We start from the raw sequence: 56,975 nt of genomic DNA, 5'->3' as shown, positions 1-56,975 counted from the left end.
ACGCTGATTGCGCGTGCGGTCATCAGCGCGGCAAACGAATATGCAATGTCACCTGTGCTATTGCTCGCGGTCATTGCAACCGAGTCAGGGTTCGACCGGCAGGCGGTCAGCGTTGCCGGCGCGCAAGGGCTGATGCAGATTCTTCCGGCTGCTCATCCGCAGGTATTTGCATCGGGCAACGACTTGACCGAGCCCGGCGAGAACGTGCGGATAGGATCTTCAATCCTGCGCGAGTATCTCGATGCATCGGGCGGCGACTTGGGCGTCGCCCTCAAACGATACAGCGGCGGCGGTAAGGGATACGCCCAACGCGTGGCTTTTCGCATGAGGCAGTTCTCGGCCAGCCTGCACGCGCCACCGGACGATGCAGCCAAGGATGCGCTTGTAAGGTCGCCTTGACACAATTTTTACGCCGCAGGCTCGAAACTCTGCTCGCGTTTAACACCGGACCTGCTGTAATCAAGTTGTAGTCATAGCTGAAACGGGGACGCTTATGTTACGGGTACTGATACCGGTGATAAACAAGGACGGCGCGCTTCAGGCCGCACGGCATGCTGCATTCCTTTTCGCCGAGCACTGCGTGTCCGAGGTCGAGTTGATGGAGGTGCTTGAACTTCCGGACCAGGGGCGCGCCAGTGCGTTTCATTCCCGTGGTGCGCTGCGCTTGCAGGAAAAGCGCGCGATGCTGAGCGCGCTCAGCCAGACACGCGCCATTCTGGACGACGCGGGGGTTCCGTATCACTGGTCACGTGTATTTGGGTCCGTGGCTGGAACCATTGCAGCGTGCGCGGCTGAAAAACGCTCGGACATTGTCCTGGTCGATGCCAGTCACCTGGGCTTTCTTACCCGCTGGTGGGTGATGAACAAGTTGTGGCGCAGCATGCAAACACCGGTGACGATGGTTCACTAAGTGAGCACGACGATAAGCACGGCGATCAACGAACTAACATTCACCAGCGTTCAGTCAAGAGTACACAATCGTGTTAAAGCTTCATACGGCCATGAGGATCAGGGGCATGGCGAAGGTGGTGTGTGTCGCTATCGTGGCGAACCAGGTTCTGACCACGGCATTCGCGTATGCGGTTCAGCAGCTTGATCCGGGCGCGCCGGGTCTTATCACAACCATGTTCAGTTTCCTGACGTGCGGTCTCGTGAGCATATGGCTGCAGTCAGACGCACGGCGCGCGTATTTGCTGGCGCGCGAGAAGGGCTGTATCACGCCCGTGGACAAGACCAACCCGGCGCTCAAGATAGCGCCCGATTGTCCGAAGATGTGGCTGGTCGTTTTGCACATCGAAATGAATCCGGCCGCGGTGGGACTTTAAGCGATTTGCTTGACTGCACCCGCCCAGAGCGTGAACGCTTCACCGCTTATCGGCTTGCACGCGACGACCACTCCTGGATGCCGACCGCCGCATATGGGTCGTCCTCGCAAACCGGTCCTCGATCCTCTTTCGGCGCCACGGCGAAAGCACCGGTCATGCGCCGATGCGCTTGCCGGATCGTTCGCCCGGACAACCCGGCAGCCGCGTTTTCCCTTAGAACTTGAAGGTTGACTAAGAGCGGCAAGGGCACCAAACTTCTTGCTACTATGTGATCACAGGTCACATATATCGTAAGGAGCTGTTTAATTGACAACACGAGAAGCAAGCGCGGACGCGCTGCCGCTTGAACTGGTGGCGCGCGAGACCATGGCGGGCCGCGTCTACGCGCAGTTGCGCGAGGCGATCATGACGGGACGTTTTGCACCCGGTCAGGCGCTGAGCTTGCGCGGGGTAGCCGAAGCCGTCGGTTCATCGACCATGCCGGTGCGCGCCGCGCTCACGCGGCTGCAAGCCGAAGGCGCGTTGATCGATGGACCGGGTCGCGCGTTGATGGTGCCGCCCATGACGCTCGACCTGCTCGAAGAGCTGCGCGACGTGCGGATAGCCCTTGAAGGCTGCGTGGCGAAGCGGGCGGCATCGCGGATGACCAGGGACCATTTGAACGCGCTGCAAGCGGTGTTCGACACCATGAATGCCCACGTGGAAGCCGGTGATGTATCCGCGTACCTGCGCAGCAATTTCGAATTCCATATAGCAATCTATACGCATGGCGCGAGCGACCTGACGCTCGCGACCATCCAGAATCTCTGGATGCGTATTGGCCCGTTCCTGAATCTCGTGGCACCGGACATCCCGCATATGCGGTTGTCAATGACGGCGCACCGCAAGATCGTCGATGCCCTCTGGAAGGGCGACGGAGAAGGCGCGCGGGCGGGCATAGAGGAGGACATCGGCGGCGCCGCTGCGGACTTGCAGGAGCGCCTGCAGAGCAGGGAAGCGGCCAGGGCCTCAGGTTGACTTGGGCCTGTGAGTTGAGCGGTGACCCGAGCTGTGCCGAGCCTGTGAGCTGCCCCCCAAAAAACGAGGTAGACAAGCACGACGGTTCTACAGATGTTGAACCGCCCGCGGGGTTGCGCGTGCTGGTTGTACCGCCTGCCGTGATTACGTTGCGCGATAAAAAAGCTTGATCGTCGATGGAACTACACCATGAGCAGACGCGTTGCAGTGATTGGATCGGGACGGATAGGCCGTGCGTGGGCGATCGTGTTCGCGCGTGCGGGTTTCGAGGTGAGGCTTCACGACGCCGACCGCGCGATGCTCGACGGTGCGATTCCGTCTATCCGCAGCAGTGTCTCGGACCTCGGCAAGTACGGACTCGTCGACGAGCCGGAAGAGCGGATCGTGTCGCGTGTTACAGCATATGAGCAGCTCGCGGACGCGGTGAGCGATGTCGATCTGGTGCAGGAGAACATTGCGGAGATCGTGGAGGTCAAGCGCACATTGTTTGCCGAACTGGACAGGCTGACGCGCCCCGACACGCTGCTGGCCAGTTCGACCTCCGGCCTGCCTGCCTCGACGTTCACCGAAGCACTGGAGGGCCGCGCGCGATGCCTTGTGGCGCACCCCGTGAATTCGCCTTCGCTCGTGCCGCTGGTCGAGCTATGCGGAGCGCCGTGGACGTCGCCGGACACATTGGCCCGTGCGCGTGCGCTCTACGAGGAGGCGGGCCAGGAGCCCGTGACCGTTGCGCGCGAGATCCCGGGTTTTCTACTGAACCGCTTGCAAGGCGTGCTTCTGGACGAAGCATTGAGCCTCTACGCACGAGGCTACGCAAGCGCCGCCGATCTCGACACGGTGATGCGCGACGGCCTCGGGCTGCGGTGGTCGTTCATGGGGCCATTTGAAACCATCGACCTGAACGCGCCCGGCGGCGTGGCGGATTATGCCGCGCGTTATGGCGCGATGTACCGCGCCTTTGCAAAGGACAGCGTGCCGTTCGACTGGTCGCCTGACAGCATCGCGAGACTCGATGCCGAACGCCGCGACGTGTTGCCACGCGACGAAATAGAAAGCCGTAGCCGCTGGCGTGACCGGCGGCTGATGGCCTTGCTGGCGCATCGCCGCGCAACATTGAAGTCCGATGACGACAAGAGCTGATAACGGTAGACAGCCACGATCGAAGCCTGACTGATCGTCGATGCCAGCAATCATCTTGGCGAGGGACCGCTGCGGGATGTGAAGGAGCAGCGCCCCTACTGGATCGATAGCACCGCCGCCGAGATCGGCCGTTGCCGCGCCGACGGCAGCGACATGCGGACGCCTTGGCGGAAGAGCCGACGGCGCGATGATGATCCGTTCCCTGGAGTAGAAAAGACGCTCGATGCAGGTGCTGTCGAGTGCTTGAACGCGCGCTCCAGGAACATCCGTCGCACGCTTTTGAATGTCTTCTCGCCGGCTGAAACAGGGCGAGATGCCGCGATGCGGTCGCCAGCATGAAGGTGGCTAGGCGCGCGGCTTCCCCTTATCCCTTTTGAATCCGTTCCGATTCGGCGCTCCCTCAAGCCACGGAATTCGGAAATTTTCCGACAAAACTGAAAACTTCCCTAAAGTATTTAGTCGGCTTACCGTAATCTATAGATAATTAATCGTAGCATTGGCTTGCATGCGCTGCCGCTCATGCCGCGCGGCGACACAACACGCGAATGAGCAAATCAGAGCCGCAATTCAAAGCCGGTTACCAGCGACTTGAACGGCTTTTTCCCGGCTCGTGTCACAAAAGTGCCATCGCGTGTGAAGGCTGGCTGTTGATCAGTCCAACCCGGGGTTTAACAAGGGAGTTCCACTATTTATGTCTGACGCAATCAAGTCCGCGGGACAATCTCTAATCAACGGCTCGACGGGCAAGAATACCGACGTTCCGGCGCTTGTCGAAGCTATCGTCAACGCACGGGTTGCCGGATTGAATGCGACCAACTCGGCCAAACAGAAGACCAGCACTTCCCTCCTGACGGCTGTCGGTTCGTTGAAATCGGTCCTGTCGCTGCTGCAGAGCTCACTGGGGTCGCTGTCCGACGGCACCGCGTTGTCCGCTGTCACGGCCAAGGCCGACGGCAAGGGCCTGACCGCTACTGCCGGCAAGGGCGCCACGACGGGCAGCTATGCGATCCAGGTCACCAACATCGCGACATCGCAAAGTATCACTTCGGGCGCGTTCGGCGCCAAGGACACGCTCGGTACCGGCACGCTGAAACTCTCGGTGGGCGGCAAGGACGTTTCGATCAAGATCGATTCGTCGAATAACACGCTGAGCGGCATTGCAGCCGCGATCAATTCAGCCTCCGGCAATCCCGGCGTGAGCGCGACGGTGATCACCGGTACGGACGGCGCGCATCTCGTGCTGCACTCGTCCACCACGGGCGTGGCGAACGGTATCTCGGTGGAGGTCACGCCGGCTGGCTCGGGCGACAACACCGGGTTATCGAAGCTCAACGTCAGCTCGTCCACCTCGACTGTCGACCCCTCGGACCCGACCAAGACCGTGGCGCCGTACACGACTATCGGGACATCGGAGAACTGGAAGCAAACCGCGGCTGGCAAGGACGCGTTGCTGACGGTGGCCGGCACGGAGGTCAGCAGCCCGAGCAACAGCGTGACATCGGCGATTGCGGGGCTGTCGATCAACCTGACCTCCGAGTCCGTGGGCACGACCCAGACGCTGAGCGTCACCTCCGACCCGACCGCCCAGCAGACCTCGATCAAGGCCTTCGTCACGGCGTATAACAACTTCGTCAACATGGCTGCGTCGCTGACTTCTTTCGACAAGTCGCAACCCAAGGGCTCGCAAGGCGGACCATTGCTCGGCGACTCGATGATGAACACGGTCAAGAATGCGCTTGCAACCGTGATCAGCAAGGGCGTTCCGACGGCAGGGGGCGAGACCAAGGGAATGGCGAACCTGGGGTCTATCGGTATCGTGCTGCAACAGGACGGCACGTTGAAGATCGACGAAACCGCGCTGAACGCCGCGCTGACCAACAAACCCGGCACGGTCAACGCGTTGTTCAATTCGACCTCCGGTCTCGGTGCGGAGATGAACAAGACCCTCACGACCTTTCTCAAGAAAGATGGCCTGCTCGATACCAGGACAACGTCGCTCAACAAGGACCTCGAGAATATCAAGGTCCAGGGCACGAAGCTGGACGCATTCGCCGCGCAACTGACGAACAGCTACAACGCGCAGTTCACTGCACTCAACACGCTGATGGCGCAGATGAGCAGCAATGCGAACTATCTGACCGCATTGTTCGGCGGGGCCAACAGCGCGGGCGCACTGGCCGGAAACAAGGGTTGACGAGGAACGCGCCGCGCGATGAGTGGCGGTTCGTTGTGCGGCGAAGAGCTGGTTGCAAGGGCCTTGTTGAACCTGATTCGCAACAGCACCCGCTACGCGCAGCGCACCATTTCGCTGAGCGCATGTTTGGGGCCGGCGGGCGCGCTCGTGCTGATCGTGGACGACGAGGGCTCCGGTATTCCGGTTGCGGAGCGGACACGTATCTTCGAGTCGTTTCATCGGCTGGACGGTAGCCGCGGCCGCCACGCCGGCAGGTTTGGGCTTGGTCGGGCCAAGTTAGTCGGATATCGGCAAATGGAGGCTCTCTACGGGTATTTGCGCGAGCGGTGGGGCGCTTGCATGGGCTTAGGGGTGGGTCTCGGGGTGTTGGGTTCCGGGTTAGTGGTCGGGGTGGTCGGTTCTGGGTTAGCGGTCGGGGTCAATGCCGGGTTGGTGCTTTCAGTGTTAGCGGTCTGCGAGAGTTGGATTTTCTCTTTATCACTATTAGCCACTGTGCGTGGCGGCACGTCATTTCTTTGTCCAAAGCGACAAAGAAACGAAGCAAAGAAAACGCTTTTAAACCACGCTACCCTAAGTGTCCACAGCGTGCAGTTTTGATTCATAGGTGCCCCAAAAGCACGGTGCTCGCCAGAACCACGGATGTTTGAACCCCTCCTTCTCGCGAATCCTGACACGAACACGCTTCGCCCCGTACGCTCTCGGGCAAGCACAATTGCTAAGGAACCCGCACGGCCTTACAGATATTTACGGCTGCGTTTTTTGACAGATTAGCTATCTGGTCTGTGCGACTGTATCCATTCGCCACGGCTTGATGCGTGTTTGTGGTCACTGCTTCAGTTTTTGTGAATTGGCTGCGCGTTCTGTACAGCTATTTTCGTCGGTTACGGCCGCCCGCATCTTCGCGGCCTCGTTTCCAGCAGGGTTGGCTACGTGGTTCGAGGCGCGTGCACATTTGGTGGTTGGTCGTCCGCGGATAGCGCGGGGTGCCCCTTGGGCAGGTTCAATCACTGGTGGCGAAGCGTGTGGGTATCGGTGTTCGGAGAAGGAGGGTTTCAAACATCCTTCGCTCTGGCGAGCACCGTGCTTTTGGGGCACCTATGAATAGAAACTGCACGCTGTGGACACTTAGGGTAGCGTGGTTGAAAGCGTTTTCTTTGCTTCGTTTCTTTGTCGCTTTGGACAAAGAAATGACGTGCCGCCACGCACAGTGGCTAACAGTGATAAAGAGAAAATCCAACTCTCGCAGACCGCTAAGGCCGCAAGCAGCAACCCGGCATTGACCCCGACCGCTAACCCCAGAACCGACCAACCCAGCACCATCCCCGACCGCTAACCCAGAACCGACCACCCCAGCATAGACCCCGACCCCCATCCCCTAGCGACCAAACTCCACCCCCAGATCGTTAAATGTTGTCAGATCAACCCCGACATTATTTCCTTTCGGCGCGAATGCAGACACACTAGCATCACCCTTCCGAGGGTGTGTCCCGCGACGAAGGTGATCCTCGTCGTGCTTAAGTCCCATCCCGCCCGGGTGGGACTTTTTTTTAACGTGCCGGTCATGCCAGACGCACTAGTCACTAGCGAACATCGCTTCGATCAGCAACGCGAAAAAGTCTATCACGACGGAACAAATCACGCGCAATGGAACAGAAGAGGGCCGTGGTTTGCCCTTCGTCCTGAAGCCGGCGGCTCATGATGATCGGTGACGTGGGACCTGGTTCGGGCAGGTGCCGGTAGACGACGCCATGCACCCTCAAACCATCAACGCTCTCCGGCACAAGCGACACACCCACTCGCGCCGCAACGAGCCCAAGCGCTGTCTGCAACTCCCGCACTTCGTGTACGGCGGCAGGTTCAAGCGCATGATCGCGCAGTGCCGATAACTGCTGGTCCGCATAACTCGGACGCGGCGAACTCGGATACACAATCAGCGTCTCGCGCGCCATATCCTCCAGCGTCAACTCCACAGAAGCATCCGCTAACGGATGATCTTCCGGCAGCGCGGCAATCATCCGTTCCTCGACGAGTACTTCGCGCGTCAGTTGCACATCGTCGAAACGCAGTCGTCCAAAGCCGACATCAATTCGTCCGCCCTTTAATGCGCCGAGTTGTTCGAGCGTGAACATCTCGATCAGCGACAATTCGATCTGCGGAGCGGCCTCGCGAAATGCGCGGATAACCTGCGGCAGCGCACCGTAAAGAGTAGACGGCACGAAGCCGATCACAATGCGTTCCGCCAGTTGCGCAAGCCTGCGTGTGAGCGGGACGAGCTCGTCGCTTTCATCGATCAGGCGCTTTGCCTGCGCGTAGAAAACGCGCCCCGCTTCGGTCAGGCGCAAAGGCCGCGAACCGCGTTCGAACAGCGGCAACCCGACACTTTCTTCTATCTGCTGGATCTGCCGGCTAAGCGGCGGCTGTGTCATGTGCAGACGATCGGCCGCGCGCGTGATGTTCATTTCTTCGGCTACCGCAATGAAATAGCGGAGTTGTCGCAGCTCCATGCAGACCTCAAACGGTTAAAGATCGAGCGATATCGCCGATACGTCCGAATTTCTCCGAAGGACGGGCACGGAAGGTTGCGTTGGAATAGGTCAGGCACACGCGTTTCACAAGCGCGCTGGCCATGATTGTGGCACGGGGCATGAGCTAACCGGCAAACAAGGCGTTTGCCGGCATGGAACCGCTTCTGGGCGCGCAGTGGATTCGAGATCTGAAGCGCAGGACACTCGTTGACCGAGGCTGCCAGGCTAATCAGCGCTGTGATCAGCGGTCCTTGGCGGCTTGCTCGACCGCACCGCTTAGCGATGAGTCAGGGGCTTTGTCGACAACGGTTGCCCTGAGAATCCAGTTATAAACCGCGCCCGCGATCATCAACGCCGAGGTGCCGAAAAACACTTCCCGCATGCCGAAATGTCCTCCGACGAAACCGCCGGCAAGCGGTCCGACAACCTGCCCGGTATATTGGGCAGACGTCGAGTAACCGAGCATATTGCCTGCAACCGACGCCGGTACGTTGTGCCGGATCACGCTGGCAACGCAAGGCAGCAGTCCGCCAAGCGCCAGACCCATCAGGAATCGCAGAATCACCAATTGCCAGCCCCGCGTGACAAACGCTTGCGGGATCAGCAGGATGCCCGCCACCGCGAGGCAGCCGATAATGACGTTCCAATGCCCTATGCGATCGGCGAGCTTGCCCAGGTACGAGGCCGAGAGAATGCTGCCCAATGCCGCCGCCGACATCACCAGTCCCGCGACAAACGTGACCTGATGGACATCGACTATTTGCGCCACGTAGACCGTGATAATCGGCTCGATCGACATGTTTGCCAGCATCAGGAGCATGCCGGTCACCAGCATGGCGACAGTCGGCCGCTTGTCTCCAATTTCACCCCAGCTCCCGCGCCGTTTCCCCTTCTTGTTCAAGCCCGGGTGACGCTCGTTCTTGACGAAGAATACGGTCGCCAGAAACGTAATGAAAATAAGGGCGCCCGAGGCAAGAAAGGTCGACCGTATTCCGATCAGCGGCGGCAGTGATCCACCAATAATCGGGCCGACCAGATTGCCGGCCATGATGCCGGAAGACAGGACACCGAGTGCCCAGCCGCATCGGTCTTTCGGTGTCTGGGTGGCGACCAGCACGGTGGAACCTGATGCAAAGCCGCCGAGCAAGCCTGCGAGAAGCCTGAGGCCAACGAGTTGCCAGACGTTATGGGCCATCCCCATCAAGGACATGATGATGGCCATGCCGAGGCTGGCGCGGATCAGCATCGGCTTGCGGCCGTAGAGATCGGCAAGCCGTCCCCAAAGCGGCGCGGTTAGTGCGGCGGTGAAAAACGTTGCACCGTAAGCGACGCCGGACCACTGGACTATCGCGGCGTGATCCTTGACGCCTAGTTGCTCCACGTAAAGTGGCAAGAACGGCAACATGAGCGTCATGGCCACGATGGTCGTGAATGATCCAAATACGCAGACGATGAGATTGCGCCGCCAGTGGGTGAACTCCTCCTCCGCTTCCGGATGATTGTTGTAACGTGCGCTTGCCGTTTGTTTGTCCATCATTCTGTCCGGGTCAGCGCGGCGGTTGAGTGTTTTCGGGGAGCAACCGTCTGGCGCGAAGTGAGGAAGCGAGCGAGCTTCAACCCGGATCGTACGGCGTGAGCGATGGCGCAGCCAGTCCGCTGTCTATACCGGTATCGCGACTACCCGGCAGGTTTTCGGCGAACCACAGTTGGAGTAGCGCGGCCCTGGTACTTGAGCGTCTGGCTGCGTGCCCTGTGATATTTACCGGGCACGCGGGAACCCCCACCTTCATGAGGTAATCATTGCGCGTAGGGCTTAATCTTTTTCCGATCAGCGTCTGCAACCGGGTTGATGCCGGGCCCTGCTGAATTTGGTGTCGAGGCTGCTCGTTGCAAAGCTTTGGAATCTTGCGATACGTCGGCCGCGGGCATCGGCAGCGGCCTATCGGGATTCGCCAGGTTATACAACGCAGTGCCCAACTGTCCTGCCGCGATTCCCTCTTCGTAGTCGTCAGGGCTCTGGGCGTGCGCGAAAGCTGTCAAAGAAAATGCAGCGCAGGTCACAGTCATTAAACGTTTCATTTCCATCTCCCTTGTCGCCGGATTCCAAAGACGGTCACGAAGCGATCCCTGCTTCACAAACCAATGTGAACAAGAGAGCCCGCGAGAGAACTTCAGACGTGCGCCACCGGCGTTTTCGTTGGAGATCGGCATACTGGCAATGCCGCCGTGCCGACCGTTAAATCTTGCCTGCGAGGCTTGTCACGCGAGTTCTGAGAATGGACAGTTGATTTATAGTCTCTCCGCTTTACAAATACCTCGCACCCCTCAAAACCTTGCGATCATTCGCCTTCGCCGCTTGCTGCGCCGCTATTGGTAAAGCGACACGAACTGCGATCCGCTCGCCCATGCAGCGATTCCTGGGACGAGACACATTGCAAGGCACGTCACCGATGCCCGGATCGCCCGTAGCGTTTCCTGGATGTCCAACCTCGAGTGTTCTGGGCAACTCGTCCAGACTCCGAAGAAAAATGATCGATAGACGGGATCGGGTGTTCCGTTCCATTGCTCGCTGAACCGTCCAGGCTGAAGGTTGAGAACTACGGAAACCCCGGAAACCATGGAATAGCGGGGACCGTCACATCAACCATGTCGAAACCGCGCTGAAATCTCAGCAGACAGTTTCAACTTTGTTCCTTGATCCGATTCCGGTGCGCCGCTTGCTTTGCCCTGTTACCGCAAGCCGCCATGCTGCACCAGCGCCGCGCGTGTCCGCGGGTGTGATCGGCGAACATCAATGTGCAGGTCGGACCCTCGCACGCCTTCACGTGCGTGAAGTCCTCCTCGCAAACAAGCTTCGCCAGGATTTCCCCTATCGGCAGAAGCAGGGACTCCGGCGAACTCCAACGCCGTGAACGTTCAAACGTGAGCGAACCCACCGTCTCCTCTTCGTGAGCTTCGTGAGCGACGATTTCCCCAAAGGCTTCATCACGCGCGAGCAGCAGGTTCAAAGGCTCCAGCTCACGCAGATCCGCAGACCCAAGCGGACGGCCTTTGTGCTCACGGACGAATAGCCTGAACCACTCACGCAGACTGCGCGCCTGGTCCGCCAGGCGATCGAGCTCGCCCGGCATGGCGCGCTCGCGCATCGTGCGTAGCACTTCCACGGGTACCAGTTGCGACTGCTCGAGCCAGGCCAGCAGGCCCTCGCCGTCGTCGATCCAGTCGATCGGGACGTCGACGGGCGTGGCCACCGAATTCAAAAAGTCCAGGCCAGCCGAATCGGCTATGAACATCGCGGGAAATTGTTGGGGCATTGGCTACCTCAAGGTGGATGAAAATAACCTTCTAAAAGTTGGTTGACAGGTTACCACATCATAGAATAACCTTCTCAGGTGCATTAAGAAGGTTACTCGAATTGAGGGTGAACTCGCTGCGACGGAGTCCGCCTTCGCGTAGATTTACCTCTGAACATGGGAGACGAAAATGCCTGAAAGCGATGTGAAAGTAGTGCTCGTACCCGGAGCCTGGGCCGACGGCTCTAGCTGGAGCAAAGTGATAAATGGACTCCAGGAAAACGGGGTTAGTGCGGTTACTGTCCCTGTGCCGTTAACGACGTTGGACGATGACGTTGCGGCGCTTGATCGAACCCTGGAACGGATTGAAGGGCCTGTTGTGCTGGCGGGTCACGCCTACGCCGGCGCGGTCATTGGTGCCGCACGCAACCCCAGGATCAAGGCGCTGGTCTACATCGCCGCGCTTGGCCCCGCCGAGGGAGAAACGGTAGCCGATGTGTTCTATCGAAACGAGCCGCACCCCGCAGCGCCAAAGCTCGGTCCTGATAGCCATGGCTTGATCTGGTTGCCCCAGGAGGCGTTTGCCGCGGCCTTTGCCCAAAACGCATCGGCGCAAGAATTGGCGGTATTGGCCGCCGTTCAGCGCCCGATCGCGCCGGCATGTATCAGCGTTCCCGTAGGACGTCCGCTTTGGAAGGATGTGCCGAGCTGGTATCTGCTGGCCGAGGAGGATCACATGATCGTCGCCGAGACTCAGCGCTTCATGGCCGAGCGTATGAACGCGCGGGTGAGCGCGCACCCGGTTGACCACACACCGAGTGTCACGGCGCCAGGTCTCGTTGTTGACCTGATTCTTCAGGCCGTGCGTGAAGTTCGTGAAGCGCACGTCTGACAGACCCGAGAGCTTCGCGCCTGCCGCAGGGTTCCATGAATTCAGCCCGACGGGCTGAGCGCTCGTGTCCTTAGGCAGTCGCTTTATCGCCAAGGGCATCTGGCGTAACTGTAGGTATCAACGAGGAGAATCACCATGACTGGTATCACGTACCGTACCGCGGATGTCGACGGCTTCAATATCTTCTATCGTGAAGCAGGGACCGTGGGAGCGCCCAAGCTGTTGTTGCTCCACGGCTTCCCCAGTTCCAGCCACATGTTCCGGGACCTGATCCCGCTGCTGGCCGATCGCTTCCACATCATCGCGCCGGATCTACCCGGATTCGGCCGGTCGGATATGCCGCCACGCGAGCAGTTCAAGTACAACTTCGACAGCATCGCCGGGGTCATCGATCGCTTTACCGAAGTGGTCGGGTTCGACCGTTTTGCAGTCTATGTGTTCGACTACGGGGCCCCGACCGGCTTGCGGATTGCAGTCAGGCATCCCGAGCGCATCACGGCGATCATTTCCCAGAACGGCAACGCCTACGAGGAAGGCCTGAGCGACGGATGGAACCCTATCCGTGCGTATTGGGAGGAAGCGTCGGAGGAGAACCGCCAGGCGCTTCGCGGCTTCCTGGCGCCGGAGACGACACGCTGGCAGTACACCCATGGCGTGGCCGACGAGGCTGCGGTCTCGCCGGACGGTATCGCGCTGGACAACTTCTACTTGACGCGCCCTGGAGCCGATGAGGTTCAACTGGATCTGTTCGGTGATTACAAGAGCAACGTTGCGCTCTATCCAACGTTCCAGGCGTACTTTCGCAAGCACCAGCCACGGTTTCTTGCGGTATGGGGGAAGCACGACCCGTTCTTCCTTCCGCCGGGCGCAGAGGCGTTCAAGCGGGATATCCCCGACGCCGATATCCGCTTCTACGATACCGGCCACTTTGCCCTGGAAACGCATGCCAGGGAGATCGCTGCGGCGATCGGCGAATTCCTCTCTCGATGAACCGAACTCCTGCAGCAGGTTGGGTTTTGCCTGCTATGGGTCGTTCACGACTGAACGCTGGCGCGTTCATAAACTTAGGAGAATTGACATGTCAAACGCAGTCGCTGTTGTTACCGGAGCCAGCCAGGGCATTGGCTTTTCCACGGCAGTACGTCTCGCGCGGGATTTTGGTTCGATCGTACTGGTTGCCCGCAATCGCGCCAAGCTCGAGGAGACGGCTGCGGCCGTCAAGGAGGCGGGTGCTGAACCCCTCATCATTGACCTTGACTTGTCCGACCGGTCGTCGGCTAAGAAGGTAGTAGAACAAACGCTCGCCGGGTTCGGGCGTATTGACGCGTTGCTCAATATCGCGGGCGCTGTTCCTCAAATCGATCTGTTCGACATGACGGACGAGCAGTGGGACGCCGGAATGGCGCTGAAGTTGCACGGCGCCCGCCGCCTGACCATTGAAGCTTGGCCTGCTTTGAAGGCGTCCAAAGGCTCTGTCGTCTTGATCTCCGGGAATTCCGCCCTTTTTCCGAAGGCACCGTACGCGGCGGTCGGGACGATCAACGCGGCGATCATTGCGCTCGCGAAGGCGTTTTCCGACCGGGGGATCACTGACGGCGTCCAGGTGAACAGCGTACTGCCTGGGCCCGTGATGACAGGGCGTAGGCGCTCCTACCTCGAGCACTGGGCGCCGTTGCACAACATGACGGTCGAGGAAGCAACCGCCCGATTCCCCGTTGAAGTGGGGATTACACGTTACGGCGAGCCTGAAGATATTGCGGAGCTGATGGCATTCCTGGTTTCACCAGGGGCTCGGTGGATGACTGGCTCCGCCATTCGAATGGACGGGGGCGAGGTTAAGTCCATTTGAACAGGCGAGTGAATCAGCATTCGCTCAAGCGATCGTGGACTGATTGGCCGGCTTATAGGCAACCGAAAATCAACGGGAATTCAACGGGAATCTTGAAGGGCACTTCCTACGTGGTGGAACACACGTGCTTGAATCGCTCATTGATTGCCCTATCTCTTTGGTGGCGCGGATTTGCCGCCGCGCCGGCGGGGCTTAGGCTCGACACCCACGCGCGGATCGCGTGCGAGCACGAGTGCCGTCATCCTTTTCGCTATGCTTTCAAACGCGGGGTCGTCTTGCGGTATGTAAAGCCATTTACCGAGCACTGGATGCGGCTGCAGTGCGGGCATTTCACGAATGAGAGCGGCGTGACGCTCTTGCGATGTGCACACGAGCAAGCCGCTCCACGGCGGGTCGCGATCGGCGGCAACCAGACACAACAGGCCGTCGATATAGGCGGCGTCGCTGCCGAACATCCGCTTGGCGATGTAGGTTGAATCGCACTCGAATGCTTCGAAGATCCAGATGAGCGAGTTGCGGAATGAAGAGGGCATTGGCGTGAAGTCCTTGGCGACAGAAGTGGTTGTGGATTCAATCCTCTACCGGGCGGCGATACAAGAGCCGTCGAAATCGTGCTCGTCAAACACTACCTCGTCAGCGTCGGAAAATGGTGGCTGATGCTTGGGTGACGATAACCGTCTTTTATTTTCACGCGACGACAGTACGCGTGCCGACATCCGTGCAACGCCAAAGCCGGGCTTCGGTGTAGAACTCCGTACCAATGGTGGTTTGCTAGTCGCATCGAAGGTAAGAGGTCAGCATCCGACCTCATTATCGTGCTATTGGTCGAGCAGGGAGCGGCGGCGGATATTGGGTAATTACGGAGATAATTGAGGGATGACCGGTGCCGTACGCGCTAACTTGCAGCCGTCCGCATGGACCGGTATTCACTCCGCACAATATCCATCAACTCTGCAACCGATGTGCTGGCGGCTTCCCGCTCGTAAGTCACGCGACCACGCTGCATGAGCATGACGCGATCCGCAATATCGAGTGTCTGCGCGTAGTTATGCATGATCATGACAATGGACAGTCCCTGCTTTTCCTTCAGCCGCAAGACCAGGTCGATGATCAATCCCGCCTCACGCGCGCCCATTGCCGCGAGCGGTTCGTCGAGCAGCAGGATCTTCGCATTCGAATTGACGGCGCGTGCGACGGCAATCGCTTGCCGCTGCCCGCCCGACAGTTGCTCGACCGGCAGATCGACCGATGGCACATGCACGCCGATCTCTTCCAGGCATTCCTCCGCACGGGTACGCATGGCGCGGTTATTCAACAGGCGAAACGGGCCGCGCCGGACGATCTCCCGATTCAGGAACATGTTGTGATAAATGCTGAGCGAATTCGCCAGCGCCAGGTCCTGATAGACGCATTCAATGCCAAGCGACCGCGCATGATCGACGGAGCGAAGCAGCGTTTCTTCGCCGCCTATAAATAGCTTGCCGCTCGTCTGCTGATGAAACCCGGTAAGGATCTTGATCAGCGTCGATTTGCCCGCGCCATTGTCGCCGAGCACCCCAAGTATCTCGCCTTGTCTGAGCGTCAACGACACACCGTCGAGTGCGGTCACCGCGCCAAAACGTTTGACGATATCTTCGCCCTGCAACGCGGCCGTGCCTGTTGTTCCTGCCGGCGCAGTCGTTGATGCGTCGGCCATTAGAGGTCTCCCTTGCGAGCAAGACGGACGACGTGGATGTTGAAGATCATGGCCGCCAGGATCGCCGCGCCGAGAATCATGTTGAAGGTGAACGCGTTGATGCCGATGAGCGTAAACCCGTCGTTGAGTATCCCGAGGACTGCCGCGCCAATCAGCCCGCCGATGATCGTGCCCGAGCCGCCGGCGAGCGGCGTGCCGCCGATCACGGCAGCAGCGACGGCGAGGAACATGATCTGGTTGCCGCCTGCCTGAGGATCGATGGACGTTATCCGGAAGCCTTCCAGGATGCCGGTGAAACCGGCAAGCAGCGCAGCAATCACAAAGTTGCCGAGTTTCAGCCGCCTGACCTGAATGCCCGCTTCGCTCGCGCCTAACTGATTCGCGCCCGCCGCGATGGTATGCAAGCCCCATCGCGTATGCCGAAGCAACACATGCATGACCGCGGCAATTGCGATGGTCCAGATGATTTCGCTGTATCCCCACTCGCCCATGAACGCCGAAAAATGCGTGCCCTCTGGCGGTGACACCGGCGTTCCTCGCGAGAGGGTCAGCGTTAAGCCATTTACGAAGAACAGCGTGCCGAGCGTGGTGACGAAGGAGGGGATGCGCAGGTACACCGTCACCGCGCCGTTGATCACGCCGACTACACCTGCCGCCAGCACGCCGGCCAGCAACGCGAGCCATGCGGGGGCGCCTGCTTCGTTGGCAAAGTGCATGATGAAAGGCGCGAACGCGAAGACCATGCCTGCGGACAAATCGATCTCTCCGCCGATCATCAGCATGATTTCGCCGCAGGCAATGATCGCGACCGGGGCAATGAACTGCGAGAGGTTTTCCAGACTCGCGCTAGTCAGCAGGAAGTCGTGGTTGGCCGTCTCGAAGTAGGCGCTGAGGATCAGCGCGACCGCAAGGATGCGGATCTCGCTGGATCGCTTCAGCGCGCCCGGCCATAACCTTGGGCGCCGGCTCGGCCGACTGGCATCCGTCACGGGAGTGGTCACCCCTTGATCGCACCCGTGCGCGGCACGATCTGAGGTTTCGTACTCTTGCCTTCATACCGCGTTTCGGTGGTCAGGTACGGGTCGACCGTGCCTTTGGTAACGAACTTCAGGCCAGTGTTGATGTTGGCCGGCCCGACGAGTCCGCCCGAGGAGAGGAAAATGAATGCTTCAAGCACGGTATAAAAACCCTGCACGTAAGGTTGCTGATCGATCGTGAAGTCGAGGAAACCGTCGTGGATCAGCTCGACCGTGCGCGGCAACAAGTCGAAGCCGCCGCCGTGCACGCCCTTGGACGGCAGGTTGGAATCCTTCATGACCTGGGCGACACCTTGGGTGCTGCCTGCATCGACGGCGAACATGCCTTTCAAATCCTGGTGCCCCAGGAAGAACGACTTGATCTTCGAGAGTTCTTCGTTGACCGTCGCTCCTGTCGCAATGGTTTGCGCATCGATTTTCTTGCCTGATTTCTTGATCGCATCGATTGCACCGTCAAGGCGCGGCTGGATGTTGAGCTGTCCGGGTGTCGCGATAAAAAGTGCGACGAGGCCGCTATCCACCAGGCTGACGATCCGCTCGCCCATCTGGTAGCCCGACAGATACAGATCCTGGCCGATATACGCGAGACGCGGATTAGCGCTGCCGCTTGGGGCATCGGCGTTGTATGCAAATACCGGGATGCCTGCGTCGAGCGCTTTCTGGATCGGCGTATTGAATGCCTTGGGGTCCACTATGGGAACCGCGATTGCATCGGCTTTCGCGGCAATGGCCGCGTTGACTGCATTGACCATCTCGCCGACGTCGGCGTTGGCCGAGCCGGTCCATTGGTAATCGAAACCTAGCAAGGCGGACGCATCCTGAATGCCGTATTGCGTGGGAACGAAGAAAGGGTTGGTCGTGACGTGATTGACGAATACGATCTTCCAGCGCTTGTGTGCCGGAAACGGGCCGGCTTCCGCGGCTTGCGCCGGTGTGATCGCGCCGCCTAGCAGTGCCAGCGCCGCAGTCAGGCCAGCACCTTGAAGCAAGCCGCGACGCACGCTTTGTGCATCACCCAGGTCTTCCCGATCTTGCGCCATGTCCTTTCTCCCGTGTCGGTGTTTTTGAACAACTCATTTCATTTCACATGACGGCGCGGGCCGGGAAAGCGCCGGTGCCGGGCGTCGCTACGCTCCGTGAAACTCGCATGCTCAAGCGCACGCACGGCCGAATGACGACGTATCGACATGCTAGAACAGGCACTGGGCCAATTAATCAATGTATACCCTTAACTAGTCCGACTATTTTGATTAGCGGGTCAAAGGGCGGAGGGCGTTCTGCGGCGACTGGAGGCTGCTCAAGAAATGAGAGGTGTGCTGGAGAGTCCAATATTTGGGAACGTCGCGCTTCGTGCTCAGGTTGTCTTTGGTTTATCCACCTGACGATGGCGCTTTCGGAATGGCTGCAAGTTCCAGGCGAGGTTGCGTCATTCGAGATGCTTGCCTGACTTTCGATATACGTAGTACTACGTATATGGATCGAACGTTGTTGGCGTAATCAGTTGCGGCTTGCAAGGGCAAGTCGAACCGCCAGGCCAGCGCGCTCAGCCCGACGCGGTTCAGGGTAAATTAATTGAAGCGGATTCAATGAAGCGGGCGCGCCGCAATCAGCTTGCACGCGTGCGCGGGCAATTCGGCCAGCACCTGCATGCCAAGGCTGAGGCCGGGCGTTTCTCGCTGCGTGGTGGCGGCTGTCAGCGTGAAGCCGGCGCAGTCGATCGTCGCTTCCAGCGTGGCGCCGACATCGCGGATAAACGTGACCGTACCAGCGAGACAGTTAGGACCACTGGTGGTCGAGACGTGCTTCACGCAGACATCTTCGGGACGGATCAGCAGGCGGATGTCCACCATGGATTCGGGCATCCGGGCGGGATTAGCCACGACAATCTGCTGGCCGCCCGGCAGCTTCACGCCGCCGCGTCCGTCATGCGTGACCGCAAGGATGTTGCCGAGCCCGATGAAGTCGGCGACGAACTCGCTGACCGGATTCCGGTAGATGTCGAGCGGCTTGCCGACCTGCGCAATGCGGCCCTTTTCCATCACGACGATCTCGTCGGCCATCGTCATCGCTTCGCGCTGGTCGTGCGTGACCATGATCGTCGTGATGCCAAGGCGTTGCTGCAGCAGGCGGATTTCGACCTGCATCGATTCGCGCAGCTTGGCGTCCAGTGCGGAGAGTGGTTCGTCGAGCAGCAACAGTTTCGGCGACGATGCGATCGCTCGCGCGATCGCCACGCGTTGACGCTGTCCGCCGGAGAGCTGCGTGACCGGCCGGTTCGCCATGTGCGGCAACTGGATCAGTTCGAGCAGTTCGGCCACGCGGCGCCCTTGTGCGGTCTTGCCCATTTTGCGAAGCCGCAGCGGGTACGCGATATTTTCGGCGACGCTCATGTGCGGAAACAACGCCAGCGACTGGAACACCATGCCGAAATCGCGCTGGTTCGCCGGCAGGTGGGTGATGTCGCGGCCCGCAAAAGTCACGCTGCCGGAGCTCGGCGTCTCAAGTCCCGCGATCATGCGCAGCAAGGTCGTCTTGCCGCAGCCGGACGGGCCGAGAAAGCAGACCAGCTTGCCATCCGGGACGCTCAGATCGACGTGGTCGACGGCGTATGCCGTGTTGAAGCGCTTGGTCACGGCCTGAAGTGTCAAATGGGTCATGAGGATTCCTTGGATTCTTGCGTGCTCAGAGCGCGACGCCCTTGTCGCCAATCAGCTTTTCAAGCAGCCAGATCAGCGCGAAGTCGATGGCAACAATAAAGACCGCGAACGAAAACACGGTCGGGTCGAGCGACGACACCGTGCGGCTGTAGAGCCACACCGGCAGCGTCATCGTGTTGATGCCGTACAGGAAGAACGTCACCGTGAATTCGTTGAACGAGATGATGAACGCGAACAGCATGCCGGCCAGGATGCCGGGACGCATCAGCGGCAACACCACGTCGAACATGGCGCGGCGCGGGCTCGCACCCATCACGCAGGCGGCTTCCTCGAATTCCGGGCCAATCGACGCCGCCGACGCCGCGCAGTTCTTCACCGTGAATGGCAGCGCGAGAATCACGTGTGCAATGATGAGCCGGAACACGCCGAGCTCCACGGGCAGCACGTTAAAGACCAGCAGCAGCGACAGCCCGAGCATCACCAGTGGATAGACGAGCGGCAACGCAACGAGCTGTTCGACGGCCGACTTGCCTCGAAAGCGGCAGCGGCTCAACGCATACGCGGCGGGCACCGAGACCAGCGTCGCGATGATCATCGTCGACACCGCGACGATCAGGCTCGTCGTCAGTGCGGTACCCATGGAAAGCACATCGCTTGCATCGGGCGAGACAAAGCTGTGCCATGCCGCGCGATACCATTGCAGGCTGTAACCGGGTGGCGGAAATTCCAGCGTGTCCGACGCGCTGAACGACATCAGGATCATCGTCAGGATTGGCAGCGCGGCAAGGAACAGGACAATGGCCGCGAGCAGTGCCGCGGACCTGCTGAGCCGGCCCGGCATGGTCGCGGGCAGGAGCCGCGCGCGCGAAGGAAGTCGATTGTATGGGGTGCTCATGCGGACGGTTCCTTGACCTTGAGACCTTGGGTGCGGCGCACGAGGCTTTGCGAGATCGCCATGACGGTGAGTGTGGCGACCATCAGCACCACGCCGGAGGCGGAGGCCGCCGGCCAGTTCAGCAGCGGCGAGACTTCGTCATGCACCAGCAGGGCAAGCATTGGCACGCGCCGGCCGCCGAGCAGCAGCGGCACCGCGAACGCGCTTGCGTTGTAGGCGAACACGAGCAGTGCGCCCGATACAAGCCCGGGCATCGCGAGGGGCAACATGATGTGACGCAGCGTCTGCCAGCGCGTTGCGCCGAGCGTTGCAGCGGCTTCCTCGTACGAGATCGACACTGCGCGCATGGCGCTCGACAACGGCAGCACGGCAAGCGGAAACGCGGTCTGGATCAGGCCAAGCAGCACACCATGCTCACGATAAAGCCATTGCATCGGACGCTGGATCACACCGCTTGCTAGCAACGCGTGATTGAGCAAACCGGCCGGGCCGAGGATCACGAGCCAGCCATAGCCTTGCAGCAACAGATTGACGAGCAGCGGCAAAAGCACGCCCGCCAGAAGCAGGCGCCGCGCCAGCCGCGACTCGGTGCGTGCCATCGCAAGCGCGACCGGAATCGCCAGCAGCACCGCACACACCATGCTCTGGAACGCGAGCCGCAGCGTGAGCCACAGCGCCTTCAGGAAATACGAATCGGCCAGGTTCGCATAGTTCTGCAACGTGAACCCGTGCCACTCGTCGCCCTGCGCGCCGAAGCTCATGCGCAGGACCACGAGGGCCGCCGCCGCGAGCACGGCGAGAAACGCGAGGATCGGGGCGAGCAGCAGCCACGGCCGCGCACGGGGTAGTGCGGCTCCCGATGCAGGGGCAACCGGCTGGTCCGGCGCCCCCGGTCCGGCACGCTGCGAAGAGAGTTCCGCCATCGTCACGCCGAGAAGATCTCGGTATAGCGCTTGATCCACGCGGCCTGTACCACGGCAAGCGACTTGTCGTCGTGCAGTACGGACTTCTCAGCGATCTGCTGCGGGCTCGGCACGTACCTGAGGCTCTCGGCAGGAATGATCGCCTTCGAATTCACCGGGCCGTTCAGCACGTCAGCGGCCATCCGGCCTTGCACGCCTGCATCGAGAGAATGGTTGATGAACGCGTGAATCAGATCGAGGTCGCCAGGGTGCGATTTCGGAATCACCGTGAACATCAACTGCGTGGCAAAGCCTTCCTTCATACCGTACGTCACGCCCATCTTGTATTCGGGTTTCCTGATCTGGTCGGGAAAGAACGCGGGCGAATAGATGCCGCCGATATCGAGCGAGCCCGTGCGAAACAGGTCGGCGACCTGATTCGGATTCTCGCCGAGCGTCATCACGCGGTCCTTCAGTTCTGCAAGCTTTTTGAAACCCGGATCAATGTTCTGCTGCGAACCGCCCGACATTTTTGCAGCGATGATCGCCAGATCGACCGCCTCGGCAAACTCGGGCGGCGGCAAGAAAATGCGGCCTGAGTATTTGGGATCCCACAGCGCTTCATAGGACGCCGGCGGTGTCTTGACCGTCGACGTGTTGTAGATCAGCCCGTCGGACCACAGCAGGTAGCCGACACCAAACCCATCTGCACCGGTTCGATACCGCGCCGCCACCTCCTTGAGATTCGGCAGCTTGTCGAGGTCGGGCTTGACTAGCAGGCCCGCATCGCCGAGACCCGAGGCGCCTACGCCCGCGAGCGTGATCACGTCATAGGTGGGGCGGTCGCCCGCGGCCTTCACCTTGGCGACCATGCCGGAGGTGCCGTCCGCGCGGTCCGCGATCACCTTCGCGCCGGTTTTCGCCGTGAACGTAGCCGCTATATTGTGCAACGCGGCAGTTCCCGTATCGTCTGACCAGGTCAGCAGACGTAGCGTCTTGCCCGAAAAATTGTGTTCCTGGGCTCTGAGATTGAGAAACGGCGCCGGCAGCGTGGACGCTGCGAGCGCTGCGCCGATCGTCTTGAAGGCTTGCCGCCGTCCCGTGCTGAATTTTTTCATCGCCGACTCCGTGGGTGGTTAAGTGAGATGTCTGACCTATGCGCCGGGTGAGCGGTCGCGCCCGCCAGCATTTGTCCGTGCATGAAAAATGTAGGGTCGCAAAATAGCCATCACAATCGATATATCGTCATGTCTACCATGACGAAAGCGCATGGCTACGTTCCTCTATCTCTGGTTTTTACCGGTCTTGGCATGCCGGTCGTGCATGGCCGGCCGCTTACAGGTAACGGTGGTGCTGCCTGGTCAGGCGAAGCGTAATCCCGGATGCGGAGCATGCGCTACCGGCCAATAATCAACCGGCCGCTAGCGCCGGGGCGAGTTTCCACGCGGCGGTTACCATCGGGAAATTCCACGACACGATTAGCGTGGCCATGCGGGAGGGGATCGGTCAATCCGCACGCGAGCGGACCCTGCGTAGAATATGACCATGATGCCGAGAGGAAATACGCCGTTCCCGTCTCCCGCAAGGTGCGGAAATGGACTTTCCCAGTGGTCATCGATATATTTATCCGAATATAACGAAGCCGGAGAGATTGAGTGAGCAACACCACGCAACAAGCGGTCGGAGAGAAATTCGTTCTCGAGTCGATGCATTACGCGCGCGACAAAACGTGGGAAGTCGTCGAACAGGTGGCGGCCCGGATTCAACCCGGAATGCTCGAGTCGGAAGCGGTGAGCGAGTGCAAGCGGGTTCTGCAGGAGCTCGGGATGGAGCGAATCTGGCATCCCATCCTGATCCGGTTTGGAGAAAACACCTTGCGGACGTTCAAGCAACGTTCCGAGGAAGACCTGCGTCTGAAAGACGACGACATTTTTTTTGTCGATCTCGGTGTGGTCTGGAAAGGACATGAAGGCGATGCGGGCGCGACCTTCGTGGTCGGCGCAGACGCGGAGATGAAAGCGTGCGCGGATGCGGCAAAGACCGTGTTCGATGAGGTCGAGCACCATTGGCGAACGACGGGCGCCGGCGGCACGGCGTTGTATGACTACGCGGCGGAGCGTGCGTCGGCGCTTGGGTGGAAACTGAACCTCGACATCAAGGGGCATCGCGTGAGCGATTTCCCGCACGCGATCTTCAAGGCGGGCAATCTCGGGAATTTCGAGCCGCATCCGGAGGCCGGGCTCTGGATACTGGAGATTCAGCTCGCGCATCCTGCAAGGCCGTTCGGCTCGTTCTACGAGGACCTGCTTGCCTGAGTCGTGTCGGCGAAGAAACGCTAACAAAGGACGCAATGTTCATTCGGCAACTCGAGTATCTCGTCACGCTGGCGCGCGAAAAACATTTCGCGCGAGCAGCAGAAGCCTGTCACGTTTCCCAACCTGCGCTGTCGTCGGCCATCCGTACGCTTGAGGCCGAACTGGGGCTGGTCATTGTCGAGCGGACGCGGCGCTTCGTAGGCTTTACGGAAGACGGTGAGCGTGTGCTTGGCTGGGCGAGGCAAACGCTCGCGTCGCTGCAGAACATGCGGCAGGATGCGTCCGCTGCGCAGGTCAGGCTGATCGGGACGCTTCGCATAGGCGCGATTCCGACAGTCATGCCGGTGACCGCCAGCATGCTCGCACCGTGCATGCGTGAGCATCCGCATATGCACTATGAGGTTCGCTCGCTCAGCTCCGACGCGATCCTGCGTCAACTGGACGAGCATGAACTCGATGTCGGCCTGACCTATCTCGACGGCCAGGTGCAGGCAGGGTTCAGCGTGTTGCCTCTCTATTTCGAACGTTACCTGCTTCTGTCGCCCTCCAGCGCAGGCGATGTGTTTGACGCGGGCACGGTGCAATGGAGCAGCGTGGGTGGATTGCCGCTTGGTCTGTTGACCGCCACCATGCAGAACCGGCAAGTGATCAATGCCGCGTTCCGACGCGAGAACGTGCTGCCCACCGTGGTTCTCGAAACCGACTCTCTTTTGTCTCTCTACGCGCACGTTCAACATGCAGGCTTGTTCAGCGTGTTTCCGCATAGCCTTCTAAGCGTCCTGCCCGCGGGCAGTCGTGTGCGTGCGTCGCTTTTATTGCCGGAGTTGACGCGCGGTATTGGTCTTATCGCGCGCAATCGGAATCCGCCTCCGCCCCTTGTTGCCGCCATCTGGAGAGCGGCAGAGCAGCTTGATCTGCAACGGGAGTTCGACGCATTGCTGCCCGACGCTGCGCGCGCATCGCAAGGCCCGGTGACCGTTTAAGGCGCGACATGCGCCGCTGTCTGCGCATGCTTGCGCGCCTTCATAAGAAGCGCTTATCACCTGATTCATCCAAACGATTGGACCCTCCGCGAGTACTTGGAGACACTGTGCTGTGTCGACGTGCCAGCCCCACGTAACGACCAAGGCGGCGCCGGGACATCGGCGCCGGTGTTATCCAAATCAGAGTGGAGTGAGACAGTCATGGCCAAGGTTCTATGCGTTTTATATGATGACCCCGTCGACGGTATGCCGAAGAAGTACGCCCGGGACGACATTCCCGCCATCACGAAGTATCACGACGGACAAAGCGCGCCGACACCGAAGGCAATCGACTTCAAGCCGGGCGAATTGCTGGGCAGCGTGTCCGGCGAGCTGGGCTTGCGCAAGTTCCTCGAATCGCAGGGACATACCCTGGTTGTTACGTCCGACAAGGATGGCCCCAATTCGACGTTCGAGCGTGAACTGGAAGATGCGGAGATCGTCATTTCGCAGCCGTTCTGGCCGGCATATCTGACGGCCGAGAGGATCGCCCGCGCGCCGAAGCTCAAGCTCGCGCTGACAGCAGGTATTGGCTCGGACCACGTCGATTTGCAGGCAGCGATCGATCGCGGTATCACGGTGGCCGAAGTGACGTTTTGCAACAGCATCAGCGTGGCTGAGCACGTTGTCATGATGATCCTGTCGCAGGTCCGGAATTATCTGCCGTCACATGAATGGGTCAAGAAGGGCGGCTGGAATATCGCGGATTGCGTCTCGCGTGCGTACGATCTTGAAGGGATGAACGTTGGGACCGTGGCGGCCGGGCGGATTGGCGCGGCGGTCTTGCGCCGGCTCAAACCGTTCGACGTCAAGCTGCACTACACGGATCGGCATCGTCTGCCGGAAGCGGTCGAGCGCGAGCTTGGCGCCACCTGGCACCCCACGGCTGAATCGATGGCGCGTGTCTGCGATATCGTCACCATCAATTGTCCGTTGCACCCGGAAACCGAGCATCTTTTCGACGAGAAGATGATCAGCAAGATGAAGCGTGGTGCGTACATCATCAACACGGCACGCGGGAAAATTGTGGATCGCGACGCCATTGTGCGTGCGCTGGAATCCGGTCAACTCGCGGGCTATGCGGGCGATGTCTGGTTCCCGCAGCCGGCTCCGAGCGATCATCCGTGGCGGACCATGCCGCATCAGGGCATGACGCCGCATACGTCGGGGACGACGCTTTCTGCTCAGGCTCGTTACGCTGCAGGTACGCGCGAGATTCTCGAGTGCTGGTTCGCCAAGGAACCCATTCGCGAAGAGTATCTGATCGTCGACGGCGGACGTCTCGCCGGCGTGGGCGCGCATTCATACAGCGCAGGCAATGCGACCTCGGGCTCGGAAGAGGCAGCCCGCTTCAAGAAGGCTTGACGCCGTGGGCACGCTGGTCCGGCTGTTGAGGGGCGGCGTGCGCATTTCCATAGGCTTTAAACGCAATGAATGAACAGATCGCTCGCGCGGCGCCCGCAGTTCCTTTAGCGCGGTTTAAACAAGCGGCATTCGGTTTTTTAGGTGGTTTTCTGGCAATTGGCGTGATCTCCCTGCTCGGGCATCTGACGAGCAGTCCGTTGGTGATCGCGCCATTCGGTGCGTCCAGCGTCCTGCTATTTGGCGCACCCGATAGTGCGTTCGCGCAGCCCCGCAACCTTGTATTCGGACATCTGCTTTCCACTGCAGTTGGATTGGCGGTGTATTGGTTCGCCGGTCCAGGGGTATGGTAAATGGGACTGTCGGTAGGGCTCGCTATTGGTTTGATGCAACTCGCCCGTTGCGTGCATCCTCCGGCGGGTGCTGATCCGCTGGTGATCATGCTTAGCGGTAACGCTTCGACAGGATTCTTTTTTGTTCCTGTCCTTAGCGGCGTTTGTCTGCTGCTGGTTATTGCGTTGCTGTTCAATAACGTCGTGCGCGGCCGGCGATGGCCTGAGCGATGGTCATGACAGGGCGGCCCGGTAGCGGCAACGCGTTGTCGCTACCGGATAAGCGCGTGCATATTCACGCTTACGCTTATTGTTCGAACCCGTTCCCCTGATTGCGCAATATTCGAATCGAGCTGTCGAGATGCGCGCGGGCACTTTGTGCATCGCCCAAGCGTATTTGTTCATACGTGCGCTGTGCTACTTCGTGCGGCACGGGCTTGAGCGGCTGGTTGCTACTCATGGCCTTGAGCTGAACCTCTGCCGCGCGCTCCAGATAATAGAGATCGTCCCAAGCCTCCGCGATGCTCGGGCCCGCCACCATCACGCCGTGATTCTTCAGGAACAGGATGTCGGCGTTGCCCATGGCGTCAGCAATACGGTCTCCCTCCGACTCATCCAGCGCGAGGCCGTTGTAATCCTCGTCGACGGCAGTGCGGCCATAGAACTTCAACGCCGTCTGTCCGAGCCACAAAAGCGGCGGCCCGTCGATCAGGCATAACGCAGTCGCATTCGGCATATGCGTGTGGAAAGCCGCTTTTACTCGCGGTTTCGACCGATGCAACCGTGCGTGGATATAAAACGCCGTGGCTTCCGGCTGGCCTTCACCCTCGATCACATGCCCTTCGAAGTCGCAAACGAGCAGGCGCGATGCGGTGATCTCGCTAAACGCATAACCATACGGATTGACGAGAAACAGATCGTCGTGCCCGGGCACGACACCCGAGAAATGATTGCAAACCCCTTCCTCGTAACCCCGCTGCGCCGCAAGCTGAAAGCACGCGGCAAGTTCAATGCGCGCCTGCATGATGGCATCGGAATCAAGCCGCGCGATGCGCGAGGAAGGAGCGGTGCTGTCGACTGAAAGCGAGTGAGCCATGATGATTGATTACCTTGAAAATTTACCAGCCTAATCTATTGAATAGCACAGGTACCTGATCGAGCGTTGCAAGCGTGGCGTCGGGTGTGTAATCGGGCAGTACCGTGCGGCCAGTACCACGATCGATCCACACGCAGCGAAAGCCGACCTCGCGCGCAGCCGCATGATCGAGGTGCGGGCTGGCGCAAATATGAACGACGTCGTCTTTGGTCACGCCAAGCGAGTCAAAAGCATAATCGAATATTTCCCGCGATGGTTTGTAAGCCCCGGCCTGCTGCGAGGTGACGACGCGATCGATCAATCCGCCAAGCTGCGCGACATTGCCCGCGATGATCTCGTCATCCGTATTCGACACAATGCACAAACGATAACCCGCCTCCTTAAGCCGCTCCAAAGCACCGGTTACTTCGGGAAACGGCGGCATGGCCGAGATGCTGTCTGTTAGCACGCGGGCGTCATCCGCGTTGCTTTGCAAGCCTAGCTCATCGAGTGCGAGCCGTAATGCATCCGTGCTCACGCTGCGAAACGACCGATTCGGGGAGGTTTGCTCAAGCGCATGTTCATGCCGATCGTAAATGCCGATGAACCGGGCCGGATCAATCGCCTCTGTTTGCTTGGCGGACAGGATCTTGCGGACTGCGGCTTGCAATCCTTCATCCCATTGGATCAGGGTGCCATAGCAGTCGAAGGTGAGCCATTGCGGCCGGCGGCTGTGTTCAAGCGCGTTAAGAGCCATGATTTGCTCGCTTAGTTAAGTGAAGTGTTGAGTGACCGAGTTGAGTGCATGCCGCAAGCGTAAAAGGATTGATCGATATTTGGAAATTAAATTAAACTCTGAACGTCAGTCGAAATTCAAATAACGCGGCGGTGGCTCATGCTAGATCTTGAGTTGTTGAACACCTTGGTTTGCGTGGTCGATGAAGGCAGCTTTACGCGCGCCGGCGAACGCGTCCATCGGACCCAGTCGACGGTGAGCCAGCAGATCCGCAAGCTGGAGGCAGTAGTTGGCCGGACGCTGCTGCTGCGCGACCGGACCGGCAATCACGTGAGCGCTACCGAGCATGGAGAGTTGCTCGCGCACTATGCGCGGCGGCTGCTGGCGTTGTCGACGGAGGCGCAGGATGCGTTGACCAGCGACGTAGCGCTCGAGCCGGTACGCATTGGCGTGCCCGAGGATTTCGACGCACGCCGCATGTCGGCCATGCTGTCGGGATTTGTGAAGATGAAACCCGGCGTGCGGCTTGAAACGGTAAGCGGCATGAGCGTCGATCTCCAGCGCAAGCTGGCTGCAGGCGAGGTCGAGATTGCGTTGCTCAAGCGCGAGCCGGGCAGCGGCGAGTGCCTTGCATCCTGGCCCGAATCGCTCGTCTGGGTAAAAGGAGAAGGCGTTGAACTGACGGACGAACCCGTCCCGCTAGCGTTGTTTCCGCAAGGTTGTGTGTACCGGCAGCGTGCGATCCGCGGGCTGGACAAAGCGCGCCGGCGTTGGCGCGTTGCGTTCGGCAGTCATAGCCTGACCGGCATTCAGGCGGCTGTTTCATCGGGGCTTGGCGTGTCGGTGTTGCCGACGACCGCCGTGCTTCCCGAGCATCGCATTTGTACAGATCTGCCCGACTTGCCGCCAACCGAGCTTGCATTGGTGAGCGCGGGCGGCGCGCTTAATGCGGTCCAGCAGGCATTGATCGAATTTCTCCGTGCGGAGATCAAGGCTTAGTACGAGGCTTAGCACAAGGCTTAGCACCGCGCGGTGCCTTAGTGTGCGGCTTCTGACTCAATCTTCAGTTCGGCTGCTGCGGTGGCATACGCCACGCAGCGTTTTGCCAAAATATCCGTCGGATCCACTAGCGTGATCGTCCGTCCGCGAGCGCTTAGCCATTGAGCGCCCGGAAGCAGCAATGGCAGCTCCGTACATCCAAGAATCACAATCTCGACGCCTTCGTCCGCCAAGCCTTCCAGTGCCGCGCGGATGTCGTCCATACACTGTCCATCGACGAACCCCGCCTTTACTCCCTCCTTGCCATAGATCGCATTCATCACGCTTGCCTGCAATGCCGGACTCGGCAGGACCTGCCGCAATCCTTGCGCTTCCAGGGCTTGCCGGTACATCCCGCTGGCTACCGTCCCCGATGTAGCAAGAAGCCCGACATCGCTAAGCGACGGAAACGAATCGCGAAGCATCTGGACGGTCACGGTCAGCATGTTGACGATCGGGATGCTGAGATAAGGCTGGATTCGATGAACAAATGCGTGCGCCGTGTTGCATGGAATCGCGATGATATCGGCGTCGCCGCTCTCGAGTTTCTTGCACGTGGCGTACAACGAGATGGTGGGGTCCGGGCCATCGCCGATCAGGTTGTCGGTGCGATCGGGGATCTGCGGGTTATGCTCGACCAGCAGCTTGATGTGATCCTGATCCCGCTTCGCCGGTGTGTTGCTGACAATTTTCTGCATGAAGTCCACGGTCGCCGCAGGACCAACGCCACCGACCACGCCGACCTTGAACAGCTTGGCCGGCGACTCATACTGGCCCGACACAATGTATTGGGCATACGCAAGATTCGAGTCGATCATCGGGACGCTCAGCGCGCCCAGCTCATCTGCAACGAGAGCGATCTCGGTCATGCCCGGCACGATGATCTCCGCACCTTGCGCAATGAGATCCGCGCAAGCGGCTTTCAGCAGCGCAACCGGCTGACCCAGCAGATGACCGGACTTGACGCCATTTTCTCCATACACCGCACGCGTGACGAGGTCCGTGGTTCCATCCACGCGCGGATGGATGACGTTGAACTCGGGCGCAGAAAAATAGCGTTCGAAGAGACCGTTGCGCCGCGTGTAGTCCGATGCCAGCACGCCAATGCGGCGCACGGAAGGAAATTTGCGCCGCACATGGTGTCGCACTGCCTCGATCATGTCCACGATCTGCAGGGGCGAGTTGGCCTTCAACTCGTCCATGAAGGTGTGGCTCAGGAAGCAGGGCAGCACGACTGTCTCTATGCCGCGCTTCTCGAATGCACGAATGAGATCGAAGATATAGAGCTTGCGTTCAACCGTCGCGGCGCTGGTGGCGCCGGCGCCGCGAAACGGATGCTGCTCGAAGACGACATCGAAGTGATCCGCGTCGCCGGTTGCGGGCGTCGACTTGACGAGCTTGAAAAACATGTCGGCGCTGGCGAGCGGCCCGAGTCCACCGATGACGCCCAAAGAGCGGCGTCCCTGCTGATGCTTCTCCCCCAGCTTCTCCCTCATTTTGCTTCGCCTTGCAGCTGATCGAAGGTCACGGCTTGCGTTCGCGTGACCCGAGCTGTTTCCCACTTCGCAATCACGGCCGTTGCAATGCTGTTGCCGATCACATTGGTTGCGGTCCGGCCCATGTCGAGTATCTGGTCGATCGCGAGGATCAGCACAACGCCGGACGGAGGCAGGTGGAACATCGGCGCCACGGCGGCGACCACCACGACCGAGCCACGTGCCACGCCAGCCATGCCCTTGCTGCTGACCATGAGCACGAGCAGCATCAGGATCTGCGTGCCTATCGGCATATCGATACCAAAGGCCTGCGCAATGAAGATGGCGGCGAACGACTGGTACATCATTGAACCGTCCAGGTTGAATGCATAGCCCAGCGGCAGCGTAAAGCCGACGACCTTCTTGTCCACGCCGAATTCTTCCAGCTTTTCCGTCAGGCGCGGATACGCCGCTTCGCTGCTTGCGGTTGAAAACGCCAGCATGGCGGGCTCGCGTACCGCTTTGAGCAACGACCAGATCGCGTTGCCAAGGAACGCGTAACCGGCGCCGATCAGGATCACCCATAGCAGCACCAGTCCCACATAGAAGCTGCCGATCAGCTTGCCGTAGGTCATCAGCACGTCGAGACCATGCAACGTCACAGCCGATGCAATTGCGCCGAATACGCCCACGGGCGCAAGGCGCATGACGTAGTCGGTGAGCTTGAGCATGGCGGGAACGAGGGCCTCGACAGCTTGTACGAGTGGCGTCACCCGTGAGTCCGACTTGATCGCACCCAACACAACGCCGAAGAGCACGGAGAACACCAGGATTTGCAGGATGTCGTTGCGCGCCATGGCGTCGAGAATGCTGGTGGGAAATGCGTGCGTAACAAAGTCCTTGAAGTTCAGCCCGGCGGTATTCAGGCCCGTGCTTACGTCGGAACTGGTCTGGACCATGTGAAGGCCCGCACCCGGTTGCAGGAAGTTGGCGAGACAGAGGCCGAGGGCGAGCGATATCAGCGAGGCGCAGACGAACCAGCCAATTGATCGAATGCCAATGCGGCGCACGTCGCTCGTTCCGTCCATTCCTGCAAGACCCGACACCAGCGTGGCGAATACCAGCGGCGCAATGATCATCTTGATGAGCCGCAGGAAGATGTCGGTGATGATGGAGAAGTAACCGGCCACTTCTTTTGCCGCGTTCGAATCAGCGGCTGTCCCGTGACAGATGTAGCCGGTCACGATGCCAAGCACCATGCCGATGACTATATAGAGCGTTAACCGGTTTTTCATTTCAATCCTTCCAGGAGTGTTTTCGCACGAGGATGAGCGTGGGCGGCCGTGCGATGGGTTTGACGAAAAGTGCCTTGGCGCGCCTTGGCTTAGGGGTCTTTTCTGTCTCTGGACGGATAGTAGAAGCGGACAAAAAACCCGCGATGCGGGTTCAGCATGTTGTTATGCGGTAACCGCATAACTAGGGTAAACACTCAGTAAATGCGCTCAGGCGGGCGAGCGCAGGTATCGCCACAGGGTGTCGATGAACTCGTTCCTATTCGACGCGTCGCGGTACACACGCAACTCGACTTCCAGATTCCATTCCTTGCCGCCAGCCGGAACGAGCTCGCCATTTTTCAGCTCGGTTTGTATCGAGCTTTTCGGCAACCAGGCAATGCCTTCGCCCTCCAGCACCATCTTCTTGAGCACTTCCGCCATGTCCGATTCGTAGTGCGGACGTAATGCCGGTTGTGTCTTGGCGCGGCGAAGCAGCAAGGCCAGGCAACGGCCAAAATAGCTGGTCTCCGTGTACGAGATAAGCGGCAAAGGGCGGCTGGCAGTGCCGGGCAAGCGCAGAGAAGGCCCCGACTTTTGATTCGGTTGGCAGACGGGCATGAATGTGTCGATGCCAACCGTCAGGTGCTCATAGCGCGCGGGATCGAGATGAAGCGGCAGGTCGGGGTGGTGATACGCAAACATGAGTTCGCAGTTGCCGTTCACCAGCATCAGGATGGAATCATGGACGTTGGTGGGAATCACGCGCGCCCTGACATCGCGAAATTGCGCGGTGAGCGTGTTGAGCCACGCAGGAAGAAAACTCAGCGCAATGGTGTGGCCCGCTGCAATCTGCAGCCCGATACCGGGCATTCGCTGTTCCGTCCGAATAATGGCCCGGGTGTCGAACAAGCGGTTGAGAATGTCGTCGGCAGCTTCCCTGAAGAGACGTCCGGCGGGTGTCAGTGTGGGCGGATAACTGCTGCGGTCGATCAGGTCGGCGCCCACCCATTGCTCGAGCGCCTGAATGCGCCGGCTGAAGCCGGACTGCGTGACATTACGAACCTCCGCGGCACGCGAGAAACTCTGGTACTGGGCAAGAGCAATAAAGTCCTCGATCCATTTAATCTCCATACTGCTCCCTGCTGGCTTCTCTTGGAGAAGCGCGTGTGTGCATGTCGGGCAAGTCAACCGCTGCCATGCGCGTGTGACGGGCGGCGTGTAATGAATGGCAAGGCTTTGCCAAGGGAGCTAATCGAGTTCGGACAAGTTGATCCGCTCACGACGATTGTATGCGAGGTCAAGACAACTTACCGCCTTAAGCCAATGGCTTGCGGGCATCTGGTTAAGCACCAGTGCGAGCATGGAGGCGGAGATTTCGGCGACCAGCGCGTATACTTTCGGACGCAGACCGCTATTCAATTGGATCGAGCGGCTAAGAGATTGCCTCGCTGATATTTCTCGATTGCGATCACGCCAAGTCACTAAGTAGCGGAAAATGAATAGCTAAGGTCAGCGGCATCCAACTTCAGGGGACATTTCATGCTTCAGGTTTGGGGACGACGCAACTCGTCTAACGTTCAGAAGGTCATGTGGCTGATCGGCGAGCTTGATTTGCCACATGAGCATATTCCCGCCGGAGGAAGCTTCGGCCTGACGCAGAGCGCAGAGTTCCTGGCCATGAATCCGCACGGACGTGTGCCGGTCATTAAAGACAGCGACGGCACTATTGTCTGGGAGTCGCACAGTATCTTGCGATACCTGGCGGCGCGTTATGGCAGCCCGCGGTTCTGGAGTGAAGACGCGGGTCAGCGGTCGCAGGCGGACCGCTGGATGGACTGGTCTCAGAGCAGCTTGCAGCCCGCCTTCCTAACGGGCGTGTTCTGGGGCTTTTACCGGACGCCGGAGGCTTTGCGCAATGCGAAGAGCATTGACGAGAACCTTGGTCGTTGCGCGCAATATTTTCGGCTCCTCGACCGCGTGCTGGCCGAGCGGCCCTTCATTGCGGGAGACAGTTTGAGCCTGGGCGATATTGCGGCCGGCTCTAACCTTTATCGTTATTTCGAACTGGATATCAAGCGGCCTGACGTTCCTAATGTTGAAGCCTGGTATGAACGGCTGCAGCTTCGCCCGGCGTTCCGCGAGCACGTAATGGTCCCATTCGATGAGTTGTTCGGGCGGCTCGACTTCTAGCATGGAAGCTTACCGGCTTAAGAGCGCGGCTTAAGCACTTAGGCTACGCTAAGCGCCAAGCCAACGTCACTTGCTGTCGTGTATGTGCTCGACCAGATAATCAATCAACGCCCGCACCTTGGGCGGTAGAAAGCGATTCGGCGGATAGAGCAACCATACCGAGCCTACATAAGCGAGCGCTTCGAGATCCCAGTCGGCGAGCACTTGCACGAGTTCACCGCTCTCCAACGCTCCGCGAGCGGTAAATTCCGGCAAGTTCGCGATGCCGAAATCCTGTTGCGCCGCTTCGAGTCGCGCGCCCGCATGATTCGCTATATATCGCCCGCTTACCTCCACGGTCTGCGTCTCGGTACCACGGCGAAAACGCCAGCGGTTGTCGTCGGTGGTTTCGCCCAGATAGAGGCAGTCGTGTTGCGCGAGATCGCGTGGATGCTTGGGCGTGCCGCGCGCCCGCAGATACGCTGGCGACGCACACAACACCCAGCGTACCGATCCCAGCCGCCGTCCCGCCAGACCGGGCGGCGGATGATCCGTTAGCCGGATCACGAGGTCGAGATCGTTCTCGAGCGGATCGACCTCATGATCCGCGTATAGCAATTGGAGATCGACTTCCTCATACGCGCGCAAAAAGCCCGGCACCAGCGGATGAATCACCGTTTTCGCAAAGGCTGTCGGCGCGCTCACACTGACTTTTCCCTGCGGCCGGCCGGCCAGTGACCCGGCTGCATCCACGGCGCCCGACGCCGCGCTCACGATGTCGCGGCAGAACCGGACGACCTGTTCGCCCGATTCGGTCACCTTCACCTTGCGCGTCGATCGTTCGAGCAGCCGCGTGGCCAGCGCTTCCTCAAGACGCTTGATCTGGCGGCTGACCGTCGACGGCGTGCTGCCGAGCTGGCGCGCGGCCACGGAAAAGTTGCCGGCATCGACGACACGGGCGAATACGGCCATGTCGGGCAGCAAAGCAAAAAGTTCTGTTGGATTCATCGGGTGGTCGCGAGTGGGGCGAGGATTAATGCATCTGCGACATAAAGGCTTTGCGCATCGACCCGATTATCGTCTCATGTGCAACGCTCGACAATACGGACTCATTCTCCTGAGGTCCGACTATGTCCAAGCAAGACCGCCTTCTTTTAGTGTCCGACCTGATGCTGCTCGTGGTCGCGGTGGTCTGGGGCACCAGTTACGGAATCGTCAAGCATGCGCTTGTGTTCTATCCGGTGCTGGGCCTGCTGACGCTGCGATTCGGCATGACGTTCGTCATGTTGTCGCCTGCATTGCGAAGCTTGCGGCATGCCGACGCGCGCACGCTGCGCGGCGTATTTATCGCAGGCTTGCTGCTGTTGGGCATTTTCTTAAGCGAGACGTTTGGCGTGCTGCTGACGCGCGCCGCCAATGCGGCGTTTCTGATCAGTCTCTGCGTGGTGATGACGCCGCTGGTCGAGTGGATGCTGCTCAAGCGCAGGCCCGGGCGGATTGAGTGGGCAGCAGTCACGCTCTCGCTGTTAGGCGCATGGCTGCTTGCCGGTGATGGTGGGTTCGTCTTCAATCCGGGCGATGCGCTGATCCTGCTGGCGGCTTTGCTGCGCGCGCTGAATGTCTGCGTGACGAAACGCGTGTTGCGTGACTCGACGCTGCCGCCTTTGTCAGTGACGGCGGTGCAGTCGGGCGTGGTCGCGTTTGGTAGTGCTGCCGTGGCGCTCGTGTTTGCGCCGCAGCAGTGGCAGCACGTGCCGTCGTTCACGGGGCATGAGCCGTTTTGGGCCAGCGTGTTTTATCTGGTTTTTGCGTGCACGCTGTTCGCCTTCTTCGCGCAGAACTATGCGATCAAGCGTAGCAGTCCAACCCGCGTTGCGTTGCTGATGGGCAGCGAACCCGCGTTTGGCGCGTTGTTCGCCTGGCTGTGGCTTGGCGAGAAAATATCGCTTATTGCATGGATCGGCGGCGGGTTGATTGTCGTGGCGTCCATGCTGGCGACCGTGCGCTGGCGCAAAGCGGTAACGGTGAACGTGCCCCGTGCTTCAGAGGTTCTGCCTTGACGCAGACATGATCTTGACTGCTTCCAGGTGAGCGTTGATGGATTCAACCAGAGCCGTGGGCGCGTCATGCGCGATCACCTGATCCTGCGAGGCTAGCGTGGCATGAATAGCCGGTGTCATGCGCGTGAGCATTGTCTGTTCGAACGCGCGAATGGCTTCGGTCAGATCCGCGAACGAATGCGAGGTGAGGCAACGAGTCAGGTCGACCGCATCCAGCATGGCCAGGTTCGCGCCTTGTCCGGTGAAGGGCGGCATGACGTGAGCGGCGTCGCCGAGGATCGTGATGCCGGGGCACGTGGTCCAGGATTGCTCCGGCGGAAATGTGTAGAGCGGCCGTGGAAGGAAAACGTCGTCCGAGGCACGGAGCAGGTCGACTATTTCAGGCGACCAACCCGTGAACAGGTCGAGCAGACGGTTGCGCGCCTGCAGCGGTTCGTGAAAATCGATGCCGGTCTGTTCAACCCAGTTCTCCGCGACTCTCAGCGCAACATACACACGGATGGTGCCATCACCATTGCGCTGAGCCATCAGTCCCTTATTGTCGCCAAGCGCGAGGATGCTGCCGGGTCCGACCAGAGTCGCGAGAGCGGGATGTAATGTGTCGACAGCAGTCAGACGTGTCTCGATGAACGTAACGCCGGAATACGCTGGCTTCAGCGCCGATATCAACGGCCGCACGCGGGACCATGTTCCATCGCAACCGACCACGAGATCCACGCGAACGCTGGCTCCGTTGCAGAAGTCGAGGCGTTGTGTGCCGGTGTCTTCAGTGACCACCTGGAGCAGTTCGTGCCCCCAATTCACGGTGCCGGGTTCGAGTGAACGGAGCAGCAGATCGCGCAGCTCGCCACGATCAACTTCCGGCCGCATCTCGTCTTCATCCTCTGCGCGCATCTCGACGCGTTGCGTGCCGTGTTTGTCGAATACCTTGAAATGCTGGCCCTGATGCCGGGCAATACGGTGGAAATCGCGATCGAGCTCTGCCTCGCGAAGAGCGAGTTGTCCCGATAGTTCGTGCAGGTCCAGGCTTCCGCCCTGGTTCCTCGACTCAGGCGAGTGATCACGTTCGTAGATGCTTACAGACGCGCCGCGCATTTGCAGAAGCCGTGCCAGGGTCAGGCCAGCGGGGCCGCCTCCTATGATTGCTACATGCTTATCCCGCAGGAATGGGGCGATTTTCGTCACGGTAGACTCCGTATGTCATCAGTTGATGACGCGGATTATTTGCCGGAGGACGGGGATTTGTCAACAAGTGATGACTTTGGTGGTTATCCGAGCTTTTCTGTGTTCTCGATCGCCGTTCTCGTGCCGCTCCCTAACTGCGTGACAGCTTCAATCAGGGCGCGCCGGAACACCACGTTCGAAGCCAGTTCGGGACTGAATACATCGCGACAACCTAGCATCGCATCGACAAGGCTTTCCGGCGCGTTTTCCACGTCTCCCGCGTTCGTCGCAAGCGCAGTCAGCCGCGAGGCCAGCGGATCGTTGATAACGAAAGTCGTGCCGTCGTCGGCGTGTCCGCGCAAGAAAACGAACCACGCTGCAACGCCAAGCGCGAGTCCCGTGATTGCTTGCCCGCGCCCAAGGCGGGCCGCGATCGTCGCGAGAAGGCGCGGCGGAATCTTCTGACTGCCATCCATTGCGATCTGCGCGCAGCGATGTTTCAACGCCGGATTCGCGTATCGTTCGAGCAGTGCATCGCGATACGCCATCAAGTCGAACGATGCCGGAACATTTAAGGTCGGTGCGATCTCGTGCGTCATCATCGAATGGATCAGTGTGCGCAGCGGCGCGAACGAAATTGCTTCGTCGATGGTCGCGAACCCCGCCAGCATCGACAAATAAGCAAGTGTCGAATGTGTGCCGTTCAGCATGCGCAGCTTCGCGAGTTCGAATGGCATCACGTCGTCCACGAGTTGCGCGCCCACGCGTTCCCATGCGGGTCGTCCGGCAGGGAAGCGGTCTTCGATCACCCATTGACGAAACGGCTCGCACGGGACCGGCGCCTCGTCGCGAAGCTCAAGCGCAGCGGCCGCGGCGTCACGGTCGGCGTCCGTGGTCGCGGGGACGATACGATCCACCATCGTTGACGGGAACGCGACTTCGCGATCGATCCAGGTTGCCAGCGCTTCGTCGAGCGCGCGAGCGTGGGAACAGACCACCTGGCGCAATGCTGCGCCATTGTGCGAGAGGTTGTCGCAAGAGAGCACGGTGAACGGCGCGATGCCGGCATCGCGCCGCGTCTTCAATGCGGCGACAAGGATACCCGGCACCGTGCCGGGCTCGCCCGGATGCTCCAGATCATGTGCGATGCCGGGATGGCCGAGGTCGACGTCGCCCGTCTTCGTATCGCGGCAATAGCCTTTCTCCGTGACCGTCAACGAGACGATCCGCACATTTGTGTCGGCGAGCAAGTCGAACAGTCGCGCGCGGTCATGCGGCAGCGCGAGCACTTCACGCAGCGCGCGAATAACTGTTGTCTTCACACCCTGCAGCCCACGCTCCACGACGCTATACAAGCCATCCTGCGCCATCAACGCATCGCGCTTCGTCACGTCGCCTTGCAGCGTGACCCCGCAGATTGCCCAGTCGCCACCCGCGGCAAGCATGGCCTCTTCCGTATAAACCGCTTCGTGCGCCCGATGAAAATTTCCGATGCCCAGATGAACGATGCCAATGCGGGGATCGCGCCACTCAGGCGCTAGCAGATGGTCCTCGATTAACGGAAGCGCCTTGCGGCAAAGCATGGATTCACTGGTCATTTTAAATAGCCTGGAGCGGGAAAACCCTTGATTGACGATTGAGTCTACTTGTATGGTAGCATCAATTCCATTGATCGCACCTCAAGGAAATTCCCATGAAAATCGTTCGCGCCGATGTCATCGTCAGTTGTCCGGGACGCAACTTCGTCACGTTGAAAGTGGTGACCGATGAAGGGGTTCACGGTATTGGCGATGCCACCCTCAATGGCCGCGAACTGGCGGTGGCGTCTTATCTGAAGGACCACGTGTGCCCGCTGCTGATCGGTCGTGATCCGGGGAGCATAGAAGACATCTGGCAGTTTTTATACAAGGGTGCGTACTGGCGTCGCGGTCCGGTGACCATGACCGCCATCGCCGCGGTGGATGTGGCGCTGTGGGACATTCTGGGCAAGGTCGCGAATCTGCCTTTGTACAAGCTGCTCGGCGGCGCGTCGCGTGAGAGCGTGATGGTCTACGGGCATGCGACCGGACGTGACATTCCTGAAGCCCTCGACCGCTATGCAGAGCATGTGGAAGAGGGCTATCAGGCTATCCGCATTCAATGCGGCGTGCCGAACATGCGCTCGGTGTACGGGGTATCGAAGGGTGCGGGCATGTATGAGCCCGCTACCAAGGGCGCGGTGGAAGAGCAAACGTGGTCGTCGGAAAAGTATCTCGACTTCGTGCCGAAACTCTTCGAAGCAGTGCGCGACAAGTTCGGATTCGATACCCATCTGCTCCACGACGTGCATCACCGTCTCACGCCTATAGAAGCGGCACGCCTGGGTAAATCAGTCGAGCCGTATCGGTTGTTCTGGATGGAAGACCCCACGCCCGCGGAGAATCAGGCTGGTTTCCGCCTGATTCGCCAACACACGGTGACACCTGTCGCGGTGGGCGAAGTATTCAACAGCATCTGGGATTGCAAGCAACTGATTGAAGAGCAGTTGATCGACTACATTCGCGCCACACTCACGCATGCGGGCGGTATCACGCACCTGAAACGCATTGCGGATTTTGCGTCGCTCTATCAGGTTCGTACGGGTTGCCACGGGCCGTCAGATTTGTCGCCGGTCTGCATGGGTGCGGCGCTCCATTTCGACTTATGGGTGCCGAATTTCGGCGTGCAGGAATACATGGGTTTTCCGAAGGAAGCGCTCGATGTTTTCCCGCACGCATGGACCTTCGAGCGGGGCACGATGCATCCCGGCGAGGCGCCCGGTCACGGCGTGGATATCGATGAAGAACTCGCGGCGCGCTATCCCTACGATCCGGCTTATTTGCCGGTCGCGCGACTCGAAGACGGCACGCTCTGGAACTGGTGAGCGGCGGTGCTCGGCAGAACCACTTGGCGGTGATCTTCACGATTGGGGTACGCCGTCACTCGCGACGTCTCTCCGCGAATCGCATTCATCCCCTGTTTTCGCGGCGCGCCTCTAGCCACGCGCTGTGCTTCGGCACTTACACCATTCAACGGAGCTTCTCATGCTTGCAGCCGTCCTTCACGAACCGAAACGCCTGCGTATCGACGAAGTCGATGCGCCTCAACCACAGCTGGGTCAAGTTCAGATCCGCGTGCGCGCGGGCGGTATCTGCGGGTCAGATTTGTCGTATTACTTCAAGGGCAAAAGCGGCGATTTCGCGGTCCGGGAACCGTTCGTCCTTGGTCATGAAGTCGCGGGTGAAATCGCCGCGCTGGGGGAGGGCGTGAACGGTTTGCGCGTTGGCCAGCGTGTTGCCGTGAACCCGGGTCTGAACTGCGGCGAGTGCCGGTTTTGCGTGAAGGGCATGACCAACCATTGCCTGAATATGCGCTTCATGGGCAGCGCCTCGACGTTCCCTCACATGCAGGGCATGTTCCGCCAATACATTGCGGTTGCCGCTCGCCAATGCGTGCCGGTTCCTGATGCACTCGACTTCGCGCAGGCATCGATGGCGGAGCCGCTCGCCGTCGCATTGCATGCGCTGCGGCATGCGGGATCGCTGGTCGGCGCCCAGGTACTTGTGATCGGCTGCGGACCTATTGGCTGCATTTTGCTAACGGTCGCGCGGCGTGCCGGGGCGCATCGTCTGGTCGCGCTCGACCTCGCCGACAAAGCGTTGCAGATGGCCGCTACGCTAGGCGCCGATCAAACCGTACTCGCCACCGACCAGGCACAGGTCGAAGCATGGTCTCGGTCACGCGGCACCTTCGACGTGGTGATCGAAGCATCCGGCAGCCCTGCCGGGCTCGACACCGCGCTTCGGGCCGCACGCTCGGGTGCCACTGTGATCCAGGTGGGCAACCTGCCGGCGGGACAGTCGCCGGTCGCGGCCAATCTCGTGATGGCGAAGGAGTTGCGTTATCAGGGATCGTTCCGTTTCACCGATGAATACGCGGTCGCGGCCGAAGAAATCGCTACCGGGAAAATCGATCTGAGTCCGTTGATGACGCATGTCTTTCCGCTCGCGGACGCGAACCATGCGTTCGAAGTGGCCCATGACCGCAACCAGTCGATGAAGGTGCATCTGCAGTTCGATTGAATCCCTATCACCGTTTTGCTCGAACGCCCGATCACGAAGAGGCGTATTCCAGGAGACATTCATGTTCAGAAGCCAGCGCTGGTTCGTGGTCGGTTTGCTGTTCCTCGCCGGCGTGATCAACTATCTCGATCGTGCTGCGCTCTCGATCGCGGCTCCGCTGATCCAGAAGGATCTCGATTTTTCGCATGCGCAGATGGGCATTGTGTTCAGCAGCTTTTTCATCGGCTACGCGCTGTTCAATTTTATCGGCGGCGTGGCGTCGGACAAGATCGGCGCGAAGAAAGTATTCGGCGCATCGATGGGCATCTGGTCGCTATTCTGCGGGGCGACAGCGCTGGCAAGCAGCCTCGTTTCATTGATCGTGCTGCGGGTTCTGTTCGGCATGGGCGAGGGGCCATTCAGTTCATCGAACAGCAAGATGGTCAACAACTGGTTTCCGCGACGCGAGGTGGCCAGCGCCATTGGTGTGATCAGTTCAGGTACGCCGCTGGGGGGCGCACTTGCGGGACCGGTGGTTGGCTACATGGCGATCCGTTTTGGCTGGCGCTGGGCGTTTGTCGCGATCATGGTGCTCGGTCTGGCATGGCTCGTAGTGTGGACCTTGACCACGACTGAACAGCCGCAGCAGGACAAGCGCGTGAAACCCGAGGAGCTTGCGTTGATTGTCGCGGGGCAGCAGCAGGCCTCGTCGATGGAGCATGCGCCCGAAGGCGAAAAGATGGGGCTGAGGTTCTACCTGAAGCAACCGATCATTCTTGCGACCGCATTTGCCTTTTTCGCCTATAACTATGTGCTGTTCTTCTTCCTGTCATGGTTCCCCACGTACCTGACTGAAGCGCATCACATGTCGCTTCATGACATGAGCATTGCGACCGTGATCCCTTGGTTGCTCGGCAGTATCGGCCTTGCCGCTGGTGGCTTCATCACGGACCTGATTTTGCGAGTCACGGGCAAGCCGTTGCTCGCGCGGCGGATCGTTTTGTCGGTATGTCTCGGGGTAGCAGCCGTATGTGTCGGATTTGCCGGGCGAGTGGAAAGCATGGAGGGAGCGGTCGCGCTGATGTCGATGTCGATTTTCTTTCTCTATGTCACGGGCGCGGTTTATTGGGCCGTGATTCAGGATACCGTCCGGCGTGAGAATGTGGGGGGCGTGGGCGGATTTGTGCATCTGCTGGCGAACCTCGCTGGCGTGATTGGGCCCGCGGTGACGGGCTTTATTGTGCAGGCGACGCATGGTGCCTATGGCAGTGCGTTTGTACTTGCCGGTGCTGTTGCGGTGTTGGGTTCGCTTTGTTCGCTGATCTGGATTCGCGAGCCACGCGGCGACAGGCTTAGGGTGCGGCGCGCTCTGGTCTAGGAGTTTTTGCTCGCGCCGGTGGACGGGTTTTTGGGGTTGGGGTGGTTTTGGGTTAGCGGGCGGGTCGGTGCTGGGTTGGTGCTTTCGGCGTCAGCGGTCTGCGAGAGTCGGATTTTCTCTTTATCACTGTTAGCCACTGTGCGTGGCGGCACGTCATTTCTTTGTCCAAAGCGACAAAGAAACGAAGCAAAGAAAACGCTTTCAACCACGCTACCCTAAGTGTCCACAGCGTGCAGTTTTGATTCATAGGTGCCCCAAAAGCACGGTGCTCGCCAGAGCCACGGATGTGTGAACCCCTCTTTCTCCGAACACGGATACCCACACGCTTCGCCACCAGTGATTGAACCTGCCCAAGGGGCACCCCGCGCTATCCGCGGACGACCAACCTCCAAATGTGTACGCGTCTCGAACCACGTCGCCAACCTACCAAGTAATAAAGCCCCAACAGTGCGTAAGGCCGTAACCGACGAAAATGACGGTGTAGGCCGCGTAACCAACTCACCAAGGACTGAGGCAGTAAATACGCGTCACGTCGAGCTGCTGCGGATCAAGCTGTGACCTACGAAATAAGCGAACCGATCAAGCAGCCAACCCACCAAAAAACGAAGCATGCAGAACGCGTGAGGCCGTACCGGTTCCTTGGCCACACGTGCTTGCCCGAGAGCGTACGGGGCGAAGCGTGTTCGTGTCAGGATTCGCGAGAAGGAGGGTTTCACACATCGGTGGCTCTGGCGAGCACCGTGCTTTTGGGGCACCCATGAATGAAAACTGCACGCTGTGGACACTTAGGGTAGCGTGTTTTAAAAGCGCTTTCTTTGCTTCGTTTCTTTGTCGCTTTGGACAAAGAAATGACGTGCCGCCACGCACAGTGGCTAATAGTGATAAAGAGAAAATCCGACTCTCGCAGACCGCTAACGCTGAAAGCACCAACCCGGCATCAACCCCGACCACTAACCCAGAACCTAGCCCCCCGCCCCAACTCCAGAACCTAGAAATCCAGATCACCCCCGACCTCTGACGCTCAAATCCGACCACCACGGCGTGGTAGTATGGTAGATGACAAGATAAAATTCGAACACTATCTTCGTCCTCTTTTTACTACTCATCCAAGTGTGGGTCATGGTCACGAAAAACGTCTTACCGGCGCCGTTGCGACGTAACGCGTCTTCGTCAGATGGCGCCGGTCGCAATGAACCAACGGTTTCTTCCAAGCCACCGGCCGCACCTCCCCGCGGCCGCACTCGCGCAACGGAACCGCGTGTAGCGCTGCCCAACCTGCGCGGTCAGCTTCGCGTCGAATCGCACGAACCCATCGGCAAGCAAATCTTTCGTGCCCTGCGTGAAGCCATTTTCTCGGGTGCGCTGGTGCCCGGCACGCCACTGTCCGAGACCGAGGTTTCAGACATGTTCCAGGTCTCCCGGCAGCCGGTTCGTGAAGCGTTCATCAAGCTTGTGGAGTCGGGCGTGCTGCAGGTGCTGCCGCAAAGAGGAACCTTCGTGAAGAAGATCTCACCGCGGCGCGTTCGCGAAGGCAGGTTCATCCGTGAAGCGATCGAGGCCGCAGTGGCCCGCAAGGCCGCGCTTGAAATCACGTCGGCGCAACTCGCCGACCTCGCTGAAAATCTACGCGACCAGAAGACCGCTGCGAAGGTGAACGACACCACGTCGTTCCTTGCACTCGATGAGCGCTTCCATTTCCTGATAGCACAATCTATCGATTGCGTGGCGGCATGGGACACCATTCAGGACATCAAGGCTCAGATGGACCGCGTGCGTTATCTGAGCCTGCCGGAAGTCTCACCTCTTGAATTGCTGATCAAGCAGCACGCACGGATTGTGAGCGCACTGAAAGCGCATGACGCCGACGGCGCGGAAGAAGCAATGCGCGCCCATTTGCGCGAGATCCTGGTCTCGCTAAAACCGGTTGCCGAGCGCAATCCGGATTGGTTCGAACCGGATGAAGGCGAGCGCGTCCACCTTGCTAACTAACTCGGCGGCACAGCGCTCCGTTGCGCTCTCAGACGATCTCGATTTCAACGAACACAACCTCGTGGTCGCTAGCATTGACGACGTTATGTTCAACGCCCTTCAAGCCGGCATAACTCTGCCCGGCATGTAGTTCGGAAACTCGGTTACCTGTTTTAGTTTCAAGCAGGAGTTCTCCGTTGGTCTGCGGAACGACAATGTAGTCGTGCCCATGAACATGCCAGCCGGTTTCGGCGCCCGGTGCGAATCGCCACTCGGTGACTATCGCCCGATCGTTTAATACCTGCTGCGTGGGGACTGCCGGTGTGCGGCTCATGCAGTTTCCTCCTACGTTGGACGGCCTCAGGCCATCAGCATGCGGCCCAGTTCGATCAACCCCTTGTCGCTGCCGGGCGGTCCGATCAGCGACAAGCCTAGTGGCACACCGTCTATCTGCATCAACGGCAGCGAGAGTTGCGGGCATCCACCGAGCCCCGAGACGCACAGCATCCTGATCGCCTGGTTACGGTACGACTCCAGCGCTTCATCCGTGTCCGACAACAGCGGGGCAACGTCGGGCATCGTGGGCATGACAATAATTCGCCCGCCGTCTAGCAGGCTCAACAGATTCGCGCGGAATTGCTCGCGTACGCTTTCACTGTCCTCGTTCTGTGCGGGTGTCACGGTACGTGACCATGCGAAACGTTCGCGCACGCCCGGGCCGAGCTGGAAGTCGAAACGCTGGATCGATTCACCGTGACTTTGCCACGCCTGAAATCCCTGTGTGTAACGAAACGCCCAGTAGAGCGCGTCGGTGGAGGGCGTCATGATGTCGACGCTTTCTATCGATCCGAAACACGCCTTGACGCGGTCGAGTGTCGCGAAGAAAACCTTCACCACAGGTTCCGGCAGCCCGGCCAGCGCCTCGCGCGGCAAGCAGGCATGAGGGGTCGATGGGAGCGTCGTCGTATCTTCGCCGAGCAACACGTTGCCCACGCGTGCAAATGTTTCGATGTCACGCGTGAACCAGCCGCAAGTGTCGAACCCCGGTGACAACGGCATGCAACCGTCGAGCGACACACGCGCGTGGGTCGGTCGCAAACCGATCAGGCCGCAATGGCTAGCCGGCGCGCGGACCGAGCCGCCGGTATCGGTGCCGAGCGCGAAATCGCACAACCCATTCGATACCGCCGACGCCGAGCCCGAACTCGATCCACCGGTCACACGGTCCGGCGCGGCGCCATTGCGCGGTGCGCCGAAGTGCGCGTTCTTGCCGGTCATCGAGAACGCGAGTTCCTCCGTATAGGTCTTGCCCGCGAAGGTGGCGCCGGCCGCGAGCAAGGCCTCCACAACCGGCGCGTTGCTCGTCTTGATACCGGACATGGCCAGCATGTGCGGGTTGCCGCAGCCGGTGGGATAGCCCGCCACATCGAAGATGTCCTTTACGCCGAACGTCAGGCCCGTGAGCGGGCCACTCGGGGCATGGGGTACCGGATGATCGGGGTAGGGTGCGAAAGCGCGATACGAGGCGAGGTCTGGTGTCATTTCGTTGTTAGTGAGTGGAGAGAATGTCGGTCTTCGGTTGGAACATGGTGATTTCGTCAACCCGGATGCAACGGGCCGAATGCGCGTTACCGACCAGGCGTTCTTCAGGCTGTGTCTGCAAGCACCGGTCGATCGCATGGGCGCAACGCGGCGCGAACGCGCAGCCGGGCGGCAGCGCCGAAAGGTCGGGCGGCGCACCGCCAATTGTTTCCAGCCGAACGCCTTTTTTCATGGCGCCTTGCGTGCGGCCTTTGAGCAGAGCAATGGTGTAGGGATGCCGTGGTTCGGTCAGCAGCGCGAGCGCCGGCCCCTGCTCGACGATCCGGCCCGCGTACATCACCGCGATGCGATCCGCGACCTCGGTCGCGGCTCCAATGTCGTGCGTGACGAACACAATCGACAGACCCAGTTCCTGTTGCAGGTCGCGCAGAAGCAGCAAGATCTGGATCTGCACGGTCGCGTCGAGCGCAGTGGTCGGTTCGTCGGCGAGCAGGACACGCGGTTCGCACGACAACGCCAGCGCGATCATCGCGCGCTGGCGCATGCCGCCCGACATCTCGTGCGGATACGCATCCAGCCGACGTTCGGGACTTGGAATGCCGACCTTTTCGAATAGCGTCAGCGCTCGCTTGCGCGCTTCGGCCTTCGATACGCCCTGATGCCGGCGCACCATCTCGGCAATTTGCGCACCGAGCGTGTAGACCGGGTCGAGGGCGAGCAACGGTTCCTGAAAGATCATCGATACGACCTTGCCGCGCAGGTCAGAAAGCTGCCGGCGCGAGAGCTTTAGTACGTCCTGACCTTCAACGTCGAGTCCGCCCTCCATGCGCGTAGTCTTCTCCGAATGCAGCCGCATGATCGCGCGCAACGTGACGCTCTTGCCCGAGCCGGATTCGCCAAGCAGAGCGACCACCTCGCCGCGTCCCACTTCCAGGTCCACGCCGTTGACTGCGTGGATTGTCCGGCCGGGCGTGATAAAGCGGACCTTCAGGTCGCGCAGGCTGATGCTGACCTCCGGCTTCTTGTTCATCACGCGACCTCCTGCGTAGCCGCAATCGAGATTGGAACGTAGCCGCTGTCCGGCTCGTATTCAAGGCACGTTACTTGTCCTCCACCAACCGTAGAGACGGCCGGTGCGCGTTTGCTGCATACATCCTGTGCCTGCGGACAGCGCGTATGAAACCGGCAGCCGCTGGGCGGGTCGATCGGATTGGGTGGATCGCCGAAGAGCGGCGCGGCGGTCGTGCGGCGCGTTGGATCGACACTCGGCATGGAGTTGAGCAAGGCCCGCGTATACGGATGCAACGCGTGCGAAAACACGTCCTCCGCCGTGCCGATCTCCACGATCTCGCCCAGATACATCACCACCAGCCGGTCCGAGATGTAGCGCACAACATTCAGGTCGTGGCTGATGAAGACATAGGTCAGTCCGAACTCCGCCTTGAGATCGGCGAGCAGATTCAGCACCTGAGCTTCGACCGATTTGTCGAGTGCCGACACAGCTTCGTCGAGAATCACAAGGCGCGGACCGAGTGCCAAAGCCCGCGCAATATTCACGCGCTGTCGCTGACCGCCCGAGAGTTCGTGCGGATAACGTCCCGCGAACCGCACGGGATCGAGGCCGACGCGCGCGAGCAGGTCACGTCCGCGTGCTATTGCGTCTTTCCGCGAGACGCCGTGAACCGTTGCGCCGAACGCGACTGAATCTTCGATCGTCATGCGTGGATTGAGCGACGAGAAGCTGTCCTGGAACACCATCTGCACCTGACGCCGAAACTCGCGCAGGGGCAGGGCGCGGGAACCGACCGTTTCGCCGTCGAAGATAAGTTCGCCGCTATCCTGCTGCAGCAATTGCATCATCAGCCGCGCCATGGTGGACTTGCCGCAGCCCGATTCGCCCACAACCCCAAGGGTCTCACCCTTCAATACATCGAACGAGATGTCGTCGACGGCGCGGACCACGTTGCGCGCATCCTTTAGAAACGGCAGCCCTTTGTTGCCGAGCGGAAAATGCCGGACCAGATTCTTGACGCTCAGCAACGGCTGGGCCGGGCCGCCGATGTCACGGTCATCTGTCATGAGCTCGGCCATTACTTGATCTCCATTGCAGCACGCAGGCCGTCGGACAGCATGTTGAAAGCAATCGACGTCGCGAAGATAAACACGCCGGGCAGCGCCGCGAGCCAGGGCTGCACATAGATTGCCGTGCGCAACGTATTGAGCATCAGGCCCCACTCCGGGTTCGGCGGCGTCACGCCCAGGCCGAGGAACGAGAGACCGGAGGCGAGGATCATCGAGACGGAGATGAGGCTGGTGGAGAACACGAAGATCGGTCCGATCACGTTGCCGAGCACATGCACGCGCACGATCGTGAAGGCGCTTGCGCCCGACGCGCGCGCGGCATCCACGAAATCACTGCGGCGGACCTGCGTGGTGACGCTCTCGGCAATCCGCGCGATCTGCGGGATGAACACCACGGTCAGCGATACCAGCGCGTTGCCAATGCCGGTACCTAATGCACCGGACAACGCAATGGCCAGCAGCACCGACGGAAACGCGTAGAGCACGTCGATCGTGCGCATCACGAGCGCGTTGAGCACACCGCCTGCGTAACCCGCCATGATCCCGATCGCTCCGCCAATACCGAACGCGAGCAGGACCGGTGTCACGCCCATGAATAGCGAGAGGCGAGCGCCCAGGATCAGGCGGGACAGCATGTCGCGGCCTAGTTCGTCGGTGCCGAGCAAATAGCCGGGCGTGCCGATCGGCTTGAGGCGATTGAACATGGACGCGGCGAACGGATCGGCCGGCATCAAGAGGGGCGCGGCAACGGCCATGATCAGGAAGATGAGGATCACGGTGGCGCCGAGCATCGCCTGCGGATTGCGGACCAGGCGGCGCAGCACGTTTGCTCCGTGTCCGCGCGAGCGCAACGGCGTGGCGAGGGGCTTGGTGGTGTCGCCAGTGGTGATAGTCGTGGTCACGGCTCAGCCCCTTTCAATACGCGGATCGAAGACGGTTTGAAGAATGTCAACCAGGAGATTCAGGATAACGAAGAATAGTGCGAGCACCAGGATCGTGCCTTGCAGCAGCGGCAGGTCCCGCTGGAAGATCGCGGCATTGAGCAGGAAACCGGTGCCCGGCCAGGAGAACACCGTCTCGATCAGGATCGATCCGCCCAGCAGATAACCGAGTTGAAGGCCCATCACTGCCAGCGCGGTCGGCGCGCAGTTCTTCAGCACATGGCGGAACAAGGCGAACTCGCTCAAGCCACGCGCCCTCAATCCGACCATGAATTCCTGCGACAGCGTATCGGCTACCAGCGCGCGGACCGTGCGCGAGATAATACCCATGGGGATGAACGACATGGTGACTGCGGGCAACACGAGGTACTGGAAGTGCGCCCAGTCCCAATGCCAGTCGGCCGAACCGTCGGGTCCTGCGCCGGTGGCGGGTAGCCACATCAGCTTCACCGAGAACACGATCACGAGGACCATGCCCAGCCAGTAATGCGGCACGCTCACGCCAGTGACCGAGACAAGCGAAGCCGCGCGGTCAATCCACGAGCCGCGCATGTAGCCCGCTACAAAGCCAAACAGCGCGCCGAATGCAAAGCCAATCAGCGTGGCCAGCGTGGCGATCATCATCGTATTGCCGACCGCCTTGATCACTTCGCCGGCGACTGGGCGGCCGGTAGCAATCGAGGTGCCGAGGTCGCCATGCAGCGCGCGCCAGACCCAGCTAAAGAACTGCACCGGCAACGGCCGGTTGAAACCGTAGAGTTCCATCAACTGCTTCTGCAGGTCAGCCGATGCATCGGGTGGCAGGATGGAGACCAACGGGTCGCCCGGCGCGATATGAACCAGCATGAAGCAGAGGAACGCAACGCCCAGCATGATCGGCAATGCATAGAGCGCGCGCCGTAGAAGATAGGAAAGCATGAGGTGGGGCCCGGTTGCCGTGGTCTGGGCGCAGAGTGCCCAGACCACGGCGGGTTCAGGTCAGTTCATCGACATGGTGGCGATGTCTATAAACCAGCTCTTCGGTTGCACCACGCCGTGCACCTTGGCCGAGATCGCGCGGGGGCCTGTGTCGTGCGCGATCCAGATGAACGGCGCGTCGTCGACAATGTCTCCGTGCAACTGCGCGAGCAGCACGTCGCGCTGTTTCGCGTCGAAGGTCGTACGAGCTTGCTGGATCAACGCATCGATCTTCGGGTTGCTGTAGTACCCCCAGTTATTCGATACCGGCGGGAAGGCCTGCGTGCTGACGAAACGGACCATGGCGAAGAACGGGTCCATTGATGCGAAGCTCACGTTGGTTGCATTGGCGCCATGTGCCGACGGGTCCTTTGCGCCAAGGCGCCAGTTGGTGTAGAGCGTGTTCCATTCGACCACGTCAAAGCTGACGTCGATGAAGCAGGCCTTCAGGTTTTGTTGCACGAATTCGTTCATGGGCAGCGGCTGCATCTGGCCAGATCCCGAAGCCGAAATCTGCACCTTGACCTTCAGCGGCTTCGCTGCCGAATAACCGGCTTCGGTCATCAGCTTGCGGGCTGCGTCCGGGTCGTACTTGATCTGGAAGGTCGGATTGCCGCGCCACGGGTCGCCCGGCTCGAAGGTGCCGGTCGCTTCGCTCATCATGCCGCCCAGCAACTGCTTGAGCGCGGTGCGGTTCACACAGAGGTTGGCTGCGTAACGCACGCGTTTGTCGAGCCACGGGGAACCCGGCAGGAAGGAGAGTTGCCACGGCCACACGTGGGGTTGCGGGTTCGAATAGATCTTGAAGCCGCGCGACTTGATGGCGTCCATGGAATCCGGCGCGGGCGCCTCGATCCAGTCGACCTGACCTGACAGTAGAGCGGCCGTGCGCGTATTGGCCTCCGGCAGCGGCAGCAGTACCACGCGATCGATCTTCGGCCTGCGCGCCGGGTCCCAGTACTCGGTGTTCTTGACCATCTCCAGGCGTTCGCGCGGCACGAAGCGCGCCATCTTGAACGGGCCGGTACCCGATGCATCGGCGGCGAACGCGATCCACGCCTGCTTGTCGCGCTCGGCGGGATCGGTCACTGTCGCGGGAATGGCGGCGAGTTTTTTCTGCCACTGTACGGGCGAGGCCATATACAGGTTTGCCAGGTTGATCGGCAGGAACGAGTCGGGTTCAGAGGTCGTCAACTCGACCGTCAGGTCGTCGATCTTGCGTGCTGAGCGCAGCGTCGGCATGCGCGATGCGGTCACGCCGACCTGGCTTGGGTCGAAGTTCGGCGCGTTCTTGTTGAGGACTTTGTCGACGTTCCAGACGACTGCGTCGGCGTTGAATGGCGAGCCGTCGTGGAACTTCACGCCAGGGCGCAGTTTGAAGATCCACTTGGTGTGGTCCTTGGGATCGACTTGCCAGGACGTGGCGAGGTCGGGGATCAGTTCGCTGGGTCCTTTCTCGTGGCTCAGGTCCCACTGCGTGAGGCCGTCGTACATGGTTATGCCTGTGAAGCGATTGCCCTCATAACCCTGGTCCGGCTGGCCCAGCGTGCGAGGGATGTCGCCTGCTGTCATTGCGATCCTCAGCACTTTTTCCTGCGCTTGTGCGGTGGCGGGTAGGACCGCGCTGCATGCCAGCGCGCAGGCCCACGTCAGCAAACTTGATTTGATGAAGTTCATGCAGGTACGGTCCTTTATGGTGGTTGATCTTCGGTGGATGTCGGAGAGGGTGGCCAGAAACGGTACACATTCAGTTAGTCATGCTGATATCTACGGAATGGTGAAAGCGATGCCGGCGCGTTCGGCGGCGCCTCGCAGATGGCGTTGCATGGCGGTCATTGCGGCGGTGGCGTTGCCGCAGGTAATCGCGGCAACAATGTGTTCGTGTTCCTCGAACGCCTCGATCAAACGTGGTGTATTGGCGAGGGGAAAGCGTTGGCTTTTACCTATGCGGTCTTCGAACGAGTGCGAGATTTCCGCGAGGATGTCATTGCCGGAGCAGGCGGCGATCGCTTGATGGAAAGCGAGGTCGCAATTGGCGGCGTCGATGAGGTCATTGCGCAGCAGCGCGTCTTTGAAGCGTGCCTGCATGTCGCGGAACTGGCTTGCTATGCCGGGACCGGTTGTTCGTGCGGCGAGCGCGGCGGCGGAGGGCTCGATGATGTAGCGCAGTTGCATGGTTTGCTCGGCGCTACGGCTGACGGGCTCTGTATCGCGTTGTCCGCGATGCGCGACGAACGTACCTTTGCCGGGGACAGAGCGAAGGAACCCTAACGTCATGAGTACGGACACGGCTTCGCGCAGGGCGCCGCGGCTTACACCGAGCTGACCTGCTAGATCGCGCTGTCCGGGCAGGACTTCACCGGGCGCGTATACGCCTGAAAGAATGCGTTGCTGGAGGGTTTGCGCAACGAAATTCGACATGCTCATGCGGTGCACTCCTACCGGTAGGACCGGAGTGCTTATGCGTGAACCGTGCCAGGAGTATGTTGGCTTTTAAAAACAATGGCTTGGGTTGTCGACCGGAATTTTGGAAGTAGGGTATGCACTAGTTCCTTGCGATCGATTCGGTGCATCGCACGAAATCGGGGCAGACGAGGGCGGTCTTACCACCGCCGCACCTATGCGCTTCCAGCAGCAAATTCAAAAAACGCCTCGGCAACCGGGGTCAAGCGCCGCATCTTCTCGACGATTGCGCAAAACGGCATCGAGTAGAACGGCGATTCCGGCAACATTGAATATCGCTCGTATCGTTGCGACGCCCGCTGTACCAGCGCGGCTTGATTCGACAAAACCGAGCGATGCGAGAGACTACTGCTTACCGTCCCGATCGATCAGAGACGCGTATCTTGTCTTGAGAGCACCTTTCGCAGCCGTTCGAACCCCTGCTTCAGTTCGCGCTCGTTGAGGCTGCCAAATCCGAGCCGCATAGCGTTGACAGGTGCATAGTCATCCGAGAACAAGGTGCCGGTCAGGACGCGTACACGTTCCCGGACGGCATCCTCTTCGAGGCGTTGCATATCGATTGCCGAATCGAGTGTGAGCCACAGCGCCAGCCCACCGTCAGGCGGCGAGACCGTGGCGATCGAACTTAGCTTTTCATGTACCAGCGCAATCGCCATTTCACAGCGTAGCTCGTAGATCTTCACAGCCCGCCTTATGTGTCTCTTGAGTTCTCCGCTCTGCATGAGTTCCGCCACTGCGCGCTCTGTCACCCCATTCCCTTGCCGGTCGATAAGCATCACTTCATTGGCCAGTCGATTGATCACGCTCGGCGGCGCCACGACATAACCAATCCTGAGTCCCGGGGCGAGTATCTTGCTCATTGAGCCTATGTAGATGACCTTGCCCGAGCGATCGACGCTGGCCATCGGCAACATCGGATTGTGCGAAAAATGAAATTCGTGATCGTAGTCGTCCTCCACGATCACGAAGTCGAACTGCTCGGCCAAGGCAAGAAGCCGCATGCGGCGATGAACGGGCATGGTCACCGTGGTCGGAAACTGATGGTGAGGCGTGATGTAGATGGCCCGGATTTTATGGACGCGGCAGATTCTCTCAAGCGACTCAGGAATCATGCCGTGTTCGTCCTGGTCGACGCTAAAGACGGACGCTCCACAGGCGCGGAACGCATCTCGCGCGGGAGGGTAGGTGAGTCGTTCCAGCGCCACCGCGTCGCCTGGGCGGACCAGGAGGCGAGCGGCCAGATAAATGCCCATCTGACTGCCGCGCACGATGCACACGGTGTCCTCGTCCGCGTTCAGTCCGCGCTCTATTCGAAGCATCGCTGCGATGGTTTGCCTTAGTAGCGCGAGGCCACGGGCATCGCCATAGCCCAGCCGGTTGGAGCGTGCGGATTCGATCAGCGCAAGGCGAAAGGCCCTGGACAAAGCCTCGAACGACACCACGCGCGTGTCAGGGGCGCCGTCGGTGAATTCAATAAAGCCGTCCCTTGGAGGCGCCGGCAGCTCTTTCTCGATTCCGTATGGCCGATAGTCAGGGCCTGGCAGCGACCCCGCCGACCATTTAAGGACTTCCTCCGCCTTGCTTTCCATTTCCGCGACAGGCAGCGCCGGCGATACGAAGGTCCCGCGCTTTCCCTGCGTGACCAGCCAGCCCTGCGCCGCCAGCTCGTCATAAACCGCCACGATGGTCTTACGGTTCACGCCCAACTGCGTGGCCAGTTCTCTGGACCCCGCCAGCGAGTTCCCCGGGCGCAGAAGTCCCGAGCGGATCTTTTCAACCAGCGCCTGGCTGATCTGAAGGCTCAGCGACACCGGCGAATTCCGGTCGATGCTGATTGTGAATTCCCAGTTTCTTAACATCGCCAGCTCCTCGCCGTCTTCATCTGAACTCGTCCCTGGACCAGCTATGTCAAAAATACTGGATCACTCGGATGGGCCACGAAAACTATAGCATTTAACAAACGCAAACGAGGTACGTGACGCAATGAACACCTTACCGGGACCCACGATCGATGACCGCTTCGAGGCCGAAGTGTTGTCGGTCTCGCCGCTGAATGACTCCGTCATGAAGGTCCGACTGATGCCGCTTTCTGGAAAAACGATGAAGTACAGCGAAGGCCAGTTTCTATCGATCGAGTTACCGGACGGTGATCTGCGCTCTTATTCGATGGCGTCGGCGAGCACGAACGACCGTGTCATTGAATTGCATATCCGCTTGCATCGCGACGGCAAATTCTCGCGGATGCTGCGCAATGAATTGGCAACGGGCGACACCCTGAAGGTTCACGGCCCGTTCGGCACTTGTGTCTGGCAAACGCCTGCGTCGGAGGTATCGGCGATCGTCATGCTCGCGACGGGGACGGGCATCGCGCCGCTCAACGCGCTGCTTGAGGCCGCGTTGCAATCGGGCTGCGCAAATCCGGTCTGGCTGTATTGGGGCGCAACTACTGAAGCAGACTTGTATCTCTCCGCACGTTTCGCAAGTCTTGCGGCAAGTCACCGCAATTTTCATTACGTACCTGTGTTGAGCGGTGCCCTCGGCTATTGGCAAGGAAAACGAGGATTCGTCCAGGACGCGGCCGCGGCCGACCATCCGGACCTCTCGAACTCGCGCGTCTACGCATGTGGCGCGCCGTCGATGATTACGGCCGCACGGGACCTGCTCGTCGGCATGCATGGTCTCGATCCCGACAATTTCCTCTCCGATTCTTTCGTCGCGTCGGCGATAAGCCGGCCTGCGGACGCGCGCCGCGCACCTGTCCACGTCAACGCCAGCCTTGTACCTGACCAGGTCTCAGGCAACGTGCCCGCGCGAACGTTGCCCTCCTGGACCGGCGACACACTGCTCGCCGCGCTGCGCGACGCAGACCTCGTCAAGGGTGTGTGCGGCGGCAATCAGTCTTGCGGCACTTGCCGCGTCACGGTGGAAAAAACCTGGTTCGACAGGCTGATGCCGGCTGCGCGAACAGAAAGTCGATTGTTGCAATCGATCGAGGACAGTGGGCCGTTCGACCGGCTCGCCTGCCAAATTGTCCTTGAACCCAAACTGAATGGTTTGAGTGTCAGTGTTCCGCGCGACGCATTCTAGTTGTCCAATTTGCAACCGAAATCCCAAACAGGAGCATCACCCATGAGTACAGAAGCGATTCAGCAGACCCTTGAAGCCGTTGGCCAGCATTACGACGCGCAGAAGATGATGACCGTGCGTCATATGACACGGGATGCGATACGGCAGATCTCCCGCGCGGTCAAACCCGGGATGGTCGAAGAAGACGCTGTCGAAATGGCCAAGGACCTTCTCGCCAGCCTCGGGATGCTGCGCGGTTGGCACGATGTCTATGTCCGCTTTGGCAGCAATACCACGAAGACTTTCGGCGAAGCTTCCGATCCGGGCGTGGTGCTCGGTCAGGACGATATTTTCCTGATCGACATTGGCCCGACATGGAAGGAATGGGAGGGCGACGGCGGCGACACGTTCGTCACTGGGACCGATGCCGGCAAGGCGAGGTGTGCAAGCGATGCACGCGAAATCTTCCATGAAGTACGCAAGCACTGGCTTGAAACAAGCGACAGCGGGAAAGTGCTTTACGAGGTTGCGGTCGCAGCGGCAAAGCGTCGGGGATGGGTGCTGAACATGGATTTGTCGGGCCATCGTCTGGCCGACTTTCCACACGCGGCGATTTACGAAGGTCCGATGGCCGAAGTCGATTTCAAGCCGAGCCGGCAATTATGGGTTCTCGAAATCCATATTCGCAACGCTGACCACACATACGGCGCGTTCTTCGAGGACATGCTGTTAGAGGACGATTTTTTTAACTAAGGTTTATTCGGTCTACTACTTATTGTTTTCCCGGAGTCGCATCTCGCACAAACAAGGCCTGGTCAAGGCGCTCCCCCGCCGCAGCGGCCAAGCCAAGTCTGCCCACCCTAACGAACAAGAGCCCCGCGATGAAAATAAATCTGCCTGAAAACACACTGTCCTGTCCGGCCGGCCACGAAGAAAGCCGAACCACTATCACCCGCCGCAACCTGCTCAAACTTTCATTGGCGGGCGTCGGCGCGGCGGCGCTGGGGCGCTCATTCAGTGCAATGGGCGCCGATGCGCCGGGGGCGGATCTTCAT

The 56,975-nt window shown here is 60.0% G+C and carries 52 protein-coding genes and 4 pseudogenes (2 of these 56 only partly in view); 25 read left to right on the top strand and 31 right to left on the bottom strand.

The window, feature by feature from the left end:
- The 7 genes and pseudogenes from HB376_RS08295 to HB376_RS08265 form a co-directional block, all read left to right on the top strand.
- Nucleotides 1-399, top strand: partial view of a lytic transglycosylase domain-containing protein gene (locus HB376_RS08295; protein WP_255631227.1) — the 3' portion only. Its footprint begins 207 nt before the window's first position; only the last 399 of its 606 coding nucleotides appear in the window; its start codon lies beyond the left edge, outside the window; its stop codon occupies nt 397-399.
- A 94-nt stretch (nt 400-493) separates the two neighbouring features.
- The gene (locus tag HB376_RS08290) at nt 494-910 is read left to right on the top strand and encodes a universal stress protein (RefSeq protein ID WP_213762929.1); all 417 of its coding nucleotides are present in this window, start codon (nt 494-496) and stop codon (nt 908-910) included.
- 70 nt (nt 911-980) lie between these two features.
- Nucleotides 981-1,325 carry a hypothetical protein gene (locus tag HB376_RS08285; protein WP_346730459.1) on the top strand — a complete coding sequence of 115 codons (345 nt, stop codon included), beginning with the start codon at nt 981-983 and terminating at the stop codon, nt 1,323-1,325.
- A gap of 366 nt (nt 1,326-1,691) precedes the next feature.
- Nucleotides 1,692-2,342 carry a GntR family transcriptional regulator gene (locus HB376_RS08280; protein WP_213763067.1) on the top strand — a complete coding sequence of 217 codons (651 nt, stop codon included), beginning with the start codon at nt 1,692-1,694 and terminating at the stop codon, nt 2,340-2,342.
- 189 nt (nt 2,343-2,531) lie between these two features.
- Complete coding sequence (locus HB376_RS08275; protein ID WP_213762927.1) at nt 2,532-3,482, top strand: 3-hydroxyacyl-CoA dehydrogenase; 951 nt, start codon at nt 2,532-2,534, stop codon at nt 3,480-3,482.
- Nucleotides 3,483-4,173: 691 nt separating this feature from the next.
- The gene (gene fliD, locus HB376_RS08270; RefSeq protein ID WP_213762925.1) at nt 4,174-5,676 is read left to right on the top strand and encodes a flagellar filament capping protein FliD; all 1,503 of its coding nucleotides are present in this window, start codon (nt 4,174-4,176) and stop codon (nt 5,674-5,676) included.
- Nucleotides 5,677-5,709: 33 nt separating this feature from the next.
- Nucleotides 5,710-5,943, top strand: a pseudogene (locus HB376_RS08265) (ATP-binding protein); the annotation flags it as partial.
- Between the two features lie 1,313 nt (nt 5,944-7,256).
- On the opposite strand, the gene HB376_RS08260 reads toward HB376_RS08265, so the two are convergent.
- The 4 genes from HB376_RS08260 to HB376_RS08245 form a co-directional block, all read right to left on the bottom strand.
- Nucleotides 7,257-8,180, bottom strand: a complete 924-nt coding sequence (locus HB376_RS08260; protein WP_213762924.1) for a LysR family transcriptional regulator — start codon at nt 8,178-8,180, stop codon at nt 7,257-7,259.
- 262 nt (nt 8,181-8,442) lie between these two features.
- The gene (locus HB376_RS08255; RefSeq protein WP_213762923.1) at nt 8,443-9,735 is read right to left on the bottom strand and encodes an MFS transporter; all 1,293 of its coding nucleotides are present in this window, start codon (nt 9,733-9,735) and stop codon (nt 8,443-8,445) included.
- 263 nt (nt 9,736-9,998) lie between these two features.
- Nucleotides 9,999-10,412, bottom strand: a complete 414-nt coding sequence (locus HB376_RS08250) for a hypothetical protein (RefSeq protein ID WP_213762922.1) — start codon at nt 10,410-10,412, stop codon at nt 9,999-10,001.
- Nucleotides 10,413-10,882: 470 nt separating this feature from the next.
- Entirely contained in the window at nt 10,883-11,515 is a 633-nt protein-coding gene (locus HB376_RS08245) for an ABATE domain-containing protein (protein WP_255631226.1), read from the bottom strand.
- Nucleotides 11,516-11,684: 169 nt separating this feature from the next.
- Between HB376_RS08245 and HB376_RS08240 the strand changes: the two genes are divergently transcribed.
- The 3 genes from HB376_RS08240 to HB376_RS08230 all read left to right on the top strand — a co-directional run bounded on the left by HB376_RS08240 (nt 11,685) and on the right by HB376_RS08230 (nt 14,235).
- Nucleotides 11,685-12,386, top strand: a complete 702-nt coding sequence (locus tag HB376_RS08240; protein WP_213762921.1) for an alpha/beta hydrolase — start codon at nt 11,685-11,687, stop codon at nt 12,384-12,386.
- Between the two features lie 135 nt (nt 12,387-12,521).
- Nucleotides 12,522-13,376 (top strand): alpha/beta hydrolase, encoded by an 855-nt coding sequence (locus tag HB376_RS08235; RefSeq protein WP_213762920.1) that lies wholly within the window; start codon nt 12,522-12,524, stop codon nt 13,374-13,376.
- Nucleotides 13,377-13,464: 88 nt separating this feature from the next.
- Nucleotides 13,465-14,235: an SDR family oxidoreductase gene (locus HB376_RS08230; RefSeq protein ID WP_213762919.1), complete on the top strand. Its 771-nt coding sequence runs from the start codon at nt 13,465-13,467 to the stop codon at nt 14,233-14,235.
- 149 nt (nt 14,236-14,384) lie between these two features.
- Here the strand turns inward: HB376_RS08230 and HB376_RS08225 are convergent, their stop codons facing one another.
- The 8 genes from HB376_RS08225 to HB376_RS08190 form a co-directional block, all read right to left on the bottom strand.
- Complete coding sequence (locus HB376_RS08225; RefSeq protein WP_213762918.1) at nt 14,385-14,768, bottom strand: hypothetical protein; 384 nt, start codon at nt 14,766-14,768, stop codon at nt 14,385-14,387.
- A 362-nt stretch (nt 14,769-15,130) separates the two neighbouring features.
- Complete coding sequence (locus HB376_RS08220) at nt 15,131-15,931, bottom strand: ATP-binding cassette domain-containing protein (protein WP_213762917.1); 801 nt, start codon at nt 15,929-15,931, stop codon at nt 15,131-15,133.
- Complete coding sequence (locus HB376_RS08215; protein ID WP_346730458.1) at nt 15,931-16,920, bottom strand: ABC transporter permease; 990 nt, start codon at nt 16,918-16,920, stop codon at nt 15,931-15,933. The genes HB376_RS08220 and HB376_RS08215 overlap by 1 nt, the downstream gene beginning before the upstream one ends.
- A gap of 8 nt (nt 16,921-16,928) precedes the next feature.
- On the bottom strand, nt 16,929-18,008 hold the full coding sequence (locus tag HB376_RS08210) for a sugar ABC transporter substrate-binding protein (RefSeq protein WP_213762915.1): 1,080 nt from the start codon (nt 18,006-18,008) through the stop codon (nt 16,929-16,931).
- A gap of 543 nt (nt 18,009-18,551) precedes the next feature.
- The gene (locus HB376_RS08205; protein WP_213762914.1) at nt 18,552-19,625 is read right to left on the bottom strand and encodes an ABC transporter ATP-binding protein; all 1,074 of its coding nucleotides are present in this window, start codon (nt 19,623-19,625) and stop codon (nt 18,552-18,554) included.
- Nucleotides 19,626-19,650: 25 nt separating this feature from the next.
- A complete protein-coding gene (locus tag HB376_RS08200) occupies nt 19,651-20,520 on the bottom strand; it encodes an ABC transporter permease (RefSeq protein WP_213762913.1) in 870 nt (289 codons plus the stop codon).
- Nucleotides 20,517-21,443, bottom strand: coding sequence for an ABC transporter permease (locus HB376_RS08195; protein WP_213762912.1), 927 nt, complete (start codon nt 21,441-21,443; stop codon nt 20,517-20,519). Before HB376_RS08195 ends, HB376_RS08200 begins: the two co-directional genes overlap by 4 nt.
- A 2-nt stretch (nt 21,444-21,445) precedes the next feature.
- Nucleotides 21,446-22,540, bottom strand: coding sequence for an extracellular solute-binding protein (locus HB376_RS08190; RefSeq protein WP_213762911.1), 1,095 nt, complete (start codon nt 22,538-22,540; stop codon nt 21,446-21,448).
- Nucleotides 22,541-22,669: 129 nt separating this feature from the next.
- Here HB376_RS08190 and HB376_RS40865 point away from each other — a divergent pair, with 129 nt between their 5' ends.
- On the top strand, nt 22,670-22,798 hold the full coding sequence (locus HB376_RS40865; RefSeq protein WP_255631225.1) for a hypothetical protein: 129 nt from the start codon (nt 22,670-22,672) through the stop codon (nt 22,796-22,798).
- 37 nt (nt 22,799-22,835) lie between these two features.
- Here HB376_RS40865 and HB376_RS08185 read toward each other — a convergent pair.
- Nucleotides 22,836-22,913, bottom strand: a pseudogene (locus tag HB376_RS08185) (aldehyde dehydrogenase family protein); the annotation flags it as partial.
- A gap of 164 nt (nt 22,914-23,077) precedes the next feature.
- Here HB376_RS08185 and HB376_RS08180 point away from each other — a divergent pair.
- The 4 genes and pseudogenes from HB376_RS08180 (at nt 23,078) to HB376_RS40860 (ending at nt 26,693) form a co-directional block, all read left to right on the top strand.
- Nucleotides 23,078-23,737, top strand: a complete 660-nt coding sequence (locus HB376_RS08180) for a M24 family metallopeptidase (protein WP_213762910.1) — start codon at nt 23,078-23,080, stop codon at nt 23,735-23,737.
- Between the two features lie 35 nt (nt 23,738-23,772).
- Entirely contained in the window at nt 23,773-24,720 is a 948-nt protein-coding gene (locus HB376_RS08175) for a LysR family transcriptional regulator (protein WP_213762909.1), read from the top strand.
- A gap of 201 nt (nt 24,721-24,921) precedes the next feature.
- Nucleotides 24,922-26,124, top strand: a complete 1,203-nt coding sequence (locus HB376_RS08170) for an NAD-dependent formate dehydrogenase (RefSeq protein ID WP_213762908.1) — start codon at nt 24,922-24,924, stop codon at nt 26,122-26,124.
- Nucleotides 26,125-26,189: 65 nt separating this feature from the next.
- Nucleotides 26,190-26,693 (top strand): annotated as a pseudogene (locus HB376_RS40860) (HPP family protein).
- A 67-nt stretch (nt 26,694-26,760) separates the two neighbouring features.
- Here the strand turns inward: HB376_RS40860 and HB376_RS08155 are convergent.
- Both HB376_RS08155 and HB376_RS08150 read right to left on the bottom strand, forming a co-directional pair.
- On the bottom strand, nt 26,761-27,549 hold the full coding sequence (locus HB376_RS08155) for an aldolase (RefSeq protein ID WP_213762905.1): 789 nt from the start codon (nt 27,547-27,549) through the stop codon (nt 26,761-26,763).
- A gap of 22 nt (nt 27,550-27,571) precedes the next feature.
- A complete protein-coding gene (locus tag HB376_RS08150; protein ID WP_213762904.1) occupies nt 27,572-28,285 on the bottom strand; it encodes a haloacid dehalogenase type II in 714 nt (237 codons plus the stop codon).
- Nucleotides 28,286-28,423: 138 nt separating this feature from the next.
- On the opposite strand from HB376_RS08150, the gene HB376_RS08145 reads away from it, so the two are divergent.
- Nucleotides 28,424-29,263 carry a LysR family transcriptional regulator gene (locus HB376_RS08145; RefSeq protein WP_213762903.1) on the top strand — a complete coding sequence of 280 codons (840 nt, stop codon included), beginning with the start codon at nt 28,424-28,426 and terminating at the stop codon, nt 29,261-29,263.
- A 38-nt stretch (nt 29,264-29,301) separates the two neighbouring features.
- On the opposite strand, the gene HB376_RS08140 is transcribed toward HB376_RS08145, so the two are convergent.
- The 3 genes from HB376_RS08140 to HB376_RS08130 all read right to left on the bottom strand — a co-directional run bounded on the left by HB376_RS08140 (nt 29,302) and on the right by HB376_RS08130 (nt 33,182).
- Entirely contained in the window at nt 29,302-30,798 is a 1,497-nt protein-coding gene (locus HB376_RS08140) for an amino acid racemase (RefSeq protein ID WP_213762902.1), read from the bottom strand.
- Nucleotides 30,795-32,072 (bottom strand): dicarboxylate/amino acid:cation symporter, encoded by a 1,278-nt coding sequence (locus HB376_RS08135; protein WP_213762901.1) that lies wholly within the window; start codon nt 32,070-32,072, stop codon nt 30,795-30,797. The genes HB376_RS08140 and HB376_RS08135 overlap by 4 nt, the downstream gene beginning before the upstream one ends.
- Before the next feature lie 207 nt (nt 32,073-32,279).
- The gene (locus HB376_RS08130) at nt 32,280-33,182 is read right to left on the bottom strand and encodes a LysR substrate-binding domain-containing protein (RefSeq protein WP_213762900.1); all 903 of its coding nucleotides are present in this window, start codon (nt 33,180-33,182) and stop codon (nt 32,280-32,282) included.
- Between the two features lie 408 nt (nt 33,183-33,590).
- Here HB376_RS08130 and HB376_RS08125 point away from each other — a divergent pair, with 408 nt between their 5' ends.
- A complete protein-coding gene (locus HB376_RS08125; protein WP_213762899.1) occupies nt 33,591-34,241 on the top strand; it encodes a glutathione S-transferase family protein in 651 nt (216 codons plus the stop codon).
- A 66-nt stretch (nt 34,242-34,307) separates the two neighbouring features.
- On the opposite strand, the gene HB376_RS08120 is transcribed toward HB376_RS08125, so the two are convergent.
- Nucleotides 34,308-35,228 (bottom strand): LysR family transcriptional regulator, encoded by a 921-nt coding sequence (locus HB376_RS08120; protein WP_213762898.1) that lies wholly within the window; start codon nt 35,226-35,228, stop codon nt 34,308-34,310.
- 122 nt (nt 35,229-35,350) lie between these two features.
- On the opposite strand from HB376_RS08120, the gene HB376_RS08115 reads away from it, so the two are divergent.
- Nucleotides 35,351-36,280 carry a DMT family transporter gene (locus tag HB376_RS08115; RefSeq protein WP_213762897.1) on the top strand — a complete coding sequence of 310 codons (930 nt, stop codon included), beginning with the start codon at nt 35,351-35,353 and terminating at the stop codon, nt 36,278-36,280.
- Here the strand turns inward: HB376_RS08115 and HB376_RS08110 are convergent.
- On the bottom strand, nt 36,263-37,465 hold the full coding sequence (locus tag HB376_RS08110) for an NAD(P)/FAD-dependent oxidoreductase (protein ID WP_213762896.1): 1,203 nt from the start codon (nt 37,463-37,465) through the stop codon (nt 36,263-36,265). The two genes, HB376_RS08115 and HB376_RS08110, sit on opposite strands and share 18 nt — an antisense overlap.
- An 83-nt stretch (nt 37,466-37,548) precedes the next feature.
- On the bottom strand, nt 37,549-39,042 hold the full coding sequence (locus tag HB376_RS08105; protein ID WP_213762895.1) for a mannitol dehydrogenase family protein: 1,494 nt from the start codon (nt 39,040-39,042) through the stop codon (nt 37,549-37,551).
- A gap of 95 nt (nt 39,043-39,137) precedes the next feature.
- Between HB376_RS08105 and manD the strand changes: the two genes are divergently transcribed.
- The 4 genes from manD to HB376_RS08085 all read left to right on the top strand — a co-directional run bounded on the left by manD (nt 39,138) and on the right by HB376_RS08085 (nt 44,890).
- Nucleotides 39,138-40,346, top strand: a complete 1,209-nt coding sequence (gene manD, locus HB376_RS08100; protein ID WP_213762894.1) for a D-mannonate dehydratase ManD — start codon at nt 39,138-39,140, stop codon at nt 40,344-40,346.
- A 160-nt stretch (nt 40,347-40,506) separates the two neighbouring features.
- Nucleotides 40,507-41,544: an L-idonate 5-dehydrogenase gene (locus HB376_RS08095; RefSeq protein WP_213762893.1), complete on the top strand. Its 1,038-nt coding sequence runs from the start codon at nt 40,507-40,509 to the stop codon at nt 41,542-41,544.
- A 61-nt stretch (nt 41,545-41,605) separates the two neighbouring features.
- Entirely contained in the window at nt 41,606-42,901 is a 1,296-nt protein-coding gene (locus HB376_RS08090) for an MFS transporter (RefSeq protein WP_213762892.1), read from the top strand.
- Nucleotides 42,902-44,020: 1,119 nt separating this feature from the next.
- Nucleotides 44,021-44,890, top strand: coding sequence for a GntR family transcriptional regulator (locus HB376_RS08085; protein WP_255631224.1), 870 nt, complete (start codon nt 44,021-44,023; stop codon nt 44,888-44,890).
- Nucleotides 44,891-44,918: 28 nt separating this feature from the next.
- Here HB376_RS08085 and HB376_RS08080 read toward each other — a convergent pair whose 3' ends face one another.
- The 10 genes and pseudogenes from HB376_RS08080 to HB376_RS08040 form a co-directional block, all read right to left on the bottom strand.
- Nucleotides 44,919-45,203 carry a cupin domain-containing protein gene (locus tag HB376_RS08080; RefSeq protein WP_213762891.1) on the bottom strand — a complete coding sequence of 95 codons (285 nt, stop codon included), beginning with the start codon at nt 45,201-45,203 and terminating at the stop codon, nt 44,919-44,921.
- 26 nt (nt 45,204-45,229) lie between these two features.
- On the bottom strand, nt 45,230-46,411 hold the full coding sequence (locus HB376_RS08075) for an amidase (protein ID WP_213762890.1): 1,182 nt from the start codon (nt 46,409-46,411) through the stop codon (nt 45,230-45,232).
- Nucleotides 46,412-46,418: 7 nt separating this feature from the next.
- Nucleotides 46,419-47,441, bottom strand: coding sequence for an ABC transporter ATP-binding protein (locus HB376_RS08070; protein ID WP_213762889.1), 1,023 nt, complete (start codon nt 47,439-47,441; stop codon nt 46,419-46,421).
- Nucleotides 47,441-48,502 (bottom strand): ABC transporter ATP-binding protein, encoded by a 1,062-nt coding sequence (locus HB376_RS08065; RefSeq protein ID WP_255631223.1) that lies wholly within the window; start codon nt 48,500-48,502, stop codon nt 47,441-47,443. The genes HB376_RS08070 and HB376_RS08065 overlap by 1 nt, the downstream gene beginning before the upstream one ends.
- Nucleotides 48,502-49,395 carry an ABC transporter permease subunit gene (locus HB376_RS08060; RefSeq protein WP_213762888.1) on the bottom strand — a complete coding sequence of 298 codons (894 nt, stop codon included), beginning with the start codon at nt 49,393-49,395 and terminating at the stop codon, nt 48,502-48,504. Before HB376_RS08060 ends, HB376_RS08065 begins: the two co-directional genes overlap by 1 nt.
- Nucleotides 49,396-49,398: 3 nt before the next feature.
- Nucleotides 49,399-50,352 carry an ABC transporter permease gene (locus HB376_RS08055; RefSeq protein WP_213762887.1) on the bottom strand — a complete coding sequence of 318 codons (954 nt, stop codon included), beginning with the start codon at nt 50,350-50,352 and terminating at the stop codon, nt 49,399-49,401.
- A 60-nt stretch (nt 50,353-50,412) separates the two neighbouring features.
- A complete protein-coding gene (locus HB376_RS08050; RefSeq protein ID WP_213762886.1) occupies nt 50,413-52,068 on the bottom strand; it encodes an ABC transporter substrate-binding protein in 1,656 nt (551 codons plus the stop codon).
- Between the two features lie 90 nt (nt 52,069-52,158).
- The gene (locus HB376_RS40855) at nt 52,159-52,566 is read right to left on the bottom strand and encodes an FCD domain-containing protein (RefSeq protein ID WP_255631239.1); all 408 of its coding nucleotides are present in this window, start codon (nt 52,564-52,566) and stop codon (nt 52,159-52,161) included.
- A 66-nt stretch (nt 52,567-52,632) separates the two neighbouring features.
- Nucleotides 52,633-52,812 (bottom strand): annotated as a pseudogene (locus HB376_RS40850) (GntR family transcriptional regulator); the annotation flags it as partial.
- A 410-nt stretch (nt 52,813-53,222) separates the two neighbouring features.
- Nucleotides 53,223-54,713, bottom strand: coding sequence for a PLP-dependent aminotransferase family protein (locus HB376_RS08040; RefSeq protein WP_213762884.1), 1,491 nt, complete (start codon nt 54,711-54,713; stop codon nt 53,223-53,225).
- 124 nt (nt 54,714-54,837) lie between these two features.
- Between HB376_RS08040 and HB376_RS08035 the strand changes: the two genes are divergently transcribed.
- From HB376_RS08035 to HB376_RS08025, 3 genes are all read left to right on the top strand, one after another.
- A complete protein-coding gene (locus HB376_RS08035) occupies nt 54,838-55,941 on the top strand; it encodes an FAD-binding oxidoreductase (RefSeq protein WP_213762883.1) in 1,104 nt (367 codons plus the stop codon).
- 42 nt (nt 55,942-55,983) lie between these two features.
- Nucleotides 55,984-56,673 carry a M24 family metallopeptidase gene (locus HB376_RS08030; protein ID WP_213762882.1) on the top strand — a complete coding sequence of 230 codons (690 nt, stop codon included), beginning with the start codon at nt 55,984-55,986 and terminating at the stop codon, nt 56,671-56,673.
- A gap of 128 nt (nt 56,674-56,801) precedes the next feature.
- Nucleotides 56,802-56,975 carry the 5' portion of a transporter substrate-binding protein gene (locus HB376_RS08025; protein WP_213762881.1) on the top strand. Its footprint extends 1,140 nt past the window's final position, so only the first 174 of its 1,314 coding nucleotides appear in the window; it begins with the start codon at nt 56,802-56,804; its stop codon lies beyond the right edge, outside the window.

Origin of the sequence: Caballeronia sp. dw_19, from assembly GCF_018449515.1 — a bacterium.
Classification (GTDB): Bacteria; Pseudomonadota; Gammaproteobacteria; order Burkholderiales; family Burkholderiaceae; genus Caballeronia.
This window is presented reverse-complemented; position numbering and strand designations above follow the sequence as displayed.

What these genes read in the sequence shown, in the direction of transcription:
- HB376_RS08290 (WP_213762929.1), top strand. Translation starts at nt 494, where the DNA reads ATGTTACGGGTACTGATACCGGTGATAAACAAGGACGGCGCGCTTCAG.
- HB376_RS08280 (WP_213763067.1), top strand. Translation starts at nt 1,692, where the DNA reads ATGGCGGGCCGCGTCTACGCGCAGTTGCGCGAGGCGATCATGACGGGA.
- HB376_RS08275 (WP_213762927.1), top strand. Translation starts at nt 2,532, where the DNA reads ATGAGCAGACGCGTTGCAGTGATTGGATCGGGACGGATAGGCCGTGCG.
- fliD (WP_213762925.1), top strand. Translation starts at nt 4,174, where the DNA reads ATGTCTGACGCAATCAAGTCCGCGGGACAATCTCTAATCAACGGCTCG.
- HB376_RS08260 (WP_213762924.1), bottom strand. Translation starts at nt 8,180, where the DNA reads ATGGAGCTGCGACAACTCCGCTATTTCATTGCGGTAGCCGAAGAAATG.
- HB376_RS08255 (WP_213762923.1), bottom strand. Translation starts at nt 9,735, where the DNA reads ATGGACAAACAAACGGCAAGCGCACGTTACAACAATCATCCGGAAGCG.
- HB376_RS08250 (WP_213762922.1), bottom strand. Translation starts at nt 10,412, where the DNA reads ATGCCGATCTCCAACGAAAACGCCGGTGGCGCACGTCTGAAGTTCTCT.
- HB376_RS08245 (WP_255631226.1), bottom strand. Translation starts at nt 11,515, where the DNA reads ATGCCCCAACAATTTCCCGCGATGTTCATAGCCGATTCGGCTGGCCTG.
- HB376_RS08240 (WP_213762921.1), top strand. Translation starts at nt 11,685, where the DNA reads ATGCCTGAAAGCGATGTGAAAGTAGTGCTCGTACCCGGAGCCTGGGCC.
- HB376_RS08235 (WP_213762920.1), top strand. Translation starts at nt 12,522, where the DNA reads ATGACTGGTATCACGTACCGTACCGCGGATGTCGACGGCTTCAATATC.
- HB376_RS08230 (WP_213762919.1), top strand. Translation starts at nt 13,465, where the DNA reads ATGTCAAACGCAGTCGCTGTTGTTACCGGAGCCAGCCAGGGCATTGGC.
- HB376_RS08225 (WP_213762918.1), bottom strand. Translation starts at nt 14,768, where the DNA reads ATGCCCTCTTCATTCCGCAACTCGCTCATCTGGATCTTCGAAGCATTC.
- HB376_RS08220 (WP_213762917.1), bottom strand. Translation starts at nt 15,931, where the DNA reads ATGGCCGACGCATCAACGACTGCGCCGGCAGGAACAACAGGCACGGCC.
- HB376_RS08210 (WP_213762915.1), bottom strand. Translation starts at nt 18,008, where the DNA reads ATGGCGCAAGATCGGGAAGACCTGGGTGATGCACAAAGCGTGCGTCGC.
- HB376_RS08205 (WP_213762914.1), bottom strand. Translation starts at nt 19,625, where the DNA reads ATGACCCATTTGACACTTCAGGCCGTGACCAAGCGCTTCAACACGGCA.
- HB376_RS08200 (WP_213762913.1), bottom strand. Translation starts at nt 20,520, where the DNA reads ATGAGCACCCCATACAATCGACTTCCTTCGCGCGCGCGGCTCCTGCCC.
- HB376_RS08195 (WP_213762912.1), bottom strand. Translation starts at nt 21,443, where the DNA reads ATGGCGGAACTCTCTTCGCAGCGTGCCGGACCGGGGGCGCCGGACCAG.
- HB376_RS08190 (WP_213762911.1), bottom strand. Translation starts at nt 22,540, where the DNA reads ATGAAAAAATTCAGCACGGGACGGCGGCAAGCCTTCAAGACGATCGGC.
- HB376_RS40865 (WP_255631225.1), top strand. Translation starts at nt 22,670, where the DNA reads ATGTCTACCATGACGAAAGCGCATGGCTACGTTCCTCTATCTCTGGTT.
- HB376_RS08175 (WP_213762909.1), top strand. Translation starts at nt 23,773, where the DNA reads ATGTTCATTCGGCAACTCGAGTATCTCGTCACGCTGGCGCGCGAAAAA.
- HB376_RS08170 (WP_213762908.1), top strand. Translation starts at nt 24,922, where the DNA reads ATGGCCAAGGTTCTATGCGTTTTATATGATGACCCCGTCGACGGTATG.
- HB376_RS08155 (WP_213762905.1), bottom strand. Translation starts at nt 27,549, where the DNA reads ATGGCTCACTCGCTTTCAGTCGACAGCACCGCTCCTTCCTCGCGCATC.
- HB376_RS08150 (WP_213762904.1), bottom strand. Translation starts at nt 28,285, where the DNA reads ATGGCTCTTAACGCGCTTGAACACAGCCGCCGGCCGCAATGGCTCACC.
- HB376_RS08145 (WP_213762903.1), top strand. Translation starts at nt 28,424, where the DNA reads ATGCTAGATCTTGAGTTGTTGAACACCTTGGTTTGCGTGGTCGATGAA.
- HB376_RS08140 (WP_213762902.1), bottom strand. Translation starts at nt 30,798, where the DNA reads ATGAGGGAGAAGCTGGGGGAGAAGCATCAGCAGGGACGCCGCTCTTTG.
- HB376_RS08135 (WP_213762901.1), bottom strand. Translation starts at nt 32,072, where the DNA reads ATGAAAAACCGGTTAACGCTCTATATAGTCATCGGCATGGTGCTTGGC.
- HB376_RS08130 (WP_213762900.1), bottom strand. Translation starts at nt 33,182, where the DNA reads ATGGAGATTAAATGGATCGAGGACTTTATTGCTCTTGCCCAGTACCAG.
- HB376_RS08125 (WP_213762899.1), top strand. Translation starts at nt 33,591, where the DNA reads ATGCTTCAGGTTTGGGGACGACGCAACTCGTCTAACGTTCAGAAGGTC.
- HB376_RS08120 (WP_213762898.1), bottom strand. Translation starts at nt 35,228, where the DNA reads ATGAATCCAACAGAACTTTTTGCTTTGCTGCCCGACATGGCCGTATTC.
- HB376_RS08115 (WP_213762897.1), top strand. Translation starts at nt 35,351, where the DNA reads ATGTCCAAGCAAGACCGCCTTCTTTTAGTGTCCGACCTGATGCTGCTC.
- HB376_RS08105 (WP_213762895.1), bottom strand. Translation starts at nt 39,042, where the DNA reads ATGACCAGTGAATCCATGCTTTGCCGCAAGGCGCTTCCGTTAATCGAG.
- manD (WP_213762894.1), top strand. Translation starts at nt 39,138, where the DNA reads ATGAAAATCGTTCGCGCCGATGTCATCGTCAGTTGTCCGGGACGCAAC.
- HB376_RS08095 (WP_213762893.1), top strand. Translation starts at nt 40,507, where the DNA reads ATGCTTGCAGCCGTCCTTCACGAACCGAAACGCCTGCGTATCGACGAA.
- HB376_RS08090 (WP_213762892.1), top strand. Translation starts at nt 41,606, where the DNA reads ATGTTCAGAAGCCAGCGCTGGTTCGTGGTCGGTTTGCTGTTCCTCGCC.
- HB376_RS08085 (WP_255631224.1), top strand. Translation starts at nt 44,021, where the DNA reads ATGGTCACGAAAAACGTCTTACCGGCGCCGTTGCGACGTAACGCGTCT.
- HB376_RS08080 (WP_213762891.1), bottom strand. Translation starts at nt 45,203, where the DNA reads ATGAGCCGCACACCGGCAGTCCCCACGCAGCAGGTATTAAACGATCGG.
- HB376_RS08075 (WP_213762890.1), bottom strand. Translation starts at nt 46,411, where the DNA reads ATGACACCAGACCTCGCCTCGTATCGCGCTTTCGCACCCTACCCCGAT.
- HB376_RS08070 (WP_213762889.1), bottom strand. Translation starts at nt 47,441, where the DNA reads ATGAACAAGAAGCCGGAGGTCAGCATCAGCCTGCGCGACCTGAAGGTC.
- HB376_RS08065 (WP_255631223.1), bottom strand. Translation starts at nt 48,502, where the DNA reads ATGGCCGAGCTCATGACAGATGACCGTGACATCGGCGGCCCGGCCCAG.
- HB376_RS08055 (WP_213762887.1), bottom strand. Translation starts at nt 50,352, where the DNA reads ATGCTTTCCTATCTTCTACGGCGCGCGCTCTATGCATTGCCGATCATG.
- HB376_RS08050 (WP_213762886.1), bottom strand. Translation starts at nt 52,068, where the DNA reads ATGAACTTCATCAAATCAAGTTTGCTGACGTGGGCCTGCGCGCTGGCA.
- HB376_RS40855 (WP_255631239.1), bottom strand. Translation starts at nt 52,566, where the DNA reads ATGCAACTGCGCTACATCATCGAGCCCTCCGCCGCCGCGCTCGCCGCA.
- HB376_RS08040 (WP_213762884.1), bottom strand. Translation starts at nt 54,713, where the DNA reads ATGTTAAGAAACTGGGAATTCACAATCAGCATCGACCGGAATTCGCCG.
- HB376_RS08035 (WP_213762883.1), top strand. Translation starts at nt 54,838, where the DNA reads ATGAACACCTTACCGGGACCCACGATCGATGACCGCTTCGAGGCCGAA.
- HB376_RS08030 (WP_213762882.1), top strand. Translation starts at nt 55,984, where the DNA reads ATGAGTACAGAAGCGATTCAGCAGACCCTTGAAGCCGTTGGCCAGCAT.